Source organism: Lysinibacillus sp. A1 (assembly GCF_000801965.1).
Classification (GTDB): Bacteria; Bacillota; Bacilli; order Bacillales_A; family Planococcaceae; genus Lysinibacillus; species Lysinibacillus fusiformis.
Genome location: NZ_JSZM01000011.1, coordinates 227,763 through 285,433 on the forward strand (window position 1 = coordinate 227,763; position 57,671 = coordinate 285,433).

Here is a 57,671-nt window from a genome sequence, read left to right on the forward strand (position 1 = left end):
TAAGCACTTTATGGACCATACAATAAAAATTACTCCAGATCAGCTTATTGATGTTAATAAAACATTAATAAATACTAGAAACGATTTTTCCTTTTCGGTCCCTAGCTATGAAGAAATGATAATTGACATGAAGGAATGGATTTTGCAGCATAAGGATTTATATCCTCACTATATTTCTTAAAACTCCAACTCTATTACGAGTATTGTTACTCATAATGGAGTTTTTCTATTGAATAACTGTGCCCACTGGCAATTGTCCTTCCTTGATCCAATTCTCTACAAAACGATTGAAAAATGCAGGCTGGGCTAATGATACTCCATGCCCTATGTTGTTCAACATGATTCCTTTTGCATTTGGATGGCTTTGTACAAGCACTTGTGCAGATTTTTTCATTATTTTTTTCTCTTGATTGCCAACAGTAATTAAAATATGCCCCTGTGCATTGTGGAAATTTCGTGGGATTGAAAACGTCATATTTTCTTGTAAAACCTGAATTAATGCATCGTATGTCATCTTAGAGCTATCATGATAATAGCGGTCAAAATAGCGATTATCGATGTATAAGGTTTTCGCTTGAAGCTTTGCGAATGTTTTATTTTTGATAAGCGGGAATGATAGTCGGAGAAACGGCCGAATCATCCATGCTGTAGTAGGAGAAGGGATAACAAGAGCACTATTAATAATCGAAAAGTGGATTAAATTAGGCTTTATGCTTAACATTTGTATGGCAATTTGAGCCCCTAATGAAAAGCCAATAACAATTACCAGCTTGCCATTCGCCTTTTCCTCTAAGAGCTGTATGAGATGTTGTGCACATTGCTCTATAGAAAATGAATGATCGGACACAAGCTCAGGCACTATACAGTGATAATTGGAGAAGTGCTGAATTTGTTGTTCCCACATCCACCCTCCAACACCACCCCCATGAAGAAACATCATCACTGGACCGTCGAAATGGCCATACTCTTTATATTGCATAATGGATACATGCACCTACTTTCTTTACTATTTAGCTTCTCAAAAACTTGTTTGAGATTGATTGAATGTCTGGTTCTTTGTATTTCCTGGGCAATTGTTAACGTATGGCTTTCTCGTTGCGGAAATTAATTGCCTCAACCCTGTTAAAATGCGTATCATTTACAAATGATCATCCCAAAAGTCCTTACTAAAACTTGTGTTTGCTTGATGCTTCCCTGCTGGTTTTACAATATCAGAACCTCTCAAAATGACACCTTTTCCAAATTTCTGTTCAATTTGATCTACCAATTTAATAATCGGTTCGTCTTTAATATGTTCTTCAAAATCAAAAAAAGTTAGCTGCTGAGTCATCTCTTTAATGTCACTTACATTGGAAACAGTCACACCCAATAATCGAACAGGCTCCTCATTCCAGTTTTTATTAAACAGATTCCACGCCTGTTCAACTATATCCTCTTTTGAAAATATCGCGTTATTGACTGATTTACTCCGAGTATACGTTTCCCAAGAAGCTGTACGAATGATAATACTCACCGTCACTCCCGCGAGCTTTTTAGCCTTTAATCTTTCTGCTACCTTTTCAGAAAGGGTTGTCATTATTTTATATAATTCATCTCGGTCAGTCGTATCATGTGATAATGTTGTCGAATTACCTACACTCTTCGTATCATATATTGCTTCTGGATCAACAGGTCGGTCATCCTCGCCATTGGCCTTCTGTTTCAAGCGAAGGCCATTGATGCCAAACTTCTGTTTTAATGTGTATTCATCAGCCGCAGCTAGTTCTCCAATTGTTTGTATTCCTAACTCTTTCAGTTTTTCTGCCGTGCTTTGCCCGATTCCATGCATCTCTTTAACATTCAATGGCCACAAAACAGAAGGGACATCACGTTTACGTAATATGGTAATGCCCATTGGCTTTCTCATATCACTGGCCATTTTTGCTAAAAACTTATTTGGTGCAATGCCGATTGAACAAGGCAATTGGAGTTCGTTCCAAATTCGATCTTGTATACCATGTACATGTTCTAATACATTTTGTCCTTCGATTAGAGGCAATTGTATATAACCTTCATCTATAGAAACTGGTTGAAGTATTTCACTATATTCTTTCAGTAATTCAAAAAAAGATTTTGAAGCAGCTCTATATCGATCAAAATTTGGAGGTAGCACAATTAACTCTGGGCATTTTCTTCTTGCCTCACCGACATTCATGGTTGTATACACACCACTTTTTCTAGCTTCATAGCTACATGTAATAACGATCCCTCTACGTTCTTTTGGATTACCTGCAATGGCTATAGGCTTTCCTTTTAATGTGGGATCGTAAATTTGTTCCACTGAGGCATAAAAGCAATTAAGGTCAATATGTAAAATAATTCTTCCTTTATGCAATTTCGTTCACCTCACTTTAGTTTTAATAGTAGCTATATTTTATCATAGATAAGTCCTTGAACACTTAATCTACCATCTAAGTATGTTTCATAATAAAATAAAAAGGTTCTTTTGATGTAAACTCTCGGAAATCGAGTGACATCAAAAAACCTTCTATTTTGGTTACCTATCCTATTAGAATCTAACCGATGAGCTCCATTATTACTGATTAGTAAATGGTGAGAAATCATCACTTGTTTGGTCGTAATCTTCCATACGCTTTTGAACCTTTATTTCATCAGAAGCTGCTATTCCTGTTATTAGTAGATTAAGTAGTGCAAAGGTTGGTGTAGCCCCTTTTAGAGAAATCGGAGGAGGAGCAACCACCTTAAACAAAATGTCCGAAAGAAGCCCTAATGGGGACAATTCATCGTCTGTTATGCCTATCACTTGTGCCCCTTTCTTCTTTGCTACTTTTACAAATGCATTCGTTTCTTTTGAATATCGAGGAAAAGAAATAGCCACCAATAATGTCTTTTCATCGATTAAGGATAATAAATAATTAGAATCCTCTATTTCTCCACGATATAAAAACGTATTTCCTACAACAACATTGAGACTAAACGATAGCCAGTTAGCAGGACCATATGATGAACGGAAGCCAATGACGATTCTTTTTTCAGAACTAATTAAAAGATCTATAGCTTTTTTATACTGGGTGTAATCTATTTGTTCTAACGTTGCACGTATATACGAAGTATCTTTCTCGATTACATGTTGAATTAAATTTGTATCTTTTAAAGACTTGGACGTTGATCGAAGCCCTTCAATTGGATCTGAAATGGGTGAAGAATCTTCTAATAAAGTAGCTTGAATTTCTTTTTGCAACTCGCTAAATCCAGAATACCCAAGAGCATATGATAACCTAATCACCGTTGTATCGCTTGTTTCACTTGCAATACCTAGCTGCTTCGATGTTTGAAATGCAACCTCTTTTGGAAAGTCAACAATATATTTTGCAACTAATTTCTGTCTTTTTGTTAGTTCATTAAATTGTTTTCTAATTCTTTCATTATAATTATCCATACAGCCAGCCCTTCCAATGAGTTAATCTAGGTATGTAACTTATATATTACAGGTTCAGTAAAGGGTTGATTACTAAAAAACCCCCATTTTATTATTCAGTATGCATCACTTTTATCTTTAAAAAACCACTAAATCACTTATAGATAATGCGCTCCAAGTTTTATACTTTTATCTGTCGGTGTAATTTATCCAATGAATAATTACTATAGTACAAACATTCAATCTATTACGTAGGTAATTTGGTAATTACACGAACCCTTTATTGTGAGTTTTATGTATAATTTCAGTTTCATATTTTCAGCATATCCCTAATTAATTCTAGATCCTAGGGTATTCACTTTAAACATTTAGTGTGAATACCCCAACATTAATTGATTTTTAACAGGAAAATAACTTACTAGTTGTAACATCATCATACCATTTAGCTATGAATTGTTATAGTTGTATATTTTTTCATAAGCGATTATATTTGATAAATTATTAATAGCCCTTGGGTTTAAAAGCTAAACGGTTACTTTATTAAGAAAATGATTATAAGCAACTCTCGATAATTTAGATATAATACTAGCACCCTCTGCTTCAGTATTATTTCCTATAGAAAATACTGAAATGATAAAATTACCTTTATTATCAGGTAGCTGGACTATCCCAGAATCATTGACAACACTTGCAATAGTGCCAGTTTTATGAGCAACAACTGTATTTTGAGGTAATAAATAAGGTATTCTACTTCGAAACTGTTGCTTGGCAAGGATTTCAAACATATCATGACAAGCTTTTTCAGAGATTAATTGCTTATTTGCCATTTTTTCTAACAAAAGTGCCATATCAGCTGCGGTTGTTACATTGTTTGCATGACTTTCTTTAAATACAATTGAATGATGATCAATTTCACCATTTTTAAATCGACGGTTAATGTCATTATAAGTGTCCATTGAGAATTTTTGTGGAGGTAATCCCACACAAGAGCAAAGAAGCTCCCAGCAGCTGAGACGAATGTAAGTATTGCTTAGTCCTATTTCTTTCATATATTGATTTACACTTTCTTTCCCTAAAATACTCAATAATTTATCTGTTCCAACATTATCACTAACAATTATCATCATAGTCGCTAAATTTTTTATCGTAACGTCGATTCCGGGAATTAGCTCCTTCAATATACCTGATCCATTGACTAAATCCTCTTCTTCCAACCTAATACGTTCTTTAAGTTCGACCTTCCCCATTTGAACATCACGATATAAAGTGGCCAAAATAGGAATCTTAAAAACACTTGCAGCTTGAAATAAACGATTCTCATTTATTGCAGCAGTCTCTCCAGATTCCAGATGTTTCACATAAACCCCGAATGTCCCAGTAGCTTCTTGTATAATTTTTTCCAAATTCTCCTGTAACCCCATCATCAACATCCTCTCAAATTTCTACATAAGGAGTTCAATATGAAAACCTTGGAACTCACTAGTTAAGTGGTATATTTACGGAAACTTTAGGGAATTGTCTAAAATGATATGATATTCCGTATGCTTCACTATTATCATCTACTAGTATCTCAGCTATTTCTGTAAAGTCATTAAAATATGCTATAAACATGTTATCGCTCACAAAAGTGATTGGTATCTCTACATTTTGTGAGAGTAGAACTGGGTTTCCTTCCTTGATTTTAATGCACACTTTTGTCCCTTCATTCGATTGATATTCTCCTTGATACTGTTGAAGTCGTTCTTCTGAAATATCATATTCTTCAAAGGTAAGGTGATTGGCGTCTACCTCTCTTTCACTCAAAGCATTAAATGCAAGTTGCATAATTCGGGCAGCAGGTACACCTGCCAAGTTGGTTAATACAACACCTGTAACCCCTTTTTCAGGTAAAATACTTAATTGAGCTGAGATTCCCTTAAGCCCTCCACCATGTTCAATAAGAGTAGTGCCAAAATAATCGGGAGTAATCATAAAACCGTACCCATAGAATCTTCCAGGTTGTAATTGAATATGAGGTTTAGTCATTTCTTTTACACTTTCTTCCGATAATATTTGCTTACCATTTACTACACCAGCATTACGGAAAATTTCTGCATACAATAACATGTCTCTAGCTGTAGATTTCAAAAAGCCTGCTGCTCGCATTGAAGTAGAATCCCACCAAATTGGTGCAGCTAAAACGTGTTTTGTTCCATCGCTTTTGTCCTCTGTATAGCAAGTGGTGATATTTTCATAATCAGCGTACTCCTCAATTGTGAAAAAGCTGTTTTCCATACCACAAGGTGTGAGGATATGATCATATATATATTGTTCATAACTTTTTCCACTAATTCGTTCGATGATAGTTCCTAACAAGGCATATGATTCATTGGAATAACTAAAATGTGTACCAGGTGCCCCCAATAATTCAATATCTTGTTCATCAATAAACTGCATAAGTTGCTCATAAGTGTCAATTGGTCCGTGATCTTCAACATTAATATTTAAACCTGGATAATTTTTTACAGTTGGGTCAAGATCTAGTGACCTTTTCATTGCGTAAAATAACGAAGACATTGGAGGCAATCCTGCTGTGTGAGTCATAAAGTGATGAATAGTGATATCTTTGATAGCCTCTTTATTTTTAACATTGAATTCAGGCAAGTATTTACTAACAGGATCATGCACATTCAATTTACCGACTTCCTGCAGTTGCATAATAGCCACACAAGTAAATGATTTTGTTATCGAACCAATACCAAAAACTGTGTTTTCAGTTACAGGTAGTCCATCGTCTACATTACGGAAGCCAAATCCTTTATGGTAAAGAATCTCCCCAGCTTCAGCAATTGCAACAGAAGTACCAGGAATCTTATGTTTTTCCGTTATCTTTTGACCAGCCTCTTCAAATGCTTTTAAATTCACATCTACTTTCATTTCTTTTCCTCCTTTAGAGTAGTTGTATATAATAATGTAGATCGAATCGATGATCTAACTATTATCCTCACATTATTGATTCTCAGACGTTATCAAGTTCGAAAAATTTTCTATAGGTAAATGTCTGTTTATAAAATCGAGCATTGAATTCAACCTAGCTATTCTTAATTCGGGTTTGCCGTATTGGAGGAGCCCATGACTTGATTGTGGGATACGAACCAGTTCTACTTCTCCTCCTTGCCTTTTAATATGGGAATAAAACTGTTCTGCCTGCTCTATTGGACATCGTAAATCATCTTCATTGTGTAGAAGGAGAAGTGGCGTTTTTACATGATCTACATAGGCAAGAGGAGAGAATTTCCAAAGATTCTCCAAATCTGTCTTTCCAAGAAACTCCTGATCAATAAAATATGGTGCTATATCGCTTGTGCCATACATGGAAATCCAATTCGAAATACAGCCTTCAGAAACTGCTGCAAAAAATCTATCGGTGTGAGAGATGAGCCAATTTACCATGAATCCACCATAGCTAATTCCATTAACAGCTACCCTATTTTTATCGAGATATTGATTTTTTTGTAAGGCAAAGTCCAGTCCGTTCAAAATATCATTCATATCCTTTCCACCATAATCACCATGTACAGCATTGGTAAATTCTACACCGAATCCTGAGCTTCCTCGTGGATTCGTGTAGATAACTGCATAACCTTGCGCAGCGAATAATTGCAATTGATGAAAATATGTGAAACCATAAGCAGAATGTGGTCCTCCATGAATATCTAATAGAACAGGATATCTTTTCTCAGGATCAAAGTTAGCGGGTTTTAAAATAAAACCTTGCATATACCAGTTATCAACAGATTTATAGGAAAAAACCTCAGGTTCAACTACGATGAGTTCGGATAATAACTTGTCGTTGCAGTCATCCAGACGAACTTCAGTTTCAGGGAAAATGGGTACATGTAATTGAGAAAAAGCTTCTGTTGGATACCGATAATTACAGTGGGCTGTATTCGTTTCATCAATTCTAATGGCTGATATCTTCCCAGGATGATTGACTGTCGAATAGGCCATACTAATCGTCTCTTCTCCATCAAATGAAAAATGAAAAATAGTACGGTCTCCACCAGCAATGATTACCGGATGATCGTCATTTTTAACATTCGAGAATCTAACAATTTCATTTCTTCCTTCATGGGTACTAAGCGCATAAATATACCTACTATTATTAGACCATTGAGGGCGAAGTGCATATCTGAGATTACGCATATCTGTAAAAGTCATATCAAGGAGGGTGTCTTGATATTTTTTACTTAAACATCTAGCATCCCCTCCCTCTGAAGGTATGACTAATAATTCCTTCTGTTCTGCATGGTTGCCAAAAAACGCTATCCACTTTCCATCAGTTGAGTAAGAAGGTGAGCTTGCTTCCGTATCACTGTATAGCAACTCCGCATCTCCTCCGGAAGAAGAAACTCGATAAACCTTTCCTCCAAAAAGAAAATTTTCATTTTCTGCGTTTGAACTGAACACGATATATTTTCCATCTGGTGACACGTCAGGCTGATGAACTTCATTTATTCCTTTTGTTATCAAAACAAATGTTCTAGTTTCTATATGAATAGCAACAATTTGACGTTTGTACGGTTTATGAAACCCAGTTCCATCATTTTTGTAATAGAGATGAAGATAGCGTTTAGCCCCATCTCTCCATAATTTATCCTCTTGCTCCTTCTCACTCTTTGCTTCATTAATTGTTGCATTTTCATGAAAGGTTTCTAGTTCTGAATGTTCAACTACAGGTACCAATCCATATATCGTTTTACCGTTAGGAGCCCATACTATTGAGCTAATTCCTTGACGAAACTTTGTCAGACACCGGGCTTCTCCACCATCGAGAGATAACAGCCATACCTGCATTCCGTAAGCACGGTTCGAGATAAATGCTATAGTTTTTCCATCGGGTGACCAGATAGGATTGACGTTCCTTGTGCCTGAGGATGTCAAAACTCTTCGTGTTTTCCCTTCTACATCGCTTAAATATAAATGTGTTTCGTAATTATTTTCTTTCACGGCTATGGTTCTTTCATAAACTACCTGTTGTCCATCAGGAGAAATGACAGGATTGCTTGGCCATTCAAAGTTATAAATATCTTCTGGCACTGTAGTTCTTAACATCTTCTATCACTCCTTATTAATAATAGATATTTCACTATTGTAATTATTCAGAAAAATATTTTCGCAATATTCTAATCTAGTCTCTTCTACTAATTTTCACTAATACTAAGGTTTAAATAATTTAATGGTCGTCATAGCAAGTATTTTTACACCATTTTGCAAAGCATCTAAGTTAAAATTCATATGAGGATGGTGCAGTCCAGGCTGTAAATCGGTTCCAAGTCCAATCATTGTAGCTTTAATATGAGGAAAATACTTTTTATAAAAATGGAAATCTTCCCCTCCAGGAGTAATGACTGGAGCAGCGATTGCGTCATTCCCTAGAGCTTCAATAATAGCTTCTCCCACTAGTTCCTCAAGCTGTACACTAGGTTCCGCAGCAATCATTGATGCTAGTGTCTTTATTTCAACTATTGCCCCATTGGCTGAGCCCGAAGAAAGAACCGCATTTTCTACCTTTTTAAGTAAATCTTCCATAACATAGTTCTGTTGTGCACGGACATCAATGCCAAATTCAGCATAATCGGGAATGATATTAATATTGTTTCCACCTGCCTGAACCATGGTTATTTTGACAGATGAAGATAGTGTCGGATCTGTTTTAACTGAGTTAACAGCCTGAATAATGGCTCCAAGTGAATCAACAACATTTATTCCTAGATTTGGTCGTGAACCATGAGCTTGAATTCCATGAATCTTCCCTTTCAATAGTGTTGTCGCGCCATGATAGATGGCAGGAGATGCTTGGCCAAATTTTAATTCTTGAATGGGACGTACATGTATCCCCAGTAAACAATCAACATCATCCATAACGCCTCTATCTATTAGAGCCTTAGCCCCTAAACCGGATTCCTCAGCTGGCTGAAAAATAATTTTAATAAGACCCCTAGGTTGAAAACCTAATTTCTTTAGACAAGAAATAGAAAGAAGGACCATTGTCATATGAGCATCATGACCACAGGAATGATTGGCTTTCCATTCACCGTCGACCAGCTGCCATAACGCATCAATGTCTGCTCTAATTCCAATGGTTGGACCAAGTTTTTCATTTCCCCAATATCCAACAACTCCGGTATGCTCCTCAAATCTCTCAAAAGGTATTTTCAAATATTCGAATTGCTTACATAAGTAATCCGTTGTCTCTTTTTCTTTCCAACTAATTTCCGCATTACAATGAAAATGATGATATGTTGATTTTATTAACTCTTTATTCTCATCAACCCACTTTTTGATTTGTTCAATCATATAGAGGCTCCATGGATTTATTTTCAATAACATAAAAATGAATGTTAGCTAAATTTTTTTTTAACATTCCAGTTACTACAAACCCTTTTGAGAAAGCATCATTTACTGCATCTCTCAACTTATACCTCCAAGCCTTCGCCGCTTCAAAATCCTCTTGTTTCAAAATTTGAAAATTAGCTGGAACAGGTATTAAATACCCCTCTTCATTCTTGATTGATTCTATCTCATCAGGATATGGAATATTCCCATTATCACTATATGACAGAAGCGACTTATAGTGATTAACCAATGTATCCTTTTTGACTACACCAGAAAGTGCATTCGTTACTCGGTTCGAACAAATATCCCATTCGACTAAAAAACGATCAGATGGTAGGCCTTTATTCAGTTTATCGCTCATTTCACCATAATAAGAAGGATAGTACGTTTGGGAATATGCTCCTAGCTTATTAAGATTAAAGTATGCATTTTTGGCTTCTAAAGGATCAAAAGTCCATACAATTTTTTGATAGCCGTAATCTACTGCCCACTCCCTTTGCTTTAGTTTTAGCTGTAATCCGATCCCATAATTTCGGTACTTACTATGGACGCCAGTCATATGAGAGATTAAATATTCTTCCCCATTCTTAAAGCCAGAAAAACCGTATGAAAACCCAATTAATTCACCTTCTTTAAACGCTCCAACGATGTTTCCCCCATTGTGAGTTGCAGCAACAAGCTGCGGAAGAGGCGTTACTACATCTTTATCCCAAATATCTTCTTGAAAACAGACCACATCTTGTATTTCCTTTAGACCTATAATACTTTTATAGATGATTGGTTGTGTGAAAACCATGGGTAAATCCCTCCATTCATCATGAAATAATCAACTTGAAAATCATTTAGTAGAACTTTATTTTATCTCTCATAAACTCTTTCTGATTCACTGTAAGTTGATCAATGAATTCCTGGTTAACCTCAAAACCAATGCCAAGTTGTTCTGGAACAATAATAGTCCCAGCCTTTGAAAGTTTTACTTCTGGTAAAATGATATCTTTATCAAAATAACGACTAGAAGCAGATGTATCACCTGGAATACTAAAGTTACTTAATGAAGCGATTGCGATGTTATGAGCCCTACCTATCCCAGTTTCAAGCATTCCCCCACACCATACAGGAATGTTATTTTCCTCACACAAATTGTGCATTCTAACTGCTTCGAATAGCCCTCCTACACGACCAACCTTAATATTAATAATTTTACATGCATTAATTTCAATAGCCTTTCTTGCGTCCTCTACTGAATGTATACTTTCATCTAGACAAATAGGTGTTGTTAATGCGTCCTGTAATTTTGCGTGATCTATAATGTCGTCATGAGCTAACGGCTGTTCAACCATCATTAAATGAAACTGATCTAATTCTTTTAATAGTTGTAAATCATCCAGACTGTAGCAAGAATTAGCATCCGCCATTAGTGGAATTTGTTCTCCAAACTTTTTCCGAATAGCCTCTAAAGGTTTGATGTCCCAGCCAGGTTTAATTTTCACCTTAATCTTTTTGTAGCCATCCTCTAAAAAGCCTGCCACCTTGTTTAATAGTGTTTCTATGTTATTTTCAATTCCAATGCTTACGCCCACTTCAATCTCGGAGCGATTCCCTCCTAATGCGGTAGATAGCGTTTGTCCTTTTTGCTTGCTATATAAATCCCAAATGGCCATTTCAAGTGCTGCTTTTGCCATATTATTTCTACGTATATAGGAAAATAATTCTGAGAAATCTTTGGGCTCTTTAATTTCATTTTCTAATAGCTTTGGAATTAAGTAAGTTTCAAGCATGTGCCATACTGTACCTGTAGTCTCTTCATTGTAGATAGGAAAAGGCATCGCGACGCTTTCAGCAAAACCAACTTTATCTCCACTATGGACCTTTACGATGATAATATCCTTTTCAGTCACTTTACCGAAGCTAGTTTCAAACGAAGATTTTAAGGGTAATTTAATTCTTTGTAACGAAATTTTATTTATTTCCATTTAGTAATACCTTCCTTTTTATATTAAATTACTTTTAGTCTCTTACTACCATTCTTTCTGGCTCAAACAAATGACAAGCTACAAAATGTCCCGGTTTAACTTCTATGTTTCGAGGTTTTTTTGTCCTACAAACCTCCATACATGCGAAGCACCGTGGATGGAAAGTACAACCAAGAGGAGGATTTACCGGATTTGGAACATCACCAGTTAAAATGATCCGGTCTTTTTTTTCACTTTCAGGATTTGGGATAGGAACAGAAGACATAAGGGACTTTGTATATGGATGAAGAGGGTCAGCAAATAATTGGTTTTTATCGGCAAACTCTACCATTCTCCCTAGATACATGACTCCAATTCTGTCACTAATGTGTTTTACAACACTTAAATCATGAGCAATAAAAATATATGTTAGTTCTAATTCTTTCTGAAGGCTTTGAAACAGGTTAAGTATTTGTGCCTGTACAGATACATCTAAGGCGGAAACTGGCTCATCTGCTATGATAAGTGAAGGGCCAACCGCGATTGCTCGGGCGATTCCAATTCTTTGTCTTTGCCCTCCACTAAATTCATGAGGATAACGATCTGCATGAAAAGCACCTAACCCTACCATTTGCAGAATCTCTATTACTTTCTGTCTTCTTTCTTTTTTAGTCGCTCCTATTCCATGTGTTAATAGTGCTTCTTCTAAAATAGAAGAGATTCGTAGGCGAGGATTTAAAGAAGCAAATGGATCTTGGAAAACAATTTGCATTTGTTTTCTGAGCTTTCTCAATTCCTGCTTGCTCAAGCTTAGAACATCCTTGCCTTCAAATAGGATGTTGCCACTCGTTGGTTCAATTAATTTTAAAATACTTCTTCCAGTTGTAGACTTGCCACAGCCACTTTCACCAACAATTCCTAATGTTTCTCCTTTAAATAGCTTGAAAGTAACACCATCAACAGCTTTCACATAGTCTTTATTTTTTGAAAAAAAACTTTTATTGATTGGAAAATAGGTTTTAAGATTTTGAACTTCTAGCAATACTTCGCTCATGCGAATACCTCCTCCTTACTATATAGCCAACATCTAACGGAGTGTTCGTTATTCGTTTTTATGAGAGGTGGGTTGCTTTCAAAACATTTTGAATGAGCTTGGGCGCATCGAGAAAAGAAAGGACATCCTTTCGTTACTTCTCCGATATTAGGTACATTGCCTTCAATTGGTTGCAGCTTATCCTGCTCATCTTCAAGACTAGGAATAGAATTTAATAGACCAATAGTATAAGGATGTTGTGGATTTTTATAGATTGCTTTCACATGGGCCTCTTCAACAATTTGTCCATAATACATGACCATAACCCGATCAGCCATTTCTGCTACAACACCTAAATCATGAGTGATTAATAGTATAGCTGTATCATAGTTAGCTTTGAGATCATTCATTAAGTCTAGAATCTGGGCTTGTATAGTAACATCTAATGCTGTTGTCGGCTCATCTGCAATTAATAGGCTAGGATTGCAAGCCATCGCCATCGCAATCATGATCCTTTGTCTCATTCCTCCAGAAAGCTGATGAGGATATTCGTGAACAATCTTTTCTGGACGTGGAATTCCAACCTTTTTTAATATATCTACCGTTTGCTTTTTTAATTCGTCTCCTGAGATATCTGTATGAAGCTTAAGAACCTCACTAATTTGCCTGCCAATTCTATGAACAGGATTTAAGGATGTCATAGGCTCCTGGAATATCATAGAAACGTCTTTCCCTCGAATCGAACGCATTTTCTTTTCAGATACTTGATTAAAATCCATATCTTTAAAAAGAATTTTCCCATCAATTTCACCAACACTATTTGAGATTAATCTCATGATGGAAAGGGACGTAACACTTTTACCACATCCAGATTCCCCCACCAAAGCAAGTGTTTCACCTTTATTAATAGTAAAATTCACCTGACTCACCGCATTGACAAAATCTTTCTTCCCTGTTTTAAATTTAATAGAAAGGTCTTCCACTCTCAGAAGGGCTTCATCTTTTACGAGATCCGTTCCCATATTTTTCACTCCCAAGCAGTTATTTTTGCCTTGGATCTAGTGCGTCACGTAATCCATCACCTAGCAGATTAAAACCGAGGACGACTAACATAATAGCCAAACCAGGGAATAGAGACATCCACCAAGCCTGCCCTAAAAAGGCTTTCCCGACGTAAGCCATCGAACCCCATTCAGGAGTTGGAGGCTGAGCACCGAGCCCCAAGAAACTTAACGCTGCAGCTACTAGAATACTAGTTCCAAATTGTAAGCTGGATAAAACAATGACGGGTGATAAGACGTTTGGAAATACGTGCTTTACAATGATTTTAAAATCTGAAACGCCAAGGGCCTTAACTGCCTCTATATATTCTTTTTCTCTTATTGATAAAACTGATCCTCGAACCACCCTTACATATGAAGGTATTGCCGAAATTGCGACTGCGATCATCGCGTTCGTTAATCCGACCCCAAGTACAGCAATAATAGCGATGGCAAGAAGGAGTGAAGGAAAAGCCAGTAAAATATCCATAACCTGCATAATATAAATATCAAGTTTACGATAATAGCCTGCTATCACTCCTAAAATGACACCGATAACACCTGCGATTAGCACTGCAACAAGCCCCATCATTAAGGAAACCCGACCACCATATAATATTCTTGAAAATATATCTCTCCCAAAATCATCTGTCCCTAAAAAATATTGTCCTCCTGGAGGTAAAAACCTTTGTTCGAAATTCATGACGTCAACTGGATGTGGAGCTATCCAAGGAGCAAGTAAGGATATCGATACGAAGAACAATAAGATAAAGGCCCCACTAACAGCACTTTTGTTAGTTATTATTCTTTTCCCCACGATCGACCAGTAAGTTTTAGACTTTGCTTCAGAATCTTTATTGTTAGGAGGATTGAATTTAGTTTCTGAATCTGTAAGTTTAGGAGCTGAACTACTCAAAATACTTGCCTCCCTTTCTAATACTTAATACGAGGATCTATTAGACTGTAAACGAGATCCACGATCATATTAGTTATAATAAAAAGAAATGCCATAAATAGAACTAGCCCTTGTACGGTTGGCAAATCCCTTTTAGTAATGGCTTCAATTGAAAAACTCCCTAATCCCGGTAGTGCAAATACCGTTTCTATGACTACTGCACCTGCTAATAGAAAACCAAACTGTAGACCAATTAAAGTAATAACTGGAATCATCGCATTTTGGAGGGCATGCTTAAAAATCATAGGAATCATGGCAAGCCCTTTAGCTTGAGCCGTTCTCATAAAATCTTGTTTAATAACTTCAAGCATGCTAGACCTCGTCATTCTTGCTATATTGCCAGCTGAGCCTAAACCCAGTGTTATAGATGGCAAAATTAATGAGTAAAACCCTTGATATCCAGAAATAGGGAAAATATTGAATTGGTAGGAAAACATCCAAATTAAAAATAATGCTATCCAAAAACCTGGTGCAGATATTCCTATTAAGGAAATCACCATAGCTAGCTGGTCAAAGATTGTGTTTTGTTTCACTGCTGCTAAAATACCCATTAAAATTCCAATTACGGATCCAATGATTAAACTATACAGTGCTAGTTGTACTGTAATAGGAAAGCGAGCCATAATCTCTTCACCCACTGTCAAGCCCGTAATATAGGAAGTCCCTAAGTTCCCTTGTAACACATTTTTAATGTAATCAATGTATTGAATAAAAAGCGGTTGGTCTAAACCTAAAGTCTTTTTCATTTCAACTATGGCCTCTTCTGAAGCAAAGTCTCCTAGAATATAAGTTACGGGATCACCCGGTATGAAATGCATCATCAAAAAGACTAAAATTGATACACCAATTAGAGTAATAACCATTGAAAGAGTTCGATTCAAAATATATTTAGACAAGTTTTAATCCCCCCCTTTTAATAAGGCAGTTAGCGATGAGTGGTCCCTAACTTTACAGGTTAATTTTTATTTCGAAGTGATATCATTGAAAATAATTGATTGTGAGTAAGGATTTTGTTTAAATCCATTAATGTCACGGTAAGCGGTTACATTTTCACGTACAAATAACGGAACCCAAGGAGACTCTTCCACAAGGAATTGCTGCGCCTGTTCATAAATTTTCATCCGCTCATCCGTATCCATCGTCTGACGTGCTTTCGTGAGTAAATTGTTTAATTCCACAGGTTCGTAATGCATTCTTAATGAGCTTCCTTTTCCAAAAAGCATGTATAAGATATCTGGATCTGACCATCCATACATATTTAGAATTGCATCATGTAACCCCTTTGGTGTGTTTGCAGTAATTGCCGCTGGCTCTTGAACCGAAATATTAACTAAAATCCCAATCTCTTTTAATTGGCCTTGCAGAATTTGGGCAATTCTTTGCATGACTGGCTCATCAGATAACCATAATTCAAATGAGAAAGGCTTTCCGTCCTTCTCAACTATTCCATCTCCATTTGTGTCTTTCCACCCAGCTTCTTCTAGCAACAATTTAGCTTTTTCCACATTTTGCGTGTATTTTTGTGCTGCCTCTCCTTCAACTTTCTTACTATATCCAGGGATGCTTTGAGGCAGTGGACCAAAGAGCGGTTTTGCATAGCCTTCCAAGGCAAATTCTACGAGTGGATCACGATTGATACCTAGTGCGATCGCTTGTCTAACACGTTTGTCTTGGAACATTGGCTTTTTATTATTGAAGCCCAAGTATGTTATGCCTTGTTCCAACATACTATCAATTTTCACACCTTCTGTTGCTTCAAGCTCTTTAATATAATTTGGTGGCACACTGGTCATAATCTGTGTGGTACCTTTCTTAAATTCTAGCACTCTAGTATCGTCATCCGTGATAAAACGGAATTCATATTTATCAAAACCTGGGGCACTCTTATTATCTACAAAAGGAGGACCCCAATTATAATCATCATTTTTCACGTAAGTAATAGAAGATCCACGTACTCTTTCCTCAAATTTAAATATTCCTGAAGCTGAAGGTTTTTTTCCAAAATCCTCACCGTACTCTTCAAGTGATTTAGGATCCATCGGTGCTAAATACGCAGTAGTTAATCCACTAGCAAAAGGTGCAAAGGGCTCTGTGAAATAAACCATTAATTTCTGTCCATCGGCTTCTATTTTGTCTATTGGTCCAGCTATAAATTTGACAGCCGAATTTTGAAGGAACCTTTCAAACGTCTTTTTAACCACTTCAGCAGTGAGCGGTTCCCCAGAATGGAACTTGACATTTCCATCTAAATAAAGAGTCCATATTTTACCATCATCTGAAATGTCATATTTTTCAACAAGACCAGGTATTATATTTCCCTCCAGGTCTCTTTTTAACAATGTGTCATAAATATTAGCTGTTGAATTATCAACCCAAGTTGTTTTATGGACATCAATGGTATCCGGCTCACGAACAGAAGAGATGACTAATGTGTTCTTTGATTTGCTATCGCTATTTCCAGAACTTTGTTCATTTGAATCTGGGGTACAGCCTGCTAAAATAACCATAATCATTACCATAACGATACATTTAATTCCGCTGGTTTTCTTTTTCACCTTCATCCTCCCCTTTACTTAACTTTATCTTTCTGTAAAAATTCAACATCTTTTTTAAAAGGATAAACTTCTTTTGCAAGTCTTGTATGGTCAAAAGAAAACAGATTGAAACTTGATAACCCAGGTGAGTCAACGGTAATGATTGTATGGGCTAAGGGTTCAAATCCGGCACGGAAATGCTGACTTGATTTTAAAGCGACAATTTTGTAGGACTTAATATCAATCCCGTGTAATAAAAAGATTTGTTCATCCAGTGTTTGGGACCTTTTGGAACAAACAACAATATCAATGTCGCCAACTACTAACCTCGCAGATTTACCATAATCTACTTTTGCACCTTTTCCCATCAGAGAAGACTGGATAAATCGGCCATCTGCAAGAGTTTTAACATAAGCAGTAACCTTGAGCGGCTTTCCGTGTAAATCATCTGTTTTGCCACCTAGTAATACATCGATTGTTGCTCCTACTCCACTATTATGAGCAATATTCACTACTTCAGGGTCATAAATAAAACTGAAACATGCATTTTTAAGATCTGCGTTTATCATGGCTGAAAGTAAATGAGTTCCATCACCTGGCGTACCCCCTCCAGGATTGTCTGAAGTTTCGTTAATGACAATTGGCTTTCCTTCTATTTTTAGTGCTCTTTTAATGCCTTCATCTGGATTAATAATGTCTGGAAAAAACATCTCTTTTGTATTCCAAATCTCCAAAGCGATTTCTTCTGCAGTTTGATCTGCAAGCTCCTGATCATTATTAGTGACGGTCACCACCGAAACGCCAACTTCAGGTATATTCGTGTAAGGAAAGCCATGAAAGAATGTGCAATCAATAATTTTTTCATTTACTTCATGTGCCCAGCACAGTTCATTGATATTTTTTGCTGGTGGTAAATTTGTAGTAGATGTAGGAATCATAAGTGGGAGTTTTTTTAGGCTCATTTTTGGTTGAAGCTCACCTGAAAGAATTTTTCGTGTAATATCGATTGCCTCGATTCCTCTTTCAAAACAATCAACATGTGGGTAAAAATTAACGCCCAATAGAACATCTGCTTCTTGGACCATCCGATCCGTTATATTTCCGTGTAGGTCTAGCGTGACGACAACAGGAATTTTATACCCAACAACTTCTCTAATAGCCGATAATATACCGCCTTCAAGATCATCAACGTCTTCCGCGACACCAGCACCATGAAGTGCAAGACAAATGGCATCATACTCTTTCACAGCTTTAATTGAATTCGTTAACTCCTGAAGAAGCACATTGTAGGTTTCTTTTGTTATAACTCCAGAAGGCATGGCAAATGCTGAAAATAAAGGAATTATTTCTACTCCTGTTTCTTCAGCTCGTTCCATCATTCCACCTAAGTAATCTCTTACATTACGATGTTTCTGTAAGATCTCGTCGCCATGAATCCATTCCCATTCCTTAAACGACTCAACAGTTGTTTTCTCATTAGCAAACGTGTTTGTCTCATGTGCAATTTCGCCTATCAAGATTTTCATTATTTTACCCACCCTTTTGAAGTATTTACTTTAAAATAAAACAAAAATAAAGTAAATGTTTTATTTTTTTAATCATATTGATTTTGGGCAAAGTTGTCAATATAGTTATTTATTTTTTCTAAAATTTCAGATTTTTTATACGTGTACCTGTTCAGTCAGCGCTATCATCAAAACAGGACAACAATCTACCGACTCTTGTCCCGATAAATCTAAAAAAAGCAACTGGACATAGCGATCGCCATATTCAGTTGCAAAAAAATTGCTTATTTGTATAGAAAAGGCCCAGCATTTTCTCATCAAGAAACTATGTCTGGTCCATCAATTTTGTTTTCTAGCGCCAACTTCAAACCTTTTTGATAATATTGATTCATGATATCTTCCGGAACCATGCTCCCCCCAGTTCCCCAAACAATATGTGTACTGTTTTTCATTATTTGTTCTGTTAAATGAAGCTTGCTTAAATAATCAGCGCCCTCTTTATATAATTTTATTGGTCCTAACATACCAGCTAGTGCTGATGGTTCTAAATGAATGCCTTCAGTGTCGACAAGCTCCTTTAGTAACCTATACAATTGTTCATCGTTGACCGTAAAATTACCACTTAAAAAAGGTTCTATGGTCTTACCAACAAATCCAGAGGGTCTTCCTACAGCAAGTCCATCTGCCTCTGTTACATTATCAATGCCAATCTCTTGCACAGAAACTTGATCATGCAGTCCTGTCATTAAACCGAGTAGCATACAAGGAGAGTGAGTAGGTTCAGCAAAGAAACAGTGAACATTATCTTCAAACAATAGCTTCAAGCCAAAAGCAATCCCCCCTGGACCTCCACCTACACCGCATGGAAGGTAAACCATTAACGGATGATGTTTATCTATCGTTATATTCAGATCATCTAATTGTTTTTTTAAGCGTGACGCAGCTACTGCATAGCCTAAAAATAAATCATGTGAATTTTCATCATCCACAAAATAGCATGTTGGGTCCTTTTCTGCCTGAATTCGACCTTCTTCCACTGCTTTACTATAATCAGCTTCATATTCAATAACCGTGACATGACTATTTCTGAGCAAGTCCTTTTTCCATTGCTTGGCATCTGCTGACATGTGAACAGTCACATTAAAACCTAATTTTGAGCTTATAATACCGATACTCAGCCCTAGATTCCCAGTTGAGCCTACTGCAATAGAATAGTGTGAGAAGAAAGATCGGAACTTCTCACTAGCCAAAATTGAATAATCATCATCGACCGTTAACAAATTATGTTGAATAGCTAAATTCTCTGCATGTTTGAGAATTTCATAAATCCCCCCTCTAGCTTTGATAGATCCAGATATAGGAAGATGACTATCACATTTCAGTAATAAATCACCTAAAATCGGCTGCTGAAAAGTATTCTGTAAGGATTGCTTCATGGCAGGAACATCCACTAGAGGAGATTCAATCATTCCCGCCGTTCCTTCCGTTTCAGGGAAAACCTTCGCGATATATGGAGCGAAGCGTACCAACCTTTCCTCCGCATCCCTTACATCCGCTTCGTTCAGAGGGGATTTTTTAATTCCTGATTGGAAAATCTCCATATTCGGATTTATCCAAAATACTTCCTCCATTCCTGTAAGCTTATCGAATAATGGATATTGTTCTTTCCATATTTGCATATCTTTTTTCATCATCTAGCTGATCCCCCCATTTTTCTTGTAGTAGTTCTAGTTATAAAATATAATTAAATAATATTTAATAAAGTTTAACATAATTGTCGTTTCTGTTAAATAAAATTTAATAACGTTAAATAATTTTTAATTCATACGATAGGAGTTTCAAAATGGAGAATTTTGATATTGGAAAGAAAGTTGAGAAATACCGAAAAATGAAGGATTTGACCAATAGAGAATTAGCAGCTTTAGCTGGCATTACCCCTTCCATGTTAAGCCAAATTGAACGGGGTCTAGCGAATCCATCCATTCAAACATTAAAAGTCTTAGCAAAAACTTTAGATGTTCCAACATTTAGCTTTTTTATGGAAGAAACAAACACCGAGGCTTTAGTAGTAAGATCCAATAAACGTAAGAAAATGATTATAGATAACTTGTCCTATGAGTTATTATCACCCGATTTCACAGGTAATTTGGCGTCAGCCATTATGACCGTTCCCCCCTATACGTCTTCTTCAGAGAAACTTTTGGATCATAGAGGCGAGGAAATAGCAGTTATTATAGAAGGAAGCATAAAAATTTATTTGGGTGAGGAAGAATATCTTTTAGAAGTTGGTGATAGTGTGAAAATACCAGCAAATTTGAAGCATAAATGGGAAAATAATTCTCATACAGTGGCAGTTGTATTATTTTCTGTTACTCCTCCTATTTTTTAAAACATTGAAAGAGATATGTATGAATACAAATAAATAATATTTTTGTCCCACCTATACAAATTTGAATATAGAAGGAGTTAGCATGGTGATTTCAAATAGAGAAATTACCAAAGAAATTATATGGAGGTTTGTGAGTTAACAAGTAACAAAGATGTCAAATTAACATTGTACGAAGAATTTATATGTAGTAATGCTGTATTTTTAGCGGAATCTAAGTATTCATCAAATTATAATAATGAGGTTTTAATAGGTTTCTTTATGTATGGACATAGCGAAAAAATTATATACATCCTATCGGTTACGTTTACTGGGAAAATAAACACTTTTACAGGGGACATGACAACTCATGAATATTATTATAGGCTAGATTTTTAAGACTGGCTGTCCATACATAAATGAGTCCATAGACAAACTTAACATTTTAAGAGTTTGTCTACGGACTTTTATATTTTTCCCTCATGGTTAATCATAGTTGTGTAATATTTAGTACGCTTACAAAATTTTAGGTTTCCTACAATTGCAATAGACTTGCCCACCTAAGAATCACGCAATCTTCATTCATATCTCTGCACCTCTTTCTATGACTTAAAGACGATTAATCAACAAATACATAGTCACCATCACTTTCGAGAATATCCTTTAAAATTATTAATGCTTGCTCCAGCTGATACTCTGGAGCTGCTATAGCCATACGCACAGCATTCACTGGCTTTGCATTGCCGACTGTAAAGCGTTCTGCAGCGTAGACCTGTACACCCGCTTTCGAGGCAAGCAATTCAAATTGTACGCCTGTAAATTTGTCTGGCAATAGGAGCCATCTGAAAATACATTCCTCATCACCTAAAATGTGATACTCTGCTAAATAATGATTAACAAGGGCATTTTGTTGTTTTGCGTATGCTCGATGTTTTTCCAATATGGTTTGCGCGACCCCTTCATGTATCAATCTTGCTGCAAGCTCTAGCATAATTGGAGAGACTGATATATTGATATTATAGAGAGTCTCCATTATTTTTTTACGAAGTGCAGGAGGTGTGACAATAAAGGATAGTCGCAATCCTGGTGAGATCGTTTTCGACAGACTAGCAATATAGATCACTTTATCAGGTGCATAGGAAGCAATCGGAGCATATGGTTTTTCCTTAAGAAAGCTATAAATTGCATCCTCAATGACAAGCAAATTTTTCTGTCTTGCTACTTCTGCGATCATTTTTCTGGTTTCTACCGACATGGTATGTGTAGTTGGATTATGAAAATCAGGGATGACATAAATGCCTTTAATATGTTCATTTTTACAAGCATACAGCAGTCCTTCTTTTGTCATCTCACCCTGGCATTGTTGTATAGCGACAAGCTGAATACCTAGCATATTGGCAGCAGTTTTCATTCCCGCGTAAGTTATAGGATCTGTCCCAATTCGATCGCCTGGCTGGAATAATGCCGCAAGTGTTCCAACAATGGCATTTTGTCCACCAGCTCCAAGCAAAATGGGCTGATCTGTTTGAAAATTTACCCATTCGAAGAGCTTGAGCACGGCCTCATTTTGCCAAGCGTTCCCCTCAGGTCGCCCATATTGAAATAGTTTAGGAAAGCTAGGTTCACCTACCATTTTTTTCATATAACGAGTAATGTCCTCATTGACAAAGTTATCTGGTAGTACAGAGCCCATTTCAATGATCGGTGTCGTACGGTTTGTTGGTAATAAAATTTTATTGCTAGCTGCATCCGTTGAAACAAATGTGCCACTACCAATCGAGGCATATATTAATCCCTTTTGTCCACAGAGCTTAAATGCACGTGTAATCGTGCTTAAATTCACATCTAAAAAATCAGCTAATTCACGTTGTGGTGGCAATTTTGTTCCTGGCGTTAGCTTTCCTTCTTTAATGTCTTCCTCTAGCTGTTGTGCAATGGCTATATATAATGGAGCCGTGCTATTACTAATATCTGGCTTCCAAATCATAGGATACGCATCAAATGAATTAATAGGCATTCGCAAAGCGCCTTCTTTCTATTAATTTGCATACAATAGTTTAATTGTCTTGCATACAATGATAATATTGTATGCAACCGATGACAATGATATAATTTTTAAAAAATCAGAAAAAAAGGACCGATCATTATGCAATATTCTGAAAGAATCTTAAATACGCCATCCTCATTTATTCGAAATATTTTGAAAGTGACAGATGCAGAGGATGTCATTTCCTTTGCAGGTGGGCTTCCAAACCCAATCTCTTTCCCAATTGATGCATTAAGAGCATCAGTAGATCAAGCTATCACAAAAAATGGTAGCCGCCTATTTCAATATTCTTCAACACAAGGTTATGCACCATTACGTGAGTACATTGCTGCGAAGTATCAACGTGTCCACGGGCTTGATATCCATGCTGACGACGTCTTTATTACAACAGGTTCACAGCAAGCACTTGAATTAATTGGTAAAGTACTTATTAATAAAGGCGATGGCATTATTATCGAAGAGCCTGGTTACTTAGGGGCTATACAAGCCTTTACATTAGCTGAACCAACCTTCCATGGGGTAACATTAGAAAACGATGGTCTTAATCTGGAAGAATTAGAGCAAGCCCTGCAACAACCAAATGTAAAATTTATTTACACAGTTCCAAACTTCCAAAATCCAACGGGTCTCACATACTCGAAAGAAAAGCGTGAGCAAATATACGAATTGGTTGCCAAGTATGATGTTGCTTTAATTGAGGATGATCCTTATGGGGAGCTACGTTTCCAAGGCGAGCCACTTCCTTATATCGGCGCTGGTAAATTAGAAAATAGTATTTTACTAGGTTCTTTCTCTAAGACGGTCACACCTGGCATGCGTCTTGGGTTTATCATTACAAAAAATAAAGAGCTTTTACAGCATATCGAAACAGCTAAGCAAGCTTCTGATCTTCATACGAATATTTTCTCGCAATATGTTATCTATGATTATTTAGCAAGTAATGATTACACGGAGCATGTTAATAAAATAATTAGCTTATATAAAAATCAATCAGAAGCGATGCTGGATGCGATGCAAGAGTTTTTCCCTGCCCATGTCGAGTACACACGACCTGAGGGAGGCATGTTCATTTGGGCAACAATGAAGGATGGTACGCCAGCTCTTGATGTATTCCATAAAGCGATGGAACAAAAGGTTGCCTTCGTGCCGGGTGATCCATTCTATACATCGAAAACGAACGTGAATACAATGCGCTTAAACTATACAAATGCAACACCTGAAGTAATCCGCGAGGGTATTAAACGTTTAGCAAGTATACTGTAAAAAAATGAAACCGTATAAACGCTTTGAAGGCGTTTATACGGTTTATTAATGTGGATAGTAGATGGTCATGCTGAGACGTGTTAAAGTCTCTCCGGGGTTGATATATGTGTGGGAGCGATCAGCTTTAAAACGGATGGCATCACCGCTTGCTAATGGATAGTCCTTATCTTGTATTCGAATGATTAATTCCCCATCAAAAACGGTTAAATATTCCTCCGTTCCTTCTCTATGCGCCTCAGCGTGTAATGTTCCATTCTCCTTTATCGCGATACTATAAATTTCAAAGCGGCTATCCTTTTGAAAAGGAAAATGAGGGTAGACGATATATTTCCCGTTATCTTCCTCTAATGCATGAATGTCCTTGCCTAAGATGAGCTCTGTCTCTGCCTGCGGTTGATGAATAAGCTCTGTGAAAGAAACTTTTAACCCATTAGCTATTTTCCAAATGGTAGTTAATGTTGGGCTCGATTCCCCTCTTTCAATTTGTCCAATCATGGCTTTACTAACCCCGCTTAGTTGTGATACCTTCTCTAGGCTTAATTTCTCTCTCTCACGAATAGCTTTTAAATTTCGAGCAAAAATCAGCTGAATATCATCCATATTTAATCTCCTTTTAAATATATACAATATAACGTACGTTATGTATAATAAAATAAACAACGTTATAATGTCTATTTCGGACATTATAACATACAAATTAAAGGTGGTGATGGCCCTTGCCTATATTTTCCTTTCTAGTTTTTATTACGATTACAAGCTTCACTCCTGGCCCAAACAACTTTATGGCCATGGTATTTGCCAAACAGCATGGCTTCTCAAAAACGTTGCCCTTCTGCTTTGGTGTGGGAATTGGATTTTTTATTATTATTGCTCTGAGCAGCTTTTTCAACATTGTTATGCTAAATATTTTACCGACCATTAAATTGCCCTTAACCATTTTTGGTGTCGGCTATATGCTATACTTAGCCTTTAAAATTGTGACAAGTAAAGAGCCGGAGGAAAGTAATGAGGTAGAAGAAAGACGGAACTTATTTTTTATAGGAACCTTCTTACAATTTATCAATCCAAAAGGAATACTATTTGGAATTACGGTTGTTGCTACCTACATCCTTCCTTATAATTCTTCCTACATAAGCTATCTACTTTTCTCCCTCTTTTTAGGCTTCATTGGGATCATTAGTACATTTAGTTGGGCATTATGTGGGTCCGTTTTCCAAAAGGTATTGCAACAGCATCGACAACTGTTTAATATCATCATGGCTTTATTACTTGTGTATAGTGCCTTCTCAATTGTTGTACATTAAAAAAACAGCCCTCAACTGTCGAGGGCTGTAGTAAAAAAGAACTTTTATTTTGTATATGTTAAAACCGCATTCTTTTTGAATTTCGCCAAAGCCTCTGTTGCCTCATTTTTGTTTGCATACTCAAAAATTCGAACATCCTTTTTGTCAAATACTGTAATAACCCACATGTAAAAAGCTCCCTTCTCTTATTTTTTTGTACTATAACAATCACTAAAATTTGTGAGACTACTCGTTAACTGTTTTACAACAATTCCTTACTTGATTCTTATTTTACGCTGAATTTTTGAAAAAGAAAGCTTTATGTGAAGGTCTTCACAAACTGTTCAATTTCAAACCGCTTACATTGAACAATTTGTGAATTTCTTTATTTTTTAGGTATATAACCGGTTTGAGATGTTAGGTTTATTGTCATTTTTCTCTCTCTATCGATTGTATTTCGGCTTTTATCAATAGCTTCTTTCTATTGATCCATCATCATTAAAACTGTATCCATCTTAAGCAAAAAACCGTACGAGTGCACGGTTCTCTGTAGTAGTAGATTTTATTTCTAAAGCCCTAACAAAATGCTGCCTCTTGCTTTTGGGTTAACTCAATCTCAAAGCCTAAATCCTCCAACATACGATAATCACTATTGGCTTCCTGGCCTGCAGTGGTTAAATAATCCCCCACAAATATACTATTCGCTGCATAAAGGCCCAGTGGCTGTAGAGAGCCGAGATTGATTTCACGGCCACCCGAAATTCGAATTTCCTTTGTTGGATTGATGTAACGGAATAATGCCAAGACCTTTAAACAATAACGTGGATTTAAGTCCCTTGTCCCTTCCAGTTTTGTGCCGTCAATCGCATTTAAAAAGTTAACAGGAATCGAATCTGCATCTAATTGATGGAGGGCACGCGCAATATTGACGACATCCTCCCTAGTTTCCTTCATCCCAATAATGGCGCCCGAGCAAGGGGATATACCATGTTTTTTAACAATCTCTACCGTATTGACACGATCCTCATACGTATGTGAAGTCGTAATGAAGGAATGGTGACGCTCAGAGGTATTCAAATTATGGTTGTAGCGATCCACCCCCGCCTCCTTTAATTGCTGTGCCTGTTCTTCTTTTAGCAAGCCAAGACAGGCACAAACCTTCAAGCCATATTTTTCTTTAATTTCAGTAACTGCCTCGCTTACGACATTGACGTCCTTCCGTGTCGGCCCACGACCACTTGCCACAATACAATACGTTCCAATCTTATTGTCAAATGCTCGTTTCGCACCAGCCAAGATCTCCTCTTTCGTAATAAAAGGATATTTTTCAATAGGTGCTGTTGATTTAGAGGATTGAGAACAATAGCCACAATCCTCTGGGCAGTAGCCGCTTTTAGCATTCATAATCATATTCAGCTTTACTTTTTTACCATAATAATACCGACGAATAGCAAAGGCACCATCCATCAGTTGTAATAGCTCATCATCCTTACTATTTAAAATAGCAAGTGCCTCCTCATTGCTAATGATTTTGCCATCAATTACTTCCTGTGCTACCTGTAAAAAATTCATATCATCGTCTCCCCTTCCCCTTGAGAAATACTTACTCTTCTAGCTGAATGAAATACTTTATACAATTTCTCTGCTAATAAGCCGGCTGAAATAGCTAAGCCAAAATCAGCAATGATACTGCTTACAAATCCAACAACAAAAACATGTGACCAGCTTGTTTTCATATCTAACCAGAAGTTTAAAGCGATATATAAATATGGAACAGCTATAGCATAAACAATGAAAAGCCCTAAAATTGTCGCCCCAATAAAATGCCTTTTCTTTGGTCTTTCAATTCTCTCAACGATCATTCCAATCACATACGCGGCAAGAGCAAAGCCAATAAGATAGCCAAATGTGGGCTGTACTACATAAGTAATGCCTCCGCCCTGAGTAAAAACAGGTAGCCCTACTAAGCCAACACCGATATAAACAAGCTGACTATATAACCCATTGCGACTACCTAGTAAACATCCTGCTAAAAAAACGAAAACAATCTGTAAAGTAAACGGAACAATCGGTAATGGAATTTTAATAAACGCCCCGATCGCCGTTAAGGCAGCGAACATGGCAATCATGACTAATGCTAATGTAGAATGACGTTTAATCAACCTCCTCCCCCCTATCTTTGAAAAATTGTTCAAGCGTTTCTTTCGTTGTATTCATCATGAACGTCATTTCTTCATTTGAAATGATGTAAGGTGGCATAAAATACAAAATATTGCCAAGAGGTCGTATGAGTAGACCTTTTACTAATGCTTGTTGATAAATTTGGTAACCAATTCGTTCTTCACTTGCAAATGGCTCCTTCGTCTGACGATCTGCAACAAGTTCTATAGCCCCCACTAAACCAACTTGTCGGTATTCACCCACATAAGGCATATCATCAAATGCTGCCATTGCTAGCTCTCGCATTAGTTGCCCCTTGCGCTGAATCATGTCCAATGTTTGCTCTTCTTCAAATATTGTTAATACTTCCAGCGCCACACGACATGCCAATGTATTACCAGAATAGCTATGAGAATGTAAAAATGCTTTCATTGTCCCATATTCATCATAAAATGCGTTATACACTTCATTACTTGTTAAGACAGCGGATAATGGTAAATAGCCGCCTGTTATGCCTTTGGATAAACACATAAAATCAGGTGTGATACTCGCCTGCTCACAGGCAAACATTGTACCTGTACGACCGAATCCAACAGCTATTTCATCAGCAATTAAATGAACATCGTATTGTGAGCATAATGCTCGGAGCCGTTTTAAATAAGTAGGTGGATACATTTTCATCCCTGCTGCTGCCTGAATAAGTGGTTCTATAATAACAGCCGCGATTTCCTCATGATGCACTTTGAGCTGTTCTTCTACGAATTGACTACATGGTGCGTCACAGCTTTCTGGTACTTTCTGAAACGGGCAACGGAAACAATCTGGCCCCTGGGCACGTACAGTATCCAATAAAAGTGGCTCAAATACTTCATTGTACAGTCCTACCCCTCCTACAGATAAAGCACCAACGGTTTCACCATGATACGCATCTGTAAACGCTAGAAATCTAGTCTTTGTTTGTTTTCCAGTTTGCATATGGTATTGAAAGCTCATCTTCAATGCCACTTCAACGGCAGAAGAGCCGTTATCCGCAAGAAACACTTTATGTAAACCAGGTGGTGCTAAAGCGACTAATTTTTCAGCTAACTGAATAGCCGGTTCATGTGTAAAATTAGCAAAAATCGTATGTTCCAACGTAAATGCTTGATGACTTAAGGCTTGACTGATCCGCGGATTGGCATGTCCAAATAAATTTACCCACCATGAGGAAACTGCGTCCAAATAGCGCTTATCATGCTCATCATAAAGCCACACACCTTGTCCTTTTTTTATGACGATGGGCGGAAATGCTTCATAATCTTTCATTTGCGAGCATGGATGCCAAATATGCTGTAAATCTCTAGCTTGTAAGTCAGTTATTTCTCGTATCATTTCTATAAAGCCTTTCAAATAATGTTGTGTGTGTAATGTTGATATTCACTAGCTGTGAAATGTCCTGAAGCCGTGGAATAACCGCATAGGGCAAAGGGTGATATTGTAAAATCGTTTTTATATTATCCTGTTCCATCATACTGCCCGTGTCACCATTAAAAACAATGCCAAGAACATCAATCTGGCGTGATTGCAATGCCTCCATCGTTAACAAGGTGTGATTGATGGTCCCAAGAGATGTCCTAGTAACAAGCACTACTGGCAATTTGCTACTAACAATGACATCAAGCAGTGTGATGCTTTGTTGAACATCTAATGGCACAAACAATCCACCTGCTCCCTCAGCTATAACGACATCGTAGGATTCTTGTAAGTATTGAATACGCTGTAAAAGATTTTCTACATCAATTTGCTGTCCCTCCAGTTGAGCAGCAAAATGAGGCGATGCGGCTTCCTTAAACGAATAGCCATTCATATGTTCTTTATTTAAAGCTTGCAAGGAATACTTCTCATACATAGCCGTATCAGCATAATAGCTATGCAAATTGTCGTATACCTCTCCTGTTTGCACAGGCTTGAAAGGTGTAATTTTCATCCCCAGCCTTTGCAATTGACACATCAACAATGTGGTGACAATCGTCTTACCAACATCTGTATCAGTACCGACAACCCAAAAATGTTGCATTGTTAACCTCCCCCTCTTTTTAAGTTAACCTAAGACACTTTAAAAGTTAACACATTTATTTTCTTTTTGTAAATGCCTATTCTTTAATTTCTCAGAAACTTGTACAAAAATAGCAAAATCTTGTCATAGCTTCTTGAAAAGTTAGACCTTTCAAGGCTTTCAAGGAATGCACCAACTGAATATGTTTTTTCATAAAATAAAGTAGGAGATACTTCTTAAATGAAAGGAGTTTTATCTAGCTGTGTAGTATTACACTATATGGGGGTGGTTGTATGTTTGGGATTTTTAAAGACGCAGAGAAAAGCATTGATACATATGAACAAGTGCATACAATTTTAAAATCATTGCTTACCTATGAACTAAGAGAATTACCGACTCGCTATGAATTTTGGTATCGTGTAGCTATTCGTCAGGAGGAGTGTCGTAGTCTTCAGGCGGAACATCGTGCAAAAATTTCGATGACCTCTGCAGTAGGACGTTTTCATCAAAAACAATATGAGGCGATGACAAAGAAACTAGCCAAACTAGAGCGACTGGCTGATATCTATAAATTATTTTGTTTGGAGGAAGAACGAGCGAATCTAAACCATCGACTATCCTTCCATCAAGAAGACATTGCCGCACTATACGATCACATTCAGCATAAAGAGCTTTATACGTATTGTGACTCGGTTCAACTGCAATTTTGGGAAGCCATCCGCGATGACATTTTACAAGCAATCGCAGACCTTGATTAAATAAAAAAAGCCAACGTTTTTATTCAAAACGTTGGTTATATATTTAGGCAAAATGCTTTGACATTTTTAGTTGAAGCATTTGTTTAAATTCTTGTGACTGATCAACTTTAATCGCTACTTGATGATAGCTTTTTTTAATGCCTAACATAAAGGTCACTTCCACTGGCTCTTTCATTTTTAAAATAACGTGCGGATAAGCTTCACCAAAATCACGTGCAACGAAATCTATCGTATCCTTTGATAGTTTTCCTTCTAACTGTACCTTATCCTCTACGATCTCTTCAATTTTATTAAAGTCGATTTTTGTACGCTTCATTAAACCTAGTGAAATATATATTGTTTCGTCTGTTACGTAGATAGGATTTAATCGAACCGCCTGCATATCTGCTATAAAAAAGATCACTGAATACACATTAAAAATGAGCAAAATAATGGAAAGGATCATGGACTTCTCATGTAGCCACCAGTGAATGCCAATCGTTTCAATCACAATACCGTGGATAATCATCAGTTGAAAAGCGATATAGCTTGAATTTTTATGCAAAGTGAAACCGGGTCGTTCTTGTCGCTTCCAGCTAGCAAATCCATAATAAAGGACAAGTAAATCGGAACAAATCATTTGAATGACAGGATGCTGCGGTATTTGTTTTTCCACAGCTTTTGAAAATGAAAATAAATCCGGTAATGAACTGGCGCGTACATCGGCAAGAACCCTTGGCAGATAGCGTACAAGGGTAGCAATGAGAAAAATTTCTAATACGATCATTATACCTTCAATGGCTAAGCCTGCCCACGTGACTGCGACAAATGGCTGAAGATGCTCTATCGGAATGATAAAACGTGCGGCAAGACAGCCAATTGCGCCTAATAAAATGGCTTGCTTTAATGAAAACTTCCCTTTATAAAGCATCCATAATACAGGTACGATGACTATTAAATCAATAAGGGAACCTAGGACAACTCCATTTGTTTCAATTGGCAAGATGGAAGAACCAAGCCCCGTATTATAAAGCGTATAATTGCTGACTAACACGATGAATAAAAAGGCTAGCCATATATGCTGCTTTTTCCTTAAAACCATCATTCTAACGCCCCCTACATACTATTAATTTCACTTTATTGTAAATGGTGAATCATGTATAGATTACAGGCATAGATAATCATATTTTTTCCATTTACGTTCAAGATTTTTTCACAATTTAATATTTTGCAGGAATTTCTTGCGATAAACATGTGGTGAATAGCCTGTATATTCTTTAAACTTCTCAATATAATAGCTAACTGTACTAAAGCCTGTATTGGCAGCTATCATCGTGACGGTTTGCTCGTCATCCTTCAATAATTCAATACTTTTGCGCAGTCGATATTGTAATAAATAAGTAAATGGTGTCAGTCCAATTATTTTCTTAAAATACCGACTACACTCAGCCCTACTTACATACACATGCTTGGCTAAATCCTCTAAAGTTATTTTTTGCTGATAGTGGGTATGTAAAAAATTCAGCATCACTTTAGCCCGTTCTTGTTGCACAATGATCGAGGGGTCCATAATCTCTTCAGTTAGCAAGGATTGGGTTAACATCAATTCCCAAATGTATAGCAGCTCTCTCCATACTTTTAGTTGAAAAAAGGCATCTTGCTCTCGCAAAATATCAGCCATACATGCCACCTTTTGCGAGAGCTCCTTTGTAAGCTTGACGTATGGCAGTCGCTGATTCGTTAAATAAGGTTGAACATAATTAGTTATAAAAATACTGCCTTCATGTCCACCGATGATTATAGGATCTACATTTATACAGTAAACAATAGCCTGCTCCATTTGAAAGGGCTTTGCCTCATGTAATTGCGAGGCATTGATGAATAGCCCTTCCCCCTCCTCTAAAACTAAAATATCCGCTCCTATCCGATACTTAGCACGTCCACTTTTGAGATATACAAATTGAATTTCTTTATGCCAATGGAGCGGTAGAAAATCCATACTATCCATGCTCATTGTTGTTTCATACAAGGCAACTGGAAATTCTTTCGATCCATGCAATGTTAGCTCTTGTAAATCTTTCGCAATTTTTATATGTGTTAAAGGCATTCTCATCACCTCAATATATTGATATTTTTAACGTGTTAACACGATATTTATTGGTTTATGGATCGCTTATAATCACTTTATATTGATAGTTTAGGAGATGTTCATCTATGAATCAAATCATCCCAAAAAATCGTACCCTCGGTTTTTTACTAGTTATCCTCGGGGCAAGTTTTTGGGGAATCGGTGGAACCGTAGCCCAAAGACTGTTTCAGCAGGAGCAAATAGCTGTAGAATGGCTAGTTTCTAGTCGTCTACTTTTGTCTGGTCTATTACTCATAGGAATATATAAAATAACCCATCGACATGGGTCAATATTCGTAATGTGGCGGACAAAACAAAATGCAATGAGACAACTTCTATTTAGTTTACTCGGCATGCTTGCTGTCCAATATACGTATATGATGTCTATTTCTATTGGAAATTCAGCAGTAGCCACGCTTCTACAATATTTAGCACCGTTGTTCATTATGGCGTATTACTTCTTATCTAAGCAAAGCCCGCTGACAAAACAGGATAGTATTGCTGTTACACTTACGCTTGTGGGAACTTTTTTATTATTAACAAATGGGTCCTTTTCTACACTATCAGTTCCTTTTATGGCGGTCTTCTGGGGTGTAGTATCAGGACTTTCAGTTGCCTTTTATACACTATATGCAGTTCCACTTCTCCAGCAATTTCATTCCTTACTTGTTGTGGGTTGGTCCATGATCATTGGAGGAATCGTTATGAGTTTTTTCCATCCACCATGGGCTATTGATGTATCAGACTGGACATTTTCTACGATTGCCTATTTTCTTTTTATTATTATATTCGGTACCATGCTAGCTTTTTGGTTTTATATTGCTAGCTTGCATTATTTATCCCCAAAGGAGTCAAGCTTGTTAGGTAGTTTAGAACCATTAATGGCCGTCATCACAAGTGTATGGTGGTTAAAAATAAGCTTTGGCGTTTATCAATTTATTGGCACTTTGCTTATTCTTCTAATGATTCTATATCTTACAGTGTTTCAGAAGAAACAGGCTTAAATAACCAAATATCTGATTTTTCTGATTTCAAGTAGTTAATACCTCCTATATTAAATATTAGTTTATATGAATTTATACATAAAATTTACATATTTCATATATCTTTTCTCCTTGTTTGTCTACTATACTGAAAATAAATGACAAACAAAAAAGGAGGTATTATGGATGAATAAAAAAGTTATTTTTTTCGAGGTTGAGGGTGGCACAGATAAAGGACCAGATGGCTATCGCCCAGATACAATGCCGATGGTGGAAGCTTTAAAGCAACGTGGACAAGATGCAGAGGTGCTATTTTTTGATAATGCAAAAAAACAGCAAATTTTTGACTACGTGAAGGAACATGGTGCTGCCTATGTATCACGTATAAACCCTGGCAATTTACAACATGAAGAAGAATATTTTGGGATGCTCCGAGAACTTTGCCAAGTAGGCGTAATGGGCATGCCACATCCCGATGCGATGATTAGCTACGGCTCTAAAGATGTATTATCCAAGCTGATTGCTACTAATTTAGTACCTGATGATACGTTCGCCTATTATACGATTGAGGCATTTAAAGCTCAATTTCCTACTTCACTAGCATTAACAGAACGTGTTCTGAAGCAAAATCGTGGTTCTACAGGTGAAGGTATTTGGCGTGTAAAATTAGTAGAACCTCTAGCCGAAGGAATGACTGAAGTTCCACTAGATGCACAAATTAAATGTACGGAAGCGAAAGATAATCATGTTGAATATTGGTCGCTTGGAGACTTTATGACATTCTGTGAGCCCTATATTACTGGACCGAATGGTATGTTGATCGATATGCGATTTCTTCCACGTATTACAGAAGGTGAAGTTCGCTTATTGATGTTGCGCAATCACCCCGTTCACGTGGTACATAAAACACCTGCTAATACCGAGGATGCCTTTAGCGCAACATTATTCTCAGGTGCACAATATCGCTATGATTCACCAGAAGATTGGCAAGAGCTGGTCGAAAACTTTCTATCGCAACTCCCTCAAGTAACGAGCCTATTAGGGGGTTATGACTTACCACTAATTTGGACAGCTGATTTTATGTTAGATACGGATGAAGCTGGAGCAGATTGCTATATATTAGGTGAAATGAATTGTTCTTGTGTGGGCTTTACTTCAGAGCTTACCTTAGCACATCAAGTAGCAGAAGAAATTATGGCTTGTCTCCAAGAGCAGACAACAGTCATTTCACCATCATAAAAAAAGTGCGATCTGAGTGATCGCACTTTTCATATATAAATTTTAATTGCTTGTATAAATTCATATATAAAATATCCAGCAAAGCCAATTAACAAGAATCCTGCGACCATCGTAAATGTTTTAATCATCTTACGATTCATGGCTTTACGCGTAACTGAGACAATGGTTAGTAAACCAAGATCGTGGAGTAAAATTCCACTCAGAACACCTGCAGCAATAATTAAAAAGCTTGATTGCTCCCCTTGTCCATAAGATTTAGCTAGAACCACGCCGAATACATTGACCCAAAAAACAAGGTTACCAGGGGAAATCGCTACCAATAATCCATTAAAATAAGAGGCAAAAAAGGACTTGGTTACTTTTTCTCCTGCCAATGTAATATCATGATCGGCATTCTTAATAGAGTCATACCCTAACAAGAATAAAAAGCCCGCTCCAATGATCCACATCGGAAGCTGTACCATAGGCATTGCCAAAATAGAGGCTAATCCCATATACAAGGCAAAAACTAATACGATGTCAATGGTCATGCCACCAAGCCCTACAGCCCAGCCGTGCAGAAAACCATTTTTAAGTCCTTGCTTTGTCATTTCAACTGTAATTGCACCTACAGGCATAGCAATGGCAAGTCCCACTAATACATACGCTACATATAAACTCAAAAAAACACTTCTTTCATGTCATCGATAAGCTTCATACGTCCGTTTATACATTCATAATAGCATAAATATACTCAAAAGGAAATAATTATTAATAGTTTAAACATCTCATTTCTAGATTTATAGCATTTGTTTTTTCCATTGTCTTAACATATCATTTGACTTCACGAGATCCATTTTCAAGGTAATTTGCTTGGTAGAACAGCGTTTTTTAGCTCTTTCCCAAGCCTCTTCTAAAGCAGGTAAATAGCTTAAATTTTTCGTAGCAGCTACAAGCTGTAAAAAAATATTCCCTTGAATAAAGTGCCAGCGAGGATTCATACCATCTAGCTGTATGGCTTCCTCAATAAGTCTAAGTGCTAAATAAGGGCTCCCCTCATGACGATTTAAAAATTGAGCAAAAGCACCCCAATAGAGACCCTTGTTAGGCTGTAATTTGATAGCCTCCGCAAATTGGATCATTGCTTTGTCCTGTTCTTTAGTAAGAACGTAGTATTCAGCCATCGTGTAATACGCGTTTGCCTGTGCTTCAATGGGTCCGGCTAATAATTCGTCTATTACCTTCCCAAACTGTTCAGCATCTTGAGTACCGATATAGGCTGTAAGAACATCTCTCTCTGGGTAAGAACCATCTGTACGTTCTGTACTTTGCATGACTTTTTCATCAGTCGTTTCGGGCATATTGGCATATCCATTTGCCTCGAGTAATGCAACATGTTGCTGAATAAGCTGATGGGTCTCACCTTCTAAATTTGTCTGGTTGGCAAGTATCTCCTTCGCTAGCTGATAACTCTCTTTTACTTGACCACTTAAAAATAAGTCATTCATTTGCTGTACTTGCTCATCCATTTGTTTTACCACCATTAAATCCTCACCTTCACCAAAAGAAAAATCTTATTGATAGTGTACCATCTTAGACACGCAAGCAAAAGCTAACTTATTCTAATTTTTCTACAATTCTTTTAATTTAAATGCTTTTACGTGTTGCTCTAGTGTATGTGCCATATGGGTCGTTTCATTCGAACCTTGTGCAACCTCATCAATACTTGCTGTTGTTTGCTGGGCTGCTAAAGTAATTCTATTCATGGCTCCTTCGATGTCTCTAATGGATTCAGTTAATTGTTGTATCATCTGGACAATTCGAGCTGACTTTTCATTTTCAACAGTCACTGCATGAGAAATACTTATAATTTCCTCAACGGTCTTCGCTACAGCGTTTGAAATATTCCCCAACGATTGTGCTGTTAAACCGACAGTTTCTGTTCCTTTTTCAATATATTGCGTATTATCATTCGTTGACGACATTACTTGCTGAACATGTTTCATCATATCCTGAATAAGCTGTTCAACTTGTAATACTTCTGCATTGGACTGCTCTGCTAGCTTTCGCACTTCCTCAGCAACAATGGCAAAGCCTTTTCCTTGCTCTCCTGCTCTAGCTGCCTCGATAGAAGCATTCAGTGCTAGTAAATTCGTTTGTGATGCAATACCAGCAATAGATGTTGTAATTGCCTGTATTTTAGCAGCAGACGTAACTAAGTTTTCAACAGTATGCTTCACTTCATCTGATCCACTTTGAATCGATGCCATATCATTATTTATGTCTTTGGCTAGCCTTTCTCCCTCTGTTGCTAGTTTCATTGTTTCTCGTGCATTATTAGCACTATCCGTAGCATTGTACTGGATTACCTGCAAGTCATCTGCTAAGGAGGTAAGCACTTCGGTAGCATTTTCAGCATGATGCATGCCTGCCGTCACAGTGTTTGTTACCTCTTCGATATTATGAGCGACCTCTTGAATGGTATTTGTCATATCGTTTAAGGTGCAAGCGGTTTCATCAGCATTATTAGCAAGTGTATTAGAAGTAGAACGCATGGTCATGATCATACTTTGCAGGCTAGCGGTCATACGATTTAATGTCTTCGCTAAATCCTCTACCTCATCCTTGCTATTTATTTTTGTTTCAGCTACTGCTAAATTGCCATTCGCAATTTCTTTGGCCTGTTGAATAAGAACACTAATTGGCTTCACTTTTCGTCGGATTAAAAACCCTGTAATAATTGAAGCAATCAGCATAGGGAAAATACTAATTAATATCCCACTTCGCACAACATCCCATGTACGCTCCTTGACAATATTGGCGTCAAAATCGATCACGCTGATGGCAATGATTTCTTTACTGGAATCGTGATCTTTGAAAATGGGCGCATAACCCGATAAGCGATCCATGTCAGCATACGTATAGGGCTGAGAGTAAGTTGGATGCTTATCTTGTAACAACCTATCAATCGCCTCTTGATCCAAATAGAAAGAATCCCCAGGGGCAAATCCTTTCTCGGCTAAATGGTCGTCCAGCGCTAACAATGTACCATCAAGGGACAGAATATATTGAGTTTGAAAAATATCTTTGTGTCCGGTTGTCCAGTTTAAGTCATTCCCAATCCGATCCTGAGCTGCCTGATCGCCACGCATGGCCTTGTCCATTAGTTCAGGAGCAATTAAACCAGTCGTAATATTGGCACATCCATATGCCTCCACACCAGCAGCATCATAAAGTTTATTGTAAGCAGTTATGTAAGTAGCGAACGATGTAATCCCTAGCATGACCACTAAAATACCAGCGATAATCGTTCCAAGTTGAAAAGTTAATGAATTTCGTAATTTCACGATTCATCTTCTCCCCTTTCTTGTAATAATCTATGAATTTTCCCTTTATTTTCTCATCATACTATAAAAAGATGTATTAAAAAAGCATCTTTAATTTTTCCTATAAAATAAAAGTATTGGATAAAAGTTCTGAATTATGCGATAATTGAAGTGGACTAACTTTATTTTGAGGCATTTATCATTCATCTACAAAGGGGGGCTTACAATGAATAAACGTTTTCATTTTGTATCGCTTATTACTGGAAATTTGCTAACAATAGGAGCCATATTCATTTATGCCGTGCAAAGCCAAGTACATGTAGCCCTCAGTACGTATGCACTAGTGATGGGATTTTTAAGTACATTACTTGTGATTTTCTTCTATGTATGGGGAGATGAAAAGCAACAAATATCCAGTCGATTTTTAAAATAAAAAGAGTGAAATGATGTTCTGATGTTTCAAGCAATGAGGTCCCTTGCTACCCTTGTAGAAAAGGGATTTTTTCATGTATTCCATGCTTTTTTCTTCTGATTACGTCTAATTGATGTAGAAAAATTAAAATTTTTGTAGAAAATTTTAAAACAATGATTGAGTACTATATCAAATTTCTGTATAATCAGCTTGTTTGACAATACTTTTATGAACTTGGGGGTAGACAATTGGGTAAAGCATTGATTATCGGAGCTGGCGGAGTTGCCAGTGTTGTGGTACACAAGTGTGTTCAAAATTCGGACGTATTTGAGGAAATTTGTATCGCAAGTAGAACTGTTTCAAAATGTGACGCTCTAAAAGAAAAACTAGACGGCGGAAAAACAAAAATTCATACTGCACAGGTAGACGCAGATAATACAGAAGAGGTTATTGAGCTTATTAAAGCCTTCGGACCAGATGTAGTGATTAACGTTGCCCTACCTTATCAGGACTTAACGATTATGGATGCTTGCTTAGCGACAGGTGTGCACTATGTGGATACTGCAAACTACGAGCCACCTGAAACGGCAAAATTTGAATATAAATGGCAATGGGCTTATAAAGAGAAGTTTGAAAAAGCTGGCTTAACTGCATTACTTGGTAGCGGTTTTGACCCAGGTGTAACAGGCGTTTTCACTGCTCATGCGCAAAAACATGAATTTGATGAAATCCACTATATCGATATCGTGGATGCAAACGCAGGAGATCATGGTTATCATTTCGCAACAAACTTCAACCCAGAAATTAACATTCGTGAAATAACAGCGAATGGTCGTTACTGGAAAGAAGGCGAGTGGGTTGAAACGGCACCACTTGAGAAAAAAGAAGTGTATAACTTACCAGAAATTGGACCAAAAGATATTTACCTTCTATACCATGAAGAGCTTGAATCACTAGCAAAAAATATTAAGGGTTTAAAACAAATCCGCTTCTGGATGACGTTCTCTGAAAAATACTTAACACACTTAAAAGTATTAGAAAACGTTGGTATGACATCAATCGAGCCGATCGAATTTGAAGGTAAAATGATTCAACCAATCCACTTCCTGACAGCGGTATTACCAGATCCAGCTTCTCTAGGACCACGTACAAAAGGTAAAACAAATATCGGTTGTATCATTCGCGGTCTAAAAGATGGCAAAGAAAAAACGTATTATGTGTACAACGTATGTGACCACGAAGAATGCTATAACGAAGTGGGCTCACAAGCAATTTCTTACACAACTGGCGTACCTGCTATGATTGGTGCAATGCTTGTGATGAACGGCGAATGGCGTAAACCAGGTGTTTGGAATGTAGAAGATTTCAATCCAGATCCATTCATGGATGCATTAAATAAATGGGGTCTACCATGGCAAGAAAGCCATAACCCAGAGTTACTAGACCTTGATTTAGATACAAAGGAATTAAGCCGATGAAACCAATTGATTTTTCAAAAGTTCCATCCCCTTCTTATGTAGTGGATGAGCGATTATTAACAAAAAATCTTGAGCTTTTAAAATCAATTCAAGATCGTACAGGCTGCCGCATTTTACTAGCCCTTAAAGGGTTCTCTATGCATTCAACATTCCCGCTAGTAGGGGAATATTTAGCAGGCATTACAGCCAGCTCCCTGCATGAGGCACGTCTTGGCTATGAAAAAATGGGCAAAGAAGTACACGTTTATGCACCTGCTTATATTGAGCATGAAATGGACGAGCTTCTAGGCTATGTAGATCACGTCGTATTTAACTCATTTAACCAATGGGCTCAGTTCAAGGATAAAGTAAAATCTACTGGTAAAACAATTGAATGTGGTATTCGTGTGAATCCTGAGTACTCTGAAATTGAAACAGCTCTTTACGATCCTTGCTATACGAATTCCCGTCTTGGAACGACTTTGGCTAACTTCGATAAATCCCAACTTGACGGCATTGATGGCTTACACTTCCATGCAATGTGTGAACAAAACTCGGATACGCTAGAGCGTATTATTGAAGTAGTGGAAGAAAAATTTGGTGATGTATTACATCAAATGAAATGGTTGAATTTCGGTGGTGGTCACCATATTACACGTGAAGATTATGATGTAGAGAAGCTTGTGAACATCATTAATTATGTGCAAGAAAAATATAACCTGCTTGTGTATTTAGAGCCAGGTGAAGCAGTAGCCCTTAATACAGGTTATTTAGTAGCTACTGTGCTTGATATTCAAGAAAATGGGATGGATCTTGCTATTTTAGATACATCGGCAACATGTCATATGCCTGATGTACTTGAAATGCCCTACCGTCCAATGATTATTGGTTCAGGTCAAGCCAATGAATTTGCCCACACATATCGCTTAGGTGGACTAACATGTCTTGCTGGTGATGTTATTGGTGATTATTCATTTGAACAGCCCTTAAAACCAGGAGATCGTCTTGTATTTACGGATATGGCCCATTATTCAATGGTAAAAAACCATATGTTTAACGGTGTTAACCTGCCTTCTATCGTTTCTTATAATGATGAAGAAGGTATTAAAATTATTCGTGAATTTAAATTTGAAGACTACAGTGGTCGTCTTTCTTAAGAACGCGACAAAGCCCTTCCATTTTTGCAGGAAGGGCTTCTTTTTATAGCTGTATAGTCTTGGGATCTGTTCATACATCGCCTTGTCCCACCAATTTGAACATAAGAAAAACGTAGAAGCCTAAGCCTCTACGTTTTCTTTTTCATTTTCAAGCATTTTGTGTAAATAATTGATAATTTCACGAATACCCTCTAATGAATTGACGAGTATTTTTGGGTCAACATACGTAATCATTCGGTTTTCAAGATTAGCCACAGCTGTAAAATAGCGAGTTTTACTATAATTCACAAGTCCTAGCTGTTGAAGTATAGACTCATCTAAATCAAGAATTTCACGAGCTTCCGTAACAAGTAACCCATAGTTAACAACATCTGTATTCAATACAATTACTCGAGCAGTTGCTGTATTGGAAGAGCGATTATATAATATTCGTTCAAAATCTAGGACAGGCACAAGCTCCCCACGAATTCTTGTAAAACCTAAAAGATAGTTAGGTAAATGAGGAATAGGTGTTACCTGCTCTAATTTTTCAATTGAAATCGCTTGCTCTACAGGCACTGCATATTCCTCTGTACCACAAGCAAAAACTACTGCTTTTACACTTTCCATATGGTCACACCCTTCAAATTCGACTATTATTTTTTCGCAGATTCTTTGACGATCTCAACTAGTAAATCTGCTAATTTTTCTAATTCTTCAACGGGTATTTTTTCATTTGTCGTATGAATATCCTCATACCCAACTGATAAATTAACTGTTGGGATACCAAAGCCTGCAATCACATTTGCATCGGACCCACCACCTGAAATACCTAATGTAGGGGTACGATCAATTTGGCGTGCCGCTGCCATTGCCACTTGAACGACTTTGTCTGATTCGGTTACACGGAAACCTGGATACATAAGCTTCACTTCAACTTCAGCTCGTGCCCCTAATGAAGCAGCTACTTGTTCAAATGTCTCTTGCATATGCTTTGTTTGAGCATCTAATTTTGTTTTATCAATCGAACGCGCTTCAGCTAGAATAGTAACTTCGTCGCAAACAATATTTGTCGCCTGTCCACCCTCAAAGCGACCAATATTGGCTGTTGTTTCTTCATCTAATCGACCTAGCTTCATCTGTGCAATACATTTTGATGCAACTGTAATAGCTGAAATTCCTTTTTCAGGCGCAACACCAGCATGCGCAGTTTTACCGATAATCTTCGCAAAAATTTTCGCTTGGAACGGTGCTGCTGTCACAATACCTCCAACTTTGCCATCACTATCCACAGCAAAGCCATATTTTGCTTTAATAATAGATGGATCCAATTCTTTGGCACCAACAAGACCGCTTTCTTCACCAGCAGTAATAATAAACTCAATATCTCCGTGAGCAATATTTTGCTCTTTTAAGCGTTTTACCATTTCTAGTAGTGCCGCAAGTCCAGCCTTATCGTCCGCACCTAAAATTGTTGTGCCATCCGATACAATATAACCGTCTTCACGTAATGATGGCTTTATGCCTTTACCAGGAACAACTGTATCCATATGAGAAGTAAAATAGATCGGTTCTACATCTAATGTGCCTTTTAATGTAGCAATAATATTGCCTGCACCATGTCCGTTACGTGTATGGGCGTCATCTTGGATTACTGTAAATCCAAGTGCTGATAACTTATCGACTAAAATTGGTGCGATTTCTTGTTCATATTTTGTTTCTGAATCAATTTGAACGAGCTCAAAAAACTCTTCCACTAAACGACTTGTCATGTTGTAAAACTCCCTTAGTTTACGTGATTTTCCACGTTATAGTATAAGTATTATTTTAGCACAACGTCAGAAGAGTTGAAATCATTCAACAATACTCCCCATATAAAAAGTCTGAGAAATGAATCTCAGACTCAACTTACGAATTGAAAATGGCTCCTTGTTCTTGTTCGATTGTTTGTAAATAGTTCGCTGCTTTACTATGTTTATCCTGTAAGCGCCAAATTGTATTATGTACATCATCTTGGACACGTGAAACCTGTTCTCTTGCGGTTGAAATTTTGGAATGGACCGACCAAGCTGAAAAAAGATCATCGAAGAAATAGTCCGCAAATTTAACAAAACCATCTGTTTCGACTTGTAGTGTCTTTGTAGACATCTCATGAACATCTAATAGCTCATTGTGAAAACGTTGCAACGCAATTTGTGCACTATGTATGTAATTTTCTGATTGATCAAGTGCACCATGCTTTAAGTGTGTAGCGATTACTCCACCACCAAAGAAAGTATCCCAAGTCGAATATTCGTTGGCCGAATGAAGTGACGCAGCTGCTTGCCCCAACTTTGTCAGAGCTACCTCCCCTGCTCCTTCTGCTTCTTGAATTTCAGCAATGAGTTGCTTTGTGTGAATTTTTTCCTGAGCTAAATGCTCCAATCTCTCTGCCTGTGCAGGATTATGGATTTGTAAATAGCCCTTCTGTTTTGCGTGAATTTCTCGAAGCTCATCTTGTAAGGCTATCGTATTGATTTGAGCTAATTTCTGAGTTATTTGAACTTTATCTTTGCTTAAATCCGTCTGCATTTTCTTCGCTTCTTTAATTTTTAATTCAAGCACGGCTGCTTTATCAATTTTTTCAGCCCGTAATTCATCTTGTTGCCCCGTCCAAGTACGAATCATATTCATAAATGAAAAACCCTCTAATTTATGTAGTTTGGACCGAATTTGATTGAGTGTACTAAAATGTTTGTTTATTTCCTGTTGGGTATGCTCAATCTGCTTGTCAATTAACAGTCCTTGCTCGTTTAGCCTTGCCGCTTTTCTTAGTTGTGTATGAATCTTTTCCTGCTCTTTTTGTAATTGCTTCCATTCCATTCATATCAACTCCTTATATATCAGTACGGATGACAAGGAAAAATGTTTCAATTTTCATTGATAATATCACATACTAATTTTTAGAAATAAAACGCCTAGTAACTGTATAGCTACTAGGCTTGGACTTTTTATAATGGAATATTACCATGTTTTTTCTCAGGACGCGTTTCCTGTTTATTAGATAGCATATCAAGTCCTTGAATCAGTTTAATGCGTGTATCTCTTGGATCAATAACATCGTCTACCATTCCACGAGATGCAGCAACATATGGATTAGCAAATTTCTCTTTATATTCTTCAATTTTTGCCGCACGTGTTGCTTCTGGATCATCTGATTTTGCAATTTCACGGGCAAAAATGATGTTTGCTGCTCCGGCAGCTCCCATAACTGCAATCTCAGCGTTTGGCCAAGCAAATACAAGGTCTGCACCAATTGATTTAGAGTTTAGGGCAACGTAAGCGCCTCCATAAGCTTTACGTAAAATCACTGTAATTTTTGGTACAGTTGCTTCGGAGTAAGCATAAAGAATTTTCGCGCCATGACGAATGATGCCACCATGTTCTTGTTTAACACCTGGGAAGAAACCAGATACGTCTTCAAATGTAATGATTGGAATATTGTAAGCATCGCAAGTACGGATAAAACGAGCTGCTTTATCAGAAGAGTCTATATCCAATCCTCCAGCAAGTACTTTTGGTTGGTTACAAACAAGACCAACTGACTCACCAGCAATACGTGCAAAGCCAACTACAACGTTTTTCGCAAATTCTGCATGAACTTCCATGAATGAACCTTCATCCACTACTTGTTCAACGACTTTACGTACATCATAAGGACGTGTTGTTTCAATCGGTACAGTATCTACGATTTCTGGACGGTAGTCATCCCCCTCTGGTCGATCTTGACGAGGTGCTTTTTCTTTATTATTTTGGGGTAGATAGCTTAACAGTTTTTTAATTTCTTGAATTGCCTCTTCTTCAGATGGTGCACGGAAATGAGCATTACCACTTACTGCATTATTTACTTTCGAACCACCTAAATCTTCAGCAGAGATTTTTTCACCTGTTACAGTTTCGATCACTTTAGGTCCTGTTATAAACATTTGAGATGTTTTATCGACCATTAAGATAAAGTCTGTGATTGCAGGAGAATATACAGCTCCTCCAGCACATGGCCCCATAATTACGGAGATTTGCGGAATAACGCCCGAGTAAATCGCATTTCGGTAGAAAATATGACCATAGCCATCTAGTGAAAGAACACCCTCTTGGATACGTGCGCCACCTGAATCGTTAATACCAATAAATGGCGTGCCATTTTTCGCAGCGAGGTCCATAACTGTTGCCATTTTTTTCGCATGCATTTCACCTAGTGCGCCACCAAACACTGTAAAGTCTTGAGAGAATAAGTATACTGGACGTCCGTTAATTTTACCGAAACCAGTTACAACACCATCACCAGGACCTTCCATTTTTTCCATTCCGAAGTCTACTGTACGGTGAGTAATAAATGGGTTGATTTCAAAAAATGTGCCTTCATCTAGTAACAAATCAATACGTTCACGAGCTGTTAATTTCCCTTTTTCATGCTGTTTTTCGATGCGCTCATAGCCACCACCAAGTTCAATTACCGTCTTACGATCATACAAGTCATTGATTTTGTCGAACATATCCATATTAATCACTTATCCCCTTTTCCACTTTTATCACATAATTCATATAACACCCCGAACGAAGATTTAGGATGCATGAACGCAACCTCTGCACCTCCAGCACCAGGTCCTGGCTCTTCCGATAAAAGACGTACACCTTTTTCACGAAGCTCTACCATACGCTCACGAATTCCTGTCACACCAAAAGCAATATGGTGAATACCTTCTCCACGTTTTTCAATAAATCCATGAATGGCACTTTTTTCACTCATTGGTTCTAATAGCTCCAATTTCACGTTGCCTGCGTCGATAAAGGCAACACGAACTTGTTGTGAATCTACTTCTTCCACTTTCAATAACTTTAAACCTAAAGTTTCTGTATAATATGTAATGCGTTCATCAAGATCGCGCACCGCAATCCCAATATGGTCTACTTTCTCCATGGTGACATCTCCTTCTGTTATGGTACATACTCTATTTTACAGACTTTTTTGTCAAAACTCTACTACTTGAGAAATTTTTCAGATTTGATAAACTATTTATAAGAAAAGAAGGAGCGAACGAGCATATGAGTAATAAAAAGTTTCAAAAAATCGTTGTTTATACTATGGTCGCAATCATGCTAATCTCATCTCTAGCATTCGGTTTATCAATGCTAGTTTAAGGCAAGGCCATAGCGTCCACACTACTGTGGGCGCTCTTTTTTTACCTTTAAACCCTTAAATGACTGCTTTATTTCTAAATACCTGTCCATTTCCTCGATAAACTGATAGAGTGCGGCTTGAGCGATAAATTGCTCATGATTTTGCGGCAATGGTAGCTGAGAGAAATCATGTTTCACCTGCTCTAGCTTTTCCCGATAATGACTCGCTGTATTTCCAGAATGAATATGTCCCCCGAGGTCTTGTAAAAAATCTGCCACAATTTCAGCCTCTTGTACTATAACAGGTAAAGTTGTAATTTTTGGTAATACTCTTTCGATAATTTCTAGCTGTTTTTCTCGCATATCGAAATACATATAGTAATCATTTTTACGTCTCGTAAAATGGTTTTCAACATCTTTAAATGCCAAGGACTTTGCATCATTTAATGTTCGAATAGCTTCAATGATCTCATGCCCATCCCATAACGTATCCCCTTGTCGTAAATAGCTAGCAATTTCTAAAAATATTTTGCTATATAGCTCCTCAATTTTAACTCTGTAGTAATTTAATTCCTTTTGAATATCTGGCATATACATATTGATGGCTATACCGGTTCCATAGCCGATAGCCATCAACGCTAATTCATTATAAACAAGCTCCATCGAAAAACTTTTAGCGGCGTAAATATGCATAATAATGACGACACTAGAAATAAATCCGTCTGCAACTCTCAAGGACACAATCGTTGGGATAAAAAGCAATAGCATACCTGCTAGTGTTAGTGGCTGGTAGGAAAAAAGTTCAAAGCTTACAAAGGCAAAAAACATGGCCACTATACTAGCAACTAATCGTGTATAGGCTGCATGGATGGATTTTTTCTTCGTTGGCTGAACACATAATATCGTTAGAATACCAGCAGAGGCATACGAGGCTAAATTAAAATATTGAGCAATGGCAATCGCAAGTGCTGCACCAATTGCTGTTTTTAAAGTTCGATAGCCGATTGAAAACTTCTTCAGGCCGACTGCCTCCTATCTTTTAGTACTCTTCAGTGAATATCGCTAATTATTTAGCCAATATTACAAAAATTTTAATGGTAATGCTGAACTATCTATACATGATAATTAAGTAGGAAGCCTGCATAGATCAACTTTCTATGAGGCTTTTCTACTTAGTTATAAAGGATTGCTCTTATGCAAAATTTGACTTACAGCTCGTCACAATATTCTTCAAAGTTTGCTTGTAAGTTTGTCACAACTGACATCGGGTCATGCCCTTCAATTTCATAGCGACCCACTTCAGCGACAACTTGTCCATCTTTTAATAGAATAAATGATGGTGAGGATGGTAGGTGATCTTCCCCAAAAAGATAACGAGCCGCTGCAGTCGCTTCTTTATCTTGTCCTGCAAATACAGTTACTAAGTGATCTGGGCGTTTATCGTAATGTACACATTGCGCTGCTGCTGGACGAGCAATACCACCCGCACAACCACACACTGAGTTCACCATAACTAATGTTGTACCTGGACGAGCAAACGCCTCCTCAACAGCCTCCGGTGTTTTTAGCTGTTCGTAGCCAGCCGTTTCAATTTCAGCACGAGCTGTTTTTAAAATTTCCTGCATAAATAAATCGTAATCCATATTCATATAGCGATAGCTCCTTTCAAATCGCGTCAATTCAGCTTTTTATAGTAGGTATTTGACGCACATACATCTCTTATCATAGCAGTTTGCAACGAATTTGTGCACCCACTTGCTCATACATGTCAGTTGAATTTTCTAAGCTTATAAAGAAACTAGTTTACTGATCTTCCTGTTCCTCGCTAAATAAACGATCTACACCTTGTGTAACCGTTAGTTGGCCACTTAAAATTTGACGTTCCAGAAGCTGTACCTGTGCTTTACGTTGTGGATTTCCATAGAACATATCTATTAAATGATCAGTAATCATGGATTGGAACCACTCTTTTGTTTGTTTTTGACGTCGAGTAGCCCAATACCTGTTTGATTCAACAATTTGTTTAAATTCTTCTATGGTTCCCCAAACCTTATCGAGACCCCGTTTTTCCAATGAACTAACTGGCATTGCAGTTGACATCCAGCCTGGTGTAGCAGGCTGTAAAAAATGCAGAATCTGTTTATATTCTGCGACAGTTTTTTTGGCAAGCCGCATATTATCACCATCCGCCTTATGCACAACAATGGCGTCTGCTAACTCCATAATGCCCTTTTTCATGCCCTGCAATTCATCCCCTGCTCCAGTTAAAACTAGAAGCAAGAAGAAATCCACCATGCCTCGGACATATGTTTCACTTTGTCCCACACCCACTGTTTCAATGAGAATGACATCATAGCCTGCTGCTTCACAAACTAACATCGTTTCACGTGTCTTTTTATGAACACCCCCAAGGGTACCAGCCGATGGTGAAGGACGTACAAAAGCAGTAGGCTTCTTGACGAGCTCCTCCATGCGCGTTTTATCCCCTAAAATACTCCCCCCTGATAAAGAAGAGCTTGGGTCAATCGCAAGGACTGCTACTCGTTTTCCTATGTCACAAAGCATTGTTCCGAAAGCCTCAATGAACGAGCTCTTCCCCGCTCCTGGAACGCCCGTAATCCCGATTCTAATACTCTTTCCTGTATGCGGTAAAAGCTCCTGTAAAAGCTCCTGTGCTTGGACTTTATGCGTGGCATTCGAGCTTTCAATGAGGGTAATCGCTTTTGACAAATGTGTGCGAGAGCCTGCGCGTACTTGTTGTGCAAGCTCTCTAATATTAACAATGTCGGCTTTTTTCTTCCGGAATTTTTTTGGTGTACCATAGTGCATACCGTCGTGAGTCGCCTCGACTCCGCCCATCACAAATAGCGCACTTTCTTCCATTCCTTTGTTGTTGTCCATTATTCAGACACTTCCTCATAGCCTAAACGTTTGTAGATTTCCTCAATGATTTTCTGTGCGGATACAGGAATCACGGTACCTGGTCCAAAGATAGCTACTGCCCCAGCATTATAAAGGAAATCATAGTCTTGAGCAGGTATAACACCACCCACAATGATGATAATATCCTCACGCCCTAATTTTTCTAGCTCCGCAATCAATTCAGGCACTAATGTTTTATGACCCGCCGCTAACGAAGAGACACCAATGACATGAACATCATTTTCAACAGCCATTTGTGCTGCCTCAGCCGGTGTCATAAATAATGGAGAAATATCTACGTCAAAGCCTAAATCAGCATAGCCTGTTGCGACAACCTTAGCTCCACGGTCATGTCCATCTTGTCCCATTTTAGCTACTAAAATACGTGGACGACGGCCTTCGTTTTCAAGGAATTCTTCTGTCATTTGCTTCACTTCTGAAATTTGCTCCTCATCGGAGAAATTGGCAGAGTAGACACCCGAAATAGAACGGATGACAGCTTTATGTCGTCCAGAAACAGCTTCAATTGCATCCGAGATTTCTCCTAAAGAGGCACGTGCACGAGCCGCATCAACTGCTATAGCTAGTAAATTTTCTTCGCCATCTTGCGCCGCTTTCGTTAAACGAGCTAAATGTTTTTGAACCTCAGCCTCATCACGTGCTGCTTTCATCGCTTCTAAACGCTCAATTTGTTTTTGTCGCACTAGGGTATTATCAATATCTAGAATGTCAATTGGCTCTTCTTTCGTCAGACGATATTTATTTACACCAACAATCGTCTCTGTCTTGGAGTCAATTTTCGCTTGACGTTTAGCAGCTGCCTCTTCAACTTTCATTTTAGGAAGACCTGTTTCAATTGCTTTCGCCATACCACCAAGTGCTTCAATCTCTTCAATTAATGCCCATGCTGATTTAGTAATTTCTTCTGTTAATTTCTCCACGTAGTACGAACCACCCCATGGATCAATTACTTTCGTCATTGCTGTTTCCTCTTGTAAAAATAACTGCGTATTACGTGCGATACGTGCAGAGAAATCCGTTGGAAGTGCAATGGCTTCATCTAGTGCATTCGTATGCAATGATTGCGTATGTCCCATTGATGACGCATTTGCTTCGATCAACGTACGTGCTACATTATTAAACGGATCTTGCTCTGTTAATGACCACCCAGATGTTTGCGAGTGGGTACGCAAAGCTAATGTTTTCGGATTTTTTGGATTAAACGTTGACATCATCTGTGCCCAAATACGACGTGCAGCGCGCATTTTAGCCACTTCCATATAATAGTTCATGCCAATGGCCCAGAAGAACGATAGACGTGGTGCAAATGCGTCGATATCAATGCCTGCTTTTAGCCCTGTACGCACATACTCCAAACCATCTGCTAACGTATAGGCAAGCTCAATATCATTTGTTGCTCCCGCTTCTTGAATATGGTAACCAGAAATCGAAATTGAGTTAAATTTCGGCATATATTTTGCTGTATATTCAAAAATATCTGCAATGATTTTCATCGACATAGCTGGTGGGTAAATGTATGTATTACGCACCATGTATTCCTTTAAAATATCATTTTGAATCGTCCCTGCTAATTTTTCTGGTGTTACACCTTGTTCCTCTGCTGCTACAATATAGAAAGCAAGAACCGGTAGTACGGCACCATTCATTGTCATAGAAACGGACATTTGATCTAACGGGATTTGATCGAAAAGAATTTTCATATCCTCAACAGAGTCAATCGCTACACCTGCTTTTCCTACATCCCCTGTAACTCGTGGATGATCAGAGTCATAGCCTCGGTGAGTTGCTAGGTCGAACGCTACAGATAAACCCTTTTGTCCCATTGCCAAATTTCGCTTGTAAAAGGCATTGGATTCTTCAGCTGTTGAGAAACCAGCATATTGACGAACAGTCCAAGGTCGAGCCACATACATGGTAGGGTATGGTCCGCGTGTATTAGGTGCAATACCTGCTACATCATTTAAATGTTTAGCATCCTTGATATCTTCTTTTGTATAAATATCTTTAATTTCAATACCTTCATTTGTCATAAACTTATCATCAGACGCTTGAGGTGCATTAGCTGATAAAACTTTTTCTATTTCAATTGCATTAAAATTTGGCTTACTCATCGTTGGACCTCCTTTATGCTCGCGAACACTGACTGTAATTTTTCAATGATGTTCTGTCCTGCGAAAATAAAGCCGTTTAAGCCATTTGCTAGCCAAGCTTCTTCTTCGTCTTTAAATTTCCCAGCCACATCCACAAGTACACCTGCTGGTTTGTCTGCTAAAATGGCATGGACAAATTCCTTTGTATCCTCATCATTACCTGCAATGACAACATATTTAGCCTCTGTTGCCTTTAGCCAAGCTATTGCCTCTTCAACAGTTGCCGCCGGTTCACTTTTTTCAGGAACAAGACCTACCGTATTTAAGAAACCAGCAATAAAATCTGCTCTTGGCTTGGAGCTTTTTAATGTACCTAATGCTAAAATACCTGTTTTCACATCAGCTGCCGTCATTTCTGCACGCAGCTTTTCAAATGGAATAGCACTTCGTTTAATGCTAGCAAATAACGGATTCGTTTCACTTTCAAGTGCATCAGCTGGGTTGGCATAAATATTCGTTCCAATCAATGATTGCTTACGTGTATGTGCAGCATGAATACGAGATTGATACGATTTCTCTACTTCTTCAGCGAGCTTGCCAGATGCAGTGTATTCATCAATGCCGCCAGCTGCCTCTATTTCTAAGAATAACGCCCATGCCTCTTTGACAAAGTCTGCCGTTAACGACTCGATAAAATAAGAGCCACCTGCAGGGTCTATTACTTTTAAGACATTTGTTTCTTCTTTTAAAATTAATGACACGTTACGAGCAATACGTACTGACTGTTCTGTAGGCTTTGTTAACGCATCATGCGGATGAACCGTAAAGAGATCAGCACCGCCGATTAGCCCAGAAAGCGCTTCATTAGAAGATCGTAATAAATTCACATAAACATCCAATTTAGAGAAGCTTCTTAAAGATGTTTCAGCAACAGTTGGAATTTTTACATTTTCCGTAACATCATAGGCAGATGAGAACGCTTTCCAAAGTACTTTAAAAGCACGGAGTTTTGCAATCTCTGTAAAGAATTGCGTATCAACAGCAAAGGATACAAAAAATTTCTTTGAAAATGCTTCAAAGCTTTCTTCCTGTTCTACAAATTTTGCTGCTAATGCAAGTGCATAGGCCAATTCTTGAACGGCGTTGGCACCCTCATTATGATATAGGACTGTGTTAGCGCCGACTGAGCGCACGCTCGGAAAAGCATGTAAAGAGATTGGTTCGTTCGAAACGATGAAACCTTTCACAGCTTCTCGCTGATCCAAAGCAATTTTGTCAAACACTGTTAATAATGGGTCTTTTGTATCTTTAATAGTAATTTTAAATGAATATTCTGAGAAATATGATGCTAATTTGACCAATATATCTTCTGTCCAGTCAAAATTAACACGACTATCAATGGTAATAACTTCATTACCTCGAGCTAAACTGTCATCAAGCTGTGCAAAAAACGCTTCACTCGTATCAGCATGAATTTGCTGAGCTACTTGAAATGCTTGACTATTTTGTAGGGAACGAATTGTGGCAACTTGTCGATCAAGCTCATCACCAAGCTTAGCTACTAAACTTTCTTGTGTGTAAATGGGCTGTAGTGTAACACCCTCATTTGTTTTTGTGAATAGAGACTCAAATGGTTTCCCCTTTAAAGCTTTGATTGCTGCATCTTGCCAGTCTGAATAGGCCGGCTTTTCAAATTCAATATTTTTCATGTTGTTTGACATGCGGACGCTTAATCAGCTTCCCCCCTTAGTAGTTTCTATTTGTTATTCTACATGACAAATTGCGACTCGGAAAGCATAAAAAAAATCGGAAACCCTTATACAGCAGGTTTCCGACAAGTCATCAGTAGACTGACGTCGAAGATTTATTTGTATTTTCGAGTATTTCTTTTACTCTATTTAGGAATTTACCACATACTAGTCCATCCAACACACGATGATCTAATGATAAACATAAATTCACAATATCACGAGCGGCAAACATTCCACCTGGTAAAACGACTGGTTTTTTTACAATACTTTCCACTTGCAGGATAGCAGCTTGTGGATAATTGATGATACCCATTGATTGAATAGAGCCAAATGCTCCCGTATTATTTACGGTAAATGTACCACCTTTAATATCATCCATGGCTAATTTTCCAGTTCGAACCTTGTTAGCAAGCTCATGAATTTCTCTAGCAATTCCTTTAATGGATTTTTCATCCGCGTGTTTTATAACAGGCACGAATAATGCATCATCTGTCGCTACTGCAATCGAAATATTGATGTCATGCTTTTGAATAATTTTATCCTCAGCCCACATCGAATTCATCATTGGGAATTCTTTCAAGGCTTGAGCCACTGCTTTTACAAAGAAGGCGAAATATGTAAGATTAAAGCCTTCTTTTTGCTTAAATTCACCTTTTAGGCTATCTCGATAAGCAACTAAATCTGTTACGTCCACTTCCATCATCATCCAAGCGTGTGGAGCCTCATGAACACTTCTTACCATATTATTAGCAATTGCACGACGGACCTTTGTCACTGGAATTTCAATATCTCCTGGCTGGATAGGTTGTACCGGTGCGCCAGGCTTTTCTGCATGCTGAGCTTGTGCAGGAGCTGGCTGTTCAGATGGTGCTTGACTCGTTGCTGGCGCTGGTGCCGCGCTAGTTGCAGTTGGGATATTGCCCGTTTCAATTAGTTTTATCAAGTCTTTTCTTGTAATGCGACCACCCTCGCCCGTTCCCGTAACTTGTTCGAGTGCAATATCATGCTCCTGTGCAAGTCGAAGAACAGCAGGTGAGTAGCGTACTTTGTCCTTACGCGCTTCTTTTGGAGCGGCTGAAGGAGGAGTAGAAACTGATTGTGATGCCTCTTGTTTCTTTTGAACACCTGCATTTAAAATCGCTGTGCTTACAGCAGATTTTTTTTCAGGCGGTGGAGGTGGTAATTCACTATCTCCTGCAATTTCAATCGAGCATACAACTGCACCAACTGGCAATGTTTGACCTTCTTGCGCAATTAGCTCCGTAATAACCCCTTCAAACGACGATGGAATTTCTGCATTTACTTTATCTGTCACAACTTCTGCTAAAGAATCATATTTTTTTACTGTATCGCCAGGCTTCACAAGCCATTTTTCAATTGTACCTTCTGTTACACTTTCGCCGAGCTGTGGCATAGTAATATTTTGAACCGCCATCATTTATTCCTCCCATCAATTAAGCCTAGGCGACATTGTACCTGATGCAGCGCTAAATTAATAAACGAAGATAGGCAAATAGACAGATTTTGACTTTCAAACGGCTAAGTCAAAATCTGTTCTTCCGTCTGAGGCTTTCATTTTTTCAATCAGCCTTGCTTGGTATGTTAAAATGCCGCAAGTTCTCGCATCGCACGTTCAACTTTATCAGGATTAATCATAAAATATTTTTCCATTGTTGGTGCATACGGCATTGCTGGCACATCAGGTCCTGCTAGACGTTGAATTGGTGCATCAAGCTCAAATAAACAATGCTCCGCTATAATTGCGGCAACTTCACTCATGATACTACCTTCTTTATTATCCTCCGTAACAAGTAATACTTTTCCTGTCTTACTTGCTGCCTCAATTATTGCTTCCTTATCAAGTGGATAAACTGTGCGTAGGTCAAGTATATGCGCAGAAATTCCATCTGCAGCTAGACGCTCTGCCGCTTGTAGCGCAAAGTGTACAGCTAAACCATAGGTAATGACCGTCACATCATCCCCTTCACGCTTCACATCAGCCTTGCCGATTGGTAACGTGTAATCGTCTAGCGGTACCTCACCCTTAATTAATCGATAAGCACGTTTATGTTCAAAGAATAATACTGGATCTTCATCGCGAATTGCTGCTTTCAGCAATCCTTTAGCATCATACGGAGTTGATGGTATAACAATTTTTAAACCAGGCGTACCCGCAAAAAGGGCTTCAACGGATTGAGAATGATAAAGCGCCCCATGGATTCCTCCACCAAAAGGTGCACGGATTACCATTGGACAAGTCCAATCATTATTAGAACGGTAACGGATTTTAGCTGCCTCAGAGACGATTTGGTTGACCGCTGGCATAATGAAATCAGCAAATTGCATTTCTGCGATTGGACGCATACCATACATCGCTGCCCCAATACCAACCCCTGCAATAGCACTTTCTGCAAGTGGCGTATCTAGTACACGGTATTCACCGAATTGATCGTACAGACCTGTAGTGGCTTTGAATACACCGCCTTTACGGCCAACGTCTTCTCCTAAAATGAAAACTCGCTCATCACGTTCCATTTCTTCTTTCATTGCTAATGTAATCGCATCAATATAAGACATAACTGCCATTACATGTCACCTCCGTCCACTGGTGCATAAACATATTTCATGGCATCCTCTGGTTGTGCATATGGAGCCGCTTCTGCATAATCAGTCGCTTCATTCACTTCTGCCATCACACGTTCTTCAATTTCAGTACGTACGTTTTCAGTCATGACGCCAGCATCTGTTAAATACTTTTCGAATAACACAATCGGATCTTTTGCCTTACCTTCTGCTATATCTTCAGCCGTACGATATTGACGATCATCATCATCCGAAGAGTGGGCTGTTAAACGATATGTGACTGTTTCGATTAAGCTTGGGCCCTCTCCATTACGTGCACGGTCCGCTGCTTCTTTTACCACTTTGTAAACTTGTAATGGGCATTTCCCATCAACTGTCACACCTGGCATACCGTAGCCAATTCCACGATCAGAAACCTTCGCGCAGCCTAACTGGCGTTCAACGGGTACAGAGATCGCATATTGATTGTTTTCTACCATGATAATAACTGGCAATTTATGAACACCTGCGAAGTTTGCTCCTTCATGGAAATCTCCTTGGTTAGAAGAACCTTCACCAAGTGTCACGAAAGAAACAAAATCCTCTTTTTGTAGACGTCCTGCAAGTGCTACGCCCACTGCATGCGGCACCTGCGTTGTTACAGGCGAAGATCCTGTTAAAATACGATTTTTCTTTTGACCAAAATGCCCTGGCATTTGACGTCCACCAGAGTTTGGATCTTCTGCTTTGGCAAATGCAGATAACATCAGCTCTCTTGGTGTCATACCAAAATGTAAAACAACACCCATATCACGATAATATGGTGCAATATAATCTTTATCTTTATTTAGTGCAAAGGCTGCCCCAACTTGTGCTGCCTCCTGACCTTGACAAGAAATAACAAACGGAATTTTACCAGAACGGTTTAATAACCACATACGCTCATCTAATCTTCTGGCCATTAACATTGTTTCGAACATAGCAAGTACATCTTCATTTGACAAACCTAAATCTTCATGTTTGATTTGAACATCTTGCATACGAACACCCCTTTCGTATTATAGAGAAATAACTATCTTATCCTATATCCCCACATTTGGATACGTTAGTTATGAAATTCAGAAAAATTTAAAAATGGATAGCACGACCATCAACTGCTAAAGCAGATTCCACTAATACCTCATTTAATGAAGGATGTGGATGGATTGCCTGACTAATTTCCCATGGCGTTGCATCCAATAACTTAGCTAAGGATGCCTCTCCAATTAAATCTGTCACGTGCGGCCCTACCATATGAATACCCAAAATATCATCTGTTTCTTCATCAGCAATAATTTTTACAAAACCTTCTGCTTCTCCATTTACTAATGCCTTACCAATTGCCTTGAACGGGAATTTACCGATCTTTAATGAAAGGCCTCGCTCTTTGGCAGCAACTTCTGTTAAACCGATGCTAGCAACCTCAGGATATGAATAAACGCATTTAGGTACGTTCAGATCATTTAAATGCTCGGTTTTACCTGTCGCTATATGCTCGATCGCTGACAGTCCTTCATGAGAAGCAACATGTGCTAACTGTAAGCCACCAATCACATCCCCAATGGCATACATGTGTGATTCCTTCGTTTGATAAGAATCATTCACTTTAATGAAGCCATTTTCCACTTCGATTTCTGTATTTTCCAAACCAATATCTTGCGTGTTGGCTTCACGTCCTACACAAAGTAAAAGTTTATCTGCCTCAAAGACTTCTTCCTGATCATTCACTTTGGCAGAAATGAAAACGTTATCATTTTCTATTTT

At 37.9% G+C, this 57,671-nt stretch carries 53 protein-coding genes (2 of these 53 cut by a window edge); 11 read left to right on the top strand and 42 right to left on the bottom strand.

Going from position 1 to position 57,671, the window contains the following annotated elements:
* A protein-coding gene (locus PI85_RS08875; protein ID WP_036126843.1) for a sugar nucleotide-binding protein crosses the window boundary here: on the top strand, positions 1-181 show its 3' portion. Its footprint begins 674 nt before the window's first position; 181 of the gene's 855 nt are visible here — the last part of the coding sequence; the start codon falls outside the window, past its left edge; it ends in the stop codon at positions 179-181.
* Positions 182-226: 45 nt separating this feature from the next.
* Here the strand turns inward: PI85_RS08875 and PI85_RS08880 are convergent, their stop codons facing one another.
* The 16 genes from PI85_RS08880 to PI85_RS08955 form a co-directional block, all read right to left on the bottom strand.
* Entirely contained in the window at positions 227-979 is a 753-nt protein-coding gene (locus PI85_RS08880) for an alpha/beta fold hydrolase (RefSeq protein ID WP_036126847.1), read from the bottom strand.
* A 159-nt stretch (positions 980-1,138) separates the two neighbouring features.
* A complete protein-coding gene (locus tag PI85_RS08885) occupies positions 1,139-2,374 on the bottom strand; it encodes a DNA polymerase IV (RefSeq protein ID WP_036126849.1) in 1,236 nt (411 codons plus the stop codon).
* Between the two features lie 201 nt (positions 2,375-2,575).
* Positions 2,576-3,439, bottom strand: coding sequence for a MurR/RpiR family transcriptional regulator (locus tag PI85_RS08890; protein WP_036126851.1), 864 nt, complete (start codon positions 3,437-3,439; stop codon positions 2,576-2,578).
* 503 nt (positions 3,440-3,942) lie between these two features.
* Positions 3,943-4,842, bottom strand: coding sequence for a serine hydrolase (locus PI85_RS08895; RefSeq protein WP_235318471.1), 900 nt, complete (start codon positions 4,840-4,842; stop codon positions 3,943-3,945).
* A 55-nt stretch (positions 4,843-4,897) separates the two neighbouring features.
* On the bottom strand, positions 4,898-6,334 hold the full coding sequence (locus PI85_RS08900; protein ID WP_036126854.1) for a serine hydrolase: 1,437 nt from the start codon (positions 6,332-6,334) through the stop codon (positions 4,898-4,900).
* A gap of 72 nt (positions 6,335-6,406) precedes the next feature.
* Positions 6,407-8,512: a S9 family peptidase gene (locus PI85_RS08905; RefSeq protein WP_036126856.1), complete on the bottom strand. Its 2,106-nt coding sequence runs from the start codon at positions 8,510-8,512 to the stop codon at positions 6,407-6,409.
* Between the two features lie 105 nt (positions 8,513-8,617).
* On the bottom strand, positions 8,618-9,757 hold the full coding sequence (locus PI85_RS08910) for a M20 peptidase aminoacylase family protein (protein ID WP_036126858.1): 1,140 nt from the start codon (positions 9,755-9,757) through the stop codon (positions 8,618-8,620).
* Positions 9,750-10,592: a GNAT family N-acetyltransferase gene (locus tag PI85_RS08915; protein WP_036126861.1), complete on the bottom strand. Its 843-nt coding sequence runs from the start codon at positions 10,590-10,592 to the stop codon at positions 9,750-9,752. The genes PI85_RS08910 and PI85_RS08915 overlap by 8 nt, the downstream gene beginning before the upstream one ends.
* A gap of 46 nt (positions 10,593-10,638) precedes the next feature.
* Positions 10,639-11,769, bottom strand: a complete 1,131-nt coding sequence (gene menC, locus PI85_RS08920) for an o-succinylbenzoate synthase (RefSeq protein WP_036126863.1) — start codon at positions 11,767-11,769, stop codon at positions 10,639-10,641.
* Positions 11,770-11,803: 34 nt separating this feature from the next.
* Positions 11,804-12,802, bottom strand: coding sequence for an ABC transporter ATP-binding protein (locus PI85_RS08925; RefSeq protein ID WP_036126865.1), 999 nt, complete (start codon positions 12,800-12,802; stop codon positions 11,804-11,806).
* Positions 12,799-13,803: an ABC transporter ATP-binding protein gene (locus tag PI85_RS08930; RefSeq protein ID WP_036126866.1), complete on the bottom strand. Its 1,005-nt coding sequence runs from the start codon at positions 13,801-13,803 to the stop codon at positions 12,799-12,801. Before PI85_RS08930 ends, PI85_RS08925 begins: the two co-directional genes overlap by 4 nt.
* 19 nt (positions 13,804-13,822) lie before the next feature.
* A complete protein-coding gene (locus tag PI85_RS08935; protein ID WP_036126867.1) occupies positions 13,823-14,737 on the bottom strand; it encodes an ABC transporter permease in 915 nt (304 codons plus the stop codon).
* 17 nt (positions 14,738-14,754) lie between these two features.
* Positions 14,755-15,672, bottom strand: coding sequence for an ABC transporter permease (locus tag PI85_RS08940; protein WP_036126869.1), 918 nt, complete (start codon positions 15,670-15,672; stop codon positions 14,755-14,757).
* Between the two features lie 66 nt (positions 15,673-15,738).
* Positions 15,739-17,337 carry an ABC transporter substrate-binding protein gene (locus tag PI85_RS08945; protein WP_036126871.1) on the bottom strand — a complete coding sequence of 533 codons (1,599 nt, stop codon included), beginning with the start codon at positions 17,335-17,337 and terminating at the stop codon, positions 15,739-15,741.
* Positions 17,338-17,345: 8 nt separating this feature from the next.
* Positions 17,346-18,836: a M81 family metallopeptidase gene (locus tag PI85_RS08950; protein WP_036126873.1), complete on the bottom strand. Its 1,491-nt coding sequence runs from the start codon at positions 18,834-18,836 to the stop codon at positions 17,346-17,348.
* A gap of 296 nt (positions 18,837-19,132) precedes the next feature.
* Positions 19,133-20,509, bottom strand: coding sequence for a D-serine ammonia-lyase (locus PI85_RS08955; RefSeq protein WP_082011557.1), 1,377 nt, complete (start codon positions 20,507-20,509; stop codon positions 19,133-19,135).
* Positions 20,510-20,658: 149 nt separating this feature from the next.
* Here PI85_RS08955 and PI85_RS08960 point away from each other — a divergent pair, with 149 nt between their 5' ends.
* Positions 20,659-21,204 carry a helix-turn-helix domain-containing protein gene (locus tag PI85_RS08960; RefSeq protein WP_036126874.1) on the top strand — a complete coding sequence of 182 codons (546 nt, stop codon included), beginning with the start codon at positions 20,659-20,661 and terminating at the stop codon, positions 21,202-21,204.
* A 595-nt stretch (positions 21,205-21,799) separates the two neighbouring features.
* Here PI85_RS08960 and PI85_RS08965 read toward each other — a convergent pair.
* Positions 21,800-23,197: a PLP-dependent aminotransferase family protein gene (locus tag PI85_RS08965; RefSeq protein WP_036126875.1), complete on the bottom strand. Its 1,398-nt coding sequence runs from the start codon at positions 23,195-23,197 to the stop codon at positions 21,800-21,802.
* Positions 23,198-23,326: 129 nt separating this feature from the next.
* On the opposite strand from PI85_RS08965, the gene PI85_RS08970 reads away from it, so the two are divergent.
* Positions 23,327-24,490, top strand: a complete 1,164-nt coding sequence (locus PI85_RS08970) for a PLP-dependent aminotransferase family protein (protein ID WP_008178203.1) — start codon at positions 23,327-23,329, stop codon at positions 24,488-24,490.
* A 45-nt stretch (positions 24,491-24,535) separates the two neighbouring features.
* Here PI85_RS08970 and PI85_RS08975 read toward each other — a convergent pair whose 3' ends face one another.
* Positions 24,536-25,090: a helix-turn-helix domain-containing protein gene (locus tag PI85_RS08975; protein WP_036126877.1), complete on the bottom strand. Its 555-nt coding sequence runs from the start codon at positions 25,088-25,090 to the stop codon at positions 24,536-24,538.
* 116 nt (positions 25,091-25,206) lie between these two features.
* On the opposite strand from PI85_RS08975, the gene PI85_RS08980 reads away from it, so the two are divergent.
* The gene (locus PI85_RS08980) at positions 25,207-25,794 is read left to right on the top strand and encodes a LysE family transporter (protein ID WP_036126878.1); all 588 of its coding nucleotides are present in this window, start codon (positions 25,207-25,209) and stop codon (positions 25,792-25,794) included.
* A 44-nt stretch (positions 25,795-25,838) separates the two neighbouring features.
* Here PI85_RS08980 and PI85_RS25040 read toward each other — a convergent pair whose 3' ends face one another.
* The 5 genes from PI85_RS25040 to bioD all read right to left on the bottom strand — a co-directional run bounded on the left by PI85_RS25040 (position 25,839) and on the right by bioD (position 29,989).
* Complete coding sequence (locus tag PI85_RS25040; RefSeq protein ID WP_008178200.1) at positions 25,839-25,961, bottom strand: hypothetical protein; 123 nt, start codon at positions 25,959-25,961, stop codon at positions 25,839-25,841.
* A gap of 388 nt (positions 25,962-26,349) precedes the next feature.
* Positions 26,350-27,345, bottom strand: coding sequence for a biotin synthase BioB (gene bioB, locus PI85_RS08985; RefSeq protein WP_036126880.1), 996 nt, complete (start codon positions 27,343-27,345; stop codon positions 26,350-26,352).
* Positions 27,342-27,935 carry a biotin transporter BioY gene (locus PI85_RS08990; protein ID WP_036126882.1) on the bottom strand — a complete coding sequence of 198 codons (594 nt, stop codon included), beginning with the start codon at positions 27,933-27,935 and terminating at the stop codon, positions 27,342-27,344. The genes bioB and PI85_RS08990 overlap by 4 nt, the downstream gene beginning before the upstream one ends.
* Positions 27,928-29,304, bottom strand: a complete 1,377-nt coding sequence (gene bioA, locus PI85_RS08995; RefSeq protein WP_036126885.1) for an adenosylmethionine--8-amino-7-oxononanoate transaminase — start codon at positions 29,302-29,304, stop codon at positions 27,928-27,930. Before bioA ends, PI85_RS08990 begins: the two co-directional genes overlap by 8 nt.
* A complete protein-coding gene (gene bioD / locus PI85_RS09000) occupies positions 29,285-29,989 on the bottom strand; it encodes a dethiobiotin synthase (protein ID WP_036126887.1) in 705 nt (234 codons plus the stop codon). The genes bioA and bioD overlap by 20 nt, the downstream gene beginning before the upstream one ends.
* Positions 29,990-30,261: 272 nt before the next feature.
* On the opposite strand from bioD, the gene PI85_RS09005 reads away from it, so the two are divergent.
* Positions 30,262-30,726: a hypothetical protein gene (locus tag PI85_RS09005; RefSeq protein ID WP_036126889.1), complete on the top strand. Its 465-nt coding sequence runs from the start codon at positions 30,262-30,264 to the stop codon at positions 30,724-30,726.
* A gap of 43 nt (positions 30,727-30,769) precedes the next feature.
* Here the strand turns inward: PI85_RS09005 and PI85_RS09010 are convergent, their stop codons facing one another.
* Complete coding sequence (locus PI85_RS09010) at positions 30,770-31,810, bottom strand: hypothetical protein (RefSeq protein ID WP_036126890.1); 1,041 nt, start codon at positions 31,808-31,810, stop codon at positions 30,770-30,772.
* Positions 31,811-31,918: 108 nt separating this feature from the next.
* Positions 31,919-32,812: an AraC family transcriptional regulator gene (locus PI85_RS09015; protein WP_036126891.1), complete on the bottom strand. Its 894-nt coding sequence runs from the start codon at positions 32,810-32,812 to the stop codon at positions 31,919-31,921.
* Between the two features lie 107 nt (positions 32,813-32,919).
* On the opposite strand from PI85_RS09015, the gene PI85_RS09020 reads away from it, so the two are divergent.
* Together PI85_RS09020 and PI85_RS09025 are read left to right on the top strand one after the other, a co-directional pair.
* Positions 32,920-33,837: a DMT family transporter gene (locus PI85_RS09020; protein WP_036126894.1), complete on the top strand. Its 918-nt coding sequence runs from the start codon at positions 32,920-32,922 to the stop codon at positions 33,835-33,837.
* Positions 33,838-34,002: 165 nt separating this feature from the next.
* On the top strand, positions 34,003-35,055 hold the full coding sequence (locus PI85_RS09025) for a Cj0069 family protein (protein ID WP_036126896.1): 1,053 nt from the start codon (positions 34,003-34,005) through the stop codon (positions 35,053-35,055).
* Positions 35,056-35,084: 29 nt separating this feature from the next.
* Here PI85_RS09025 and PI85_RS09030 read toward each other — a convergent pair whose 3' ends face one another.
* The 3 genes from PI85_RS09030 to PI85_RS09040 form a co-directional block, all read right to left on the bottom strand.
* Positions 35,085-35,717 (bottom strand): LysE family translocator, encoded by a 633-nt coding sequence (locus PI85_RS09030; protein ID WP_036126898.1) that lies wholly within the window; start codon positions 35,715-35,717, stop codon positions 35,085-35,087.
* A 117-nt stretch (positions 35,718-35,834) separates the two neighbouring features.
* Positions 35,835-36,578 (bottom strand): hypothetical protein, encoded by a 744-nt coding sequence (locus PI85_RS09035; protein ID WP_036126899.1) that lies wholly within the window; start codon positions 36,576-36,578, stop codon positions 35,835-35,837.
* 87 nt (positions 36,579-36,665) lie between these two features.
* Complete coding sequence (locus PI85_RS09040) at positions 36,666-38,381, bottom strand: methyl-accepting chemotaxis protein (protein ID WP_036126900.1); 1,716 nt, start codon at positions 38,379-38,381, stop codon at positions 36,666-36,668.
* A 205-nt stretch (positions 38,382-38,586) separates the two neighbouring features.
* Between PI85_RS09040 and PI85_RS09045 the strand changes: the two genes are divergently transcribed.
* The 3 genes from PI85_RS09045 to nspC all read left to right on the top strand — a co-directional run bounded on the left by PI85_RS09045 (position 38,587) and on the right by nspC (position 41,386).
* Entirely contained in the window at positions 38,587-38,793 is a 207-nt protein-coding gene (locus PI85_RS09045; RefSeq protein ID WP_036126902.1) for a hypothetical protein, read from the top strand.
* Positions 38,794-39,020: 227 nt separating this feature from the next.
* Positions 39,021-40,250 carry a saccharopine dehydrogenase family protein gene (locus PI85_RS09050; protein WP_036126904.1) on the top strand — a complete coding sequence of 410 codons (1,230 nt, stop codon included), beginning with the start codon at positions 39,021-39,023 and terminating at the stop codon, positions 40,248-40,250.
* Positions 40,247-41,386 (top strand): carboxynorspermidine decarboxylase, encoded by a 1,140-nt coding sequence (nspC, locus tag PI85_RS09055; protein ID WP_025116106.1) that lies wholly within the window; start codon positions 40,247-40,249, stop codon positions 41,384-41,386. Before PI85_RS09050 ends, nspC begins: the two co-directional genes overlap by 4 nt.
* Positions 41,387-41,506: 120 nt before the next feature.
* On the opposite strand, the gene PI85_RS09060 is transcribed toward nspC, so the two are convergent.
* From PI85_RS09060 to mce, 5 genes are all read right to left on the bottom strand, one after another.
* On the bottom strand, positions 41,507-41,995 hold the full coding sequence (locus PI85_RS09060; RefSeq protein WP_008181662.1) for a chemotaxis protein CheW: 489 nt from the start codon (positions 41,993-41,995) through the stop codon (positions 41,507-41,509).
* Positions 41,996-42,021: 26 nt separating this feature from the next.
* Complete coding sequence (locus PI85_RS09065) at positions 42,022-43,137, bottom strand: M20/M25/M40 family metallo-hydrolase (RefSeq protein ID WP_036126907.1); 1,116 nt, start codon at positions 43,135-43,137, stop codon at positions 42,022-42,024.
* A gap of 136 nt (positions 43,138-43,273) precedes the next feature.
* The gene (locus PI85_RS09070) at positions 43,274-44,227 is read right to left on the bottom strand and encodes a hypothetical protein (RefSeq protein ID WP_036126909.1); all 954 of its coding nucleotides are present in this window, start codon (positions 44,225-44,227) and stop codon (positions 43,274-43,276) included.
* A 128-nt stretch (positions 44,228-44,355) separates the two neighbouring features.
* Positions 44,356-45,903: an acyl-CoA carboxylase subunit beta gene (locus PI85_RS09075; protein WP_025116102.1), complete on the bottom strand. Its 1,548-nt coding sequence runs from the start codon at positions 45,901-45,903 to the stop codon at positions 44,356-44,358.
* Positions 45,904-45,908: 5 nt separating this feature from the next.
* Positions 45,909-46,322 carry a methylmalonyl-CoA epimerase gene (gene mce, locus PI85_RS09080; RefSeq protein WP_012295035.1) on the bottom strand — a complete coding sequence of 138 codons (414 nt, stop codon included), beginning with the start codon at positions 46,320-46,322 and terminating at the stop codon, positions 45,909-45,911.
* Between the two features lie 125 nt (positions 46,323-46,447).
* Here mce and prli42 point away from each other — a divergent pair, with 125 nt between their 5' ends.
* Complete coding sequence (prli42, locus tag PI85_RS24225) at positions 46,448-46,543, top strand: stressosome-associated protein Prli42 (protein WP_150907189.1); 96 nt, start codon at positions 46,448-46,450, stop codon at positions 46,541-46,543.
* 21 nt (positions 46,544-46,564) lie between these two features.
* On the opposite strand, the gene PI85_RS09085 is transcribed toward prli42, so the two are convergent.
* The 9 genes from PI85_RS09085 to lpdA form a co-directional block, all read right to left on the bottom strand.
* Positions 46,565-47,542 carry an aromatic acid exporter family protein gene (locus PI85_RS09085; RefSeq protein WP_036126910.1) on the bottom strand — a complete coding sequence of 326 codons (978 nt, stop codon included), beginning with the start codon at positions 47,540-47,542 and terminating at the stop codon, positions 46,565-46,567.
* Between the two features lie 188 nt (positions 47,543-47,730).
* Positions 47,731-48,171, bottom strand: a complete 441-nt coding sequence (locus PI85_RS09090) for a BrxA/BrxB family bacilliredoxin (RefSeq protein WP_008179942.1) — start codon at positions 48,169-48,171, stop codon at positions 47,731-47,733.
* Between the two features lie 154 nt (positions 48,172-48,325).
* Positions 48,326-49,423, bottom strand: coding sequence for a methylmalonyl Co-A mutase-associated GTPase MeaB (gene meaB / locus PI85_RS09095; protein WP_036126911.1), 1,098 nt, complete (start codon positions 49,421-49,423; stop codon positions 48,326-48,328).
* Positions 49,423-51,576 (bottom strand): methylmalonyl-CoA mutase, encoded by a 2,154-nt coding sequence (scpA, locus tag PI85_RS09100; RefSeq protein WP_008179938.1) that lies wholly within the window; start codon positions 51,574-51,576, stop codon positions 49,423-49,425. The genes meaB and scpA overlap by 1 nt, the downstream gene beginning before the upstream one ends.
* On the bottom strand, positions 51,573-53,276 hold the full coding sequence (locus tag PI85_RS09105; RefSeq protein ID WP_036126913.1) for a methylmalonyl-CoA mutase family protein: 1,704 nt from the start codon (positions 53,274-53,276) through the stop codon (positions 51,573-51,575). The genes scpA and PI85_RS09105 overlap by 4 nt, the downstream gene beginning before the upstream one ends.
* A 121-nt stretch (positions 53,277-53,397) precedes the next feature.
* Positions 53,398-54,741, bottom strand: coding sequence for a dihydrolipoamide acetyltransferase family protein (locus tag PI85_RS09110; RefSeq protein WP_036126915.1), 1,344 nt, complete (start codon positions 54,739-54,741; stop codon positions 53,398-53,400).
* A gap of 167 nt (positions 54,742-54,908) precedes the next feature.
* Positions 54,909-55,892 carry an alpha-ketoacid dehydrogenase subunit beta gene (locus tag PI85_RS09115; RefSeq protein WP_016993882.1) on the bottom strand — a complete coding sequence of 328 codons (984 nt, stop codon included), beginning with the start codon at positions 55,890-55,892 and terminating at the stop codon, positions 54,909-54,911.
* Entirely contained in the window at positions 55,892-56,908 is a 1,017-nt protein-coding gene (locus PI85_RS09120) for a thiamine pyrophosphate-dependent dehydrogenase E1 component subunit alpha (protein ID WP_036126916.1), read from the bottom strand. Before PI85_RS09120 ends, PI85_RS09115 begins: the two co-directional genes overlap by 1 nt.
* Before the next feature lie 88 nt (positions 56,909-56,996).
* Positions 56,997-57,671: the final stretch of a dihydrolipoyl dehydrogenase gene (gene lpdA, locus PI85_RS09125; RefSeq protein ID WP_036126918.1), read on the bottom strand. The gene runs 753 nt beyond the window's last position; 675 of the gene's 1,428 nt are visible here — the last part of the coding sequence; its start codon lies off the right edge, out of view; its stop codon occupies positions 56,997-56,999.

Excerpts from the sequence above, each read along its gene's own strand:
- PI85_RS09065 (WP_036126907.1), bottom strand. The coding sequence starts at position 43,137 with ATGACAAGTCGTTTAGTGGAAGAGTTTTTTGAGCTCGTTCAAATTGAT.
- PI85_RS08895 (WP_235318471.1), bottom strand. The coding sequence starts at position 4,842 with ATGATGGGGTTACAGGAGAATTTGGAAAAAATTATACAAGAAGCTACT.
- PI85_RS08975 (WP_036126877.1), bottom strand. The coding sequence starts at position 25,090 with ATGGATGATATTCAGCTGATTTTTGCTCGAAATTTAAAAGCTATTCGT.
- PI85_RS08965 (WP_036126875.1), bottom strand. The coding sequence starts at position 23,197 with ATGCCTATTAATTCATTTGATGCGTATCCTATGATTTGGAAGCCAGAT.
- PI85_RS08915 (WP_036126861.1), bottom strand. The coding sequence starts at position 10,592 with ATGGTTTTCACACAACCAATCATCTATAAAAGTATTATAGGTCTAAAG.
- scpA (WP_008179938.1), bottom strand. The coding sequence starts at position 51,576 with ATGAGTAAGCCAAATTTTAATGCAATTGAAATAGAAAAAGTTTTATCA.
- PI85_RS25040 (WP_008178200.1), bottom strand. The coding sequence starts at position 25,961 with ATGTGGGTTATTACAGTATTTGACAAAAAGGATGTTCGAATTTTTGAG.
- PI85_RS08925 (WP_036126865.1), bottom strand. The coding sequence starts at position 12,802 with ATGAGCGAAGTATTGCTAGAAGTTCAAAATCTTAAAACCTATTTTCCA.
- PI85_RS08890 (WP_036126851.1), bottom strand. The coding sequence starts at position 3,439 with ATGGATAATTATAATGAAAGAATTAGAAAACAATTTAATGAACTAACA.
- bioD (WP_036126887.1), bottom strand. The coding sequence starts at position 29,989 with ATGCAACATTTTTGGGTTGTCGGTACTGATACAGATGTTGGTAAGACG.
- PI85_RS08945 (WP_036126871.1), bottom strand. The coding sequence starts at position 17,337 with ATGAAGGTGAAAAAGAAAACCAGCGGAATTAAATGTATCGTTATGGTA.
- bioB (WP_036126880.1), bottom strand. The coding sequence starts at position 27,345 with ATGAATTTTTTACAGGTAGCACAGGAAGTAATTGATGGCAAAATCATT.
- PI85_RS09105 (WP_036126913.1), bottom strand. The coding sequence starts at position 53,276 with ATGTCAAACAACATGAAAAATATTGAATTTGAAAAGCCGGCCTATTCA.
- PI85_RS09115 (WP_016993882.1), bottom strand. The coding sequence starts at position 55,892 with ATGGCAGTTATGTCTTATATTGATGCGATTACATTAGCAATGAAAGAA.
- PI85_RS08880 (WP_036126847.1), bottom strand. The coding sequence starts at position 979 with ATGCAATATAAAGAGTATGGCCATTTCGACGGTCCAGTGATGATGTTT.
- PI85_RS08905 (WP_036126856.1), bottom strand. The coding sequence starts at position 8,512 with ATGTTAAGAACTACAGTGCCAGAAGATATTTATAACTTTGAATGGCCA.
- PI85_RS09090 (WP_008179942.1), bottom strand. The coding sequence starts at position 48,171 with ATGAATATGGATTACGATTTATTTATGCAGGAAATTTTAAAAACAGCT.
- PI85_RS09020 (WP_036126894.1), top strand. The coding sequence starts at position 32,920 with ATGAATCAAATCATCCCAAAAAATCGTACCCTCGGTTTTTTACTAGTT.
- PI85_RS08910 (WP_036126858.1), bottom strand. The coding sequence starts at position 9,757 with ATGATTGAACAAATCAAAAAGTGGGTTGATGAGAATAAAGAGTTAATA.
- PI85_RS08955 (WP_082011557.1), bottom strand. The coding sequence starts at position 20,509 with ATGATGAAAAAAGATATGCAAATATGGAAAGAACAATATCCATTATTC.
- PI85_RS08930 (WP_036126866.1), bottom strand. The coding sequence starts at position 13,803 with ATGGGAACGGATCTCGTAAAAGATGAAGCCCTTCTGAGAGTGGAAGAC.
- mce (WP_012295035.1), bottom strand. The coding sequence starts at position 46,322 with ATGGAGAAAGTAGACCATATTGGGATTGCGGTGCGCGATCTTGATGAA.
- PI85_RS08970 (WP_008178203.1), top strand. The coding sequence starts at position 23,327 with ATGCAATATTCTGAAAGAATCTTAAATACGCCATCCTCATTTATTCGA.
- PI85_RS09025 (WP_036126896.1), top strand. The coding sequence starts at position 34,003 with ATGAATAAAAAAGTTATTTTTTTCGAGGTTGAGGGTGGCACAGATAAA.
- PI85_RS09010 (WP_036126890.1), bottom strand. The coding sequence starts at position 31,810 with ATGATGGTTTTAAGGAAAAAGCAGCATATATGGCTAGCCTTTTTATTC.
- meaB (WP_036126911.1), bottom strand. The coding sequence starts at position 49,423 with ATGGACAACAACAAAGGAATGGAAGAAAGTGCGCTATTTGTGATGGGC.
- PI85_RS09035 (WP_036126899.1), bottom strand. The coding sequence starts at position 36,578 with ATGGTGGTAAAACAAATGGATGAGCAAGTACAGCAAATGAATGACTTA.
- PI85_RS09070 (WP_036126909.1), bottom strand. The coding sequence starts at position 44,227 with ATGGAATGGAAGCAATTACAAAAAGAGCAGGAAAAGATTCATACACAA.
- PI85_RS09110 (WP_036126915.1), bottom strand. The coding sequence starts at position 54,741 with ATGGCGGTTCAAAATATTACTATGCCACAGCTCGGCGAAAGTGTAACA.
- menC (WP_036126863.1), bottom strand. The coding sequence starts at position 11,769 with ATGGAAATAAATAAAATTTCGTTACAAAGAATTAAATTACCCTTAAAA.
- PI85_RS09015 (WP_036126891.1), bottom strand. The coding sequence starts at position 32,812 with ATGCCTTTAACACATATAAAAATTGCGAAAGATTTACAAGAGCTAACA.
- bioA (WP_036126885.1), bottom strand. The coding sequence starts at position 29,304 with ATGATACGAGAAATAACTGACTTACAAGCTAGAGATTTACAGCATATT.
- PI85_RS08960 (WP_036126874.1), top strand. The coding sequence starts at position 20,659 with ATGGAGAATTTTGATATTGGAAAGAAAGTTGAGAAATACCGAAAAATG.
- PI85_RS09045 (WP_036126902.1), top strand. The coding sequence starts at position 38,587 with ATGAATAAACGTTTTCATTTTGTATCGCTTATTACTGGAAATTTGCTA.
- prli42 (WP_150907189.1), top strand. The coding sequence starts at position 46,448 with ATGAGTAATAAAAAGTTTCAAAAAATCGTTGTTTATACTATGGTCGCA.
- nspC (WP_025116106.1), top strand. The coding sequence starts at position 40,247 with ATGAAACCAATTGATTTTTCAAAAGTTCCATCCCCTTCTTATGTAGTG.
- PI85_RS09075 (WP_025116102.1), bottom strand. The coding sequence starts at position 45,903 with ATGGATATGTTCGACAAAATCAATGACTTGTATGATCGTAAGACGGTA.
- PI85_RS09060 (WP_008181662.1), bottom strand. The coding sequence starts at position 41,995 with ATGGAAAGTGTAAAAGCAGTAGTTTTTGCTTGTGGTACAGAGGAATAT.
- PI85_RS09120 (WP_036126916.1), bottom strand. The coding sequence starts at position 56,908 with ATGCAAGATGTTCAAATCAAACATGAAGATTTAGGTTTGTCAAATGAA.
- PI85_RS08900 (WP_036126854.1), bottom strand. The coding sequence starts at position 6,334 with ATGAAAGTAGATGTGAATTTAAAAGCATTTGAAGAGGCTGGTCAAAAG.
- PI85_RS09005 (WP_036126889.1), top strand. The coding sequence starts at position 30,262 with ATGTTTGGGATTTTTAAAGACGCAGAGAAAAGCATTGATACATATGAA.
- PI85_RS08950 (WP_036126873.1), bottom strand. The coding sequence starts at position 18,836 with ATGAAAATCTTGATAGGCGAAATTGCACATGAGACAAACACGTTTGCT.